This window comes from Ruegeria sp. CDSA141 (genome assembly GCF_059612005.1).
This window is the reverse complement of sequence record NZ_JBXWPT010000013.1, coordinates 55,498-99,734: the sequence shown is the minus strand read 5'-3', so window position 1 is coordinate 99,734 and position 44,237 is coordinate 55,498. Positions and strand designations below refer to the sequence as shown.

Below are 44,237 nucleotides of genomic sequence, written 5' to 3'. Positions count from 1 at the left end.
CGAACCCTTCCGCCGCGACGCAATGAAAAAACCCGTCGCAGTCGCCGGAATCTCAGCCGACGAAATGAAAAATCAGGAAGCTTGATCAAAGGACGAGGCCAGAGCGTATGACAATGACACCCATTGAGCTGTTGCGTCAGAGCGCCCCGGCCTCCCGCCCTGTGATTTCTTTATGCGAAGGCAGTGATCCCCGCGTTGTTGCGGGGGCGCTGGCCGCCCAGCAGACCGGGCTGGCTGATGTCATTCTGGTCGGCCCACAAGCCGAAGTCGAAGCCGCCCTCAAAAACCAGAATGCCGCTCCCTCTGAGAGTGTGATGGTTCACGACCCGGCGACCTCGGACCTGACCGAGGAATTTGCCCAAACCTATTTTGAACTGCGCCAACACAAGGGCGTCGATCCAACCAAGGCCCGTGCCGCCGTTGAAACACCGCCTGTCTATGCCGCCATGCTGGTACGCAGCGGGCGGGCCACTGGAACCGTAGGTGGCGCCGTTCACACGACCGGAAACATTGTACGCGCGGCCATTCAGGTGATCGGCATGGCCCCGGATGCAGGAATGGTATCGTCCTTTTTCCTGATGTACCCGCCGGAAAACGCACAGCCCGGAGCGCGGGCTATGCTCTATTCGGACTGCGGTCTGGTCATCGATCCCAGCGCCGACGAGTTGAGCAAAATTGCCGTCGCCTCGGCCAAGTCGGCGCGGGCACTGCTGAGGGTTGACCCCAAAATCGCCATGCTCAGCTTCTCGACCAAGGGCAGCGCAAGCCATCCCGATGTAGACAAGGTGATCGAAGCCACCGAAACACTGCGCCAGATTTCCCCGGATCTCGAGGTCGATGGCGAGCTTCAGTTCGACGCGGCCTTCGTGCCCTCGGTCGGGGATCGCAAATCGCCCGGATCTTCGGTCGCCGGTCAGGCCAACGTGATGGTCTTTCCCAATCTCGACGCCGGCAATATCGGCTACAAGATCACTCAAAGGCTGGGTGGCTATGCCGCGATCGGCCCGGTTTTGCAGGGGCTGGCCCAGCCTGCCAACGACCTGTCCCGCGGATGCAGCGCCGAAGATGTGACCCAGATGATCGCCGTGACCGCACTGCAAGCTATCAGGGAATAAAGCCCAGAACTCGCGTCGTTTCCAGAACGATGTTCTCAAACCGGAAGGAAAGTGACACAGTCCTCCCGACACAACCGACAGGACCCGCCAATGACCCATCAGCAGCCGATCCTTGAAACGTCTCCGAAAGTTTCGGACGAGGTCCGCAAAACCACCTGTTATATGTGCGCCTGCCGCTGCGGCATCAACGTTCACATGAAAGACGGCAAGGTTGCCTATATTGAAGGAAACCGAGACCACCCGGTCAACAAGGGTGTGCTGTGTGCCAAGGGCTCTGCCGGGATTATGCAGGTCAACGCCCCCTCTCGCCTACGCAAACCGCTCAAGCGTGTCGGCCCACGCGGCTCGGGTGAATTTCGCGAAATCGAGTGGGACGAGGCGCTCAGCACTGCTGTTGGCTGGCTGAACGAACTGCATGAAACCGCACCGCAAAAGCTGGCCTTCTTCACTGGCCGCGACCAGAGTCAGAGCTTCACCAGTTTCTGGGCCCAGAATTTCGGCACTCCGAACTATGCAGCCCATGGCGGCTTCTGCTCGGTCAACATGGCCGCCGGCGGTATTTACACGATGGGCGGCGCGTTTTGGGAGTTTGGTCAGCCCGATTGGGATCACACCAAACTGTTCATGCTCTTTGGCGTGGCCGAGGATCACGACAGCAACCCGATAAAAATGGGGATTGGCAAGATCAAGGCACGCGGCGCACGGATGATCGGCGTGAATCCTATCCGCTCGGGCTATAACGCTGTTGCCGATGACTGGGTCGGCATCACACCCGGAACGGATGGGCTGTTCATTTTGTCGCTGATCCACGTGCTGATGAAAGCCGGCAAGATCGATCTGGATTACCTGAGCCGCTATACCAATGCGCCGGTTCTGTTGAACGCTAGCGACGGTGCGGAAAAGGGTCTGTTCCTGCGCGACGAGGACGGCAAGCCGCTGGTTATTGATCGCAAAACGGGCAATCCAACCGCATTCGACAAGCCCGGCGTGCGCCCGGACCTGTCGGCGACCTATGACAAGGACGGTGTGACGCACCGTCCCGTTTTCCACCTGATGGCCGAGAAATACCTCAGCGACGAACACGCGCCCGAGGCGGTGGCCGATCGCTGCGGCATCCCCGCCAAACGTATCCGGGCCATTGCCGCCGAAATCGCCAGGGTCGCTTTTGACGAGGCGATCGAACTGGATCAGGAATGGGTTGATTTTCGGGGCGAAAAGCACACCAAGATGATTGGTCGTCCCGTCAGCTTCCATGCCATGCGGGGCATTTCGGCCCATGCCAACGGATTCCAGACCTGCCGCGCTTTGCACGTGCTTCAGATCCTGCTGGGAACAGTCGAGGTGCCAGGCGGTTTCCGTTTCAAGCCACCCTATCCCAAACCGGTCGAAGCGCACCCGACGCCCCATGGCGACAGGCGTCCGGGACGCCCGCTGAACGGCCCGCATCTGGGCTTCCCCCGGGGTCCCGAAGACCTGCTGCTGGACGACTGCGGCACACCGCAACGCATCGACAAGGCGTTCACCTGGGAAAACCCGATGTCCGCGCATGGGTTGATGCATATGGTGATCTCGAACGCGGCTGCCGGTGATCCCTACAAGATCGACACGCTGTTCATGTATATGGCGAACATGTCGTGGAACTCCTCCATGAACACCAAAGGTGTGATGGAGATGCTGACGGCCAAAACCGAAGACGGCAATTACGTCATCCCGCGCATCATTTACTCCGATGCCTATTCTTCGGAAATGGTGGCTTATGCCGACTTGATCCTGCCCGACACCACCTATCTCGAGCGGCACGACTGTATCTCTCTGCTGGACCGCCCGATCTGCGAGGCCGACGCCGCAGCAGATTCCATCCGCTGGCCGGTGGTCGAACCCGACCGCGACGTGCGTGGCTTCCAGTCGGTTCTGATCGAACTGGCCAACCGCATGAGCTTGCCGGGTTTCACGAATGAAGACGGCAGCCCAAAGTGGAAAGACTACGCAGATTACATCGTCAACCACGAACGACGCCCTGGCATCGGCCCGCTGGCCGGCTTCCGGGGTCCGGATGGCGACAAGGAAGGCCGCGGCGAAGTCAATCCGAACCAGCTGAACCAGTATATCGAAAACGGCGGGTTTTATGTGGCGCATATCCCGGAAGGCGCGGATTACTACAAGCCGTGGAACACCGAGTATCAGGACTGGGCCGTGGGGATGGGCATCTATGACAGCCCTCAGCCCTATCTGTTCCAGCTCTATTCCGAACCGATGCGCCGTTTCCAGCTGGCTGCCGAAGGTCACGGAGACCGCCAGCCGCCCGAGCACCTGCGCCAGCGCATCAAGGACACCATGGATCCGCTGCCGATCTGGTACGAAACCGACCAGCAGGGCAATGAAGGCTTCACCGTCAACGCCCTGACCCAACGCCCAATGGCCATGTATCACAGTTGGGGTACACAGAACGCGTGGCTGCGCCAGTTGCACGGGCACAACCCGCTTTATGTCCCGACCAAACTGATGCGAGAACACAACCTGCAAGACGGAGACTGGGCAAAAGTCATTTCCCCCCATGGTGAGATCACCGTGCCTGTGATGGAGATGGCCGCGCTGAACGAAAACACGGTCTGGACGTGGAACGCAATCGGCAAACGCAAAGGTGCCTGGGCCTTGCAGAACGACGCGCCGGAGGCGACCAAAGGTTTCCTGCTCAACCACCTGATTCACGAATTGCTGCCGTCCAAAGAAGATGGAATGCGCTGGGCCAACTCGGACCCAATCACAGGTCAGGCGGCATGGTTCGACCTGAAGGTTAAAATCGAAAAAACCGACGCGCCCGCCGATGCGCAAAGCCAGCCGAATTTCGACCCGATCCAATCTCCGGTCGGAACCGGCCCTGAGAACCTGGCCTGGAAGGTGGGCAAATGACCCGGATCCGCACTTCATCTGGCCAAAAACACCCCGGGGGTGAATTGAGCCGCAGGCTCAAGAGGGGGCTGGCCCCCTCACCTGCCCCCCACAGCAGAGGTTCACTTACATGACCCAGCTACCAAACTCCACCGACCGCAAGATGGGTCTGGTCATCGACCTGGACACCTGTGTTGGCTGCCACGCCTGCGTTATTTCCTGTAAAGGTTGGAACACTGAAAACTACGGGGCCCCGCTTTCGGATCAGGACGCCTACGGTGCAAACCCTTCGGGCACCTTCCTGAACCGCGTGCATTCCTACGAAGTGCAACCTGCCGATGGGCACGCCCAGCTGATCCACTTCCCAAAATCCTGCCTGCATTGCGAAGACGCACCCTGCGTTACCGTTTGCCCCACCGGCGCCAGCTACAAGCGGGTCGAGGATGGCATCGTGCTGGTCAATGAAATCGATTGTATCGGATGCGGCCTGTGCGCCTGGTCCTGCCCCTACGGTGCTCGGGAACTGGATGTGGCCGAAGGCGTAATGAAGAAATGCACACTTTGTGTTGACCGCATCTACAACGAAAACCTCCCAGAAGTCGATCGTATCCCCTCCTGTGTTCGCACCTGCCCTGCGGGCGCAAGGCACTTTGGCGATCTGGGCGACCCTGACAGCGATGTCAGCCAGCTGGTTGCAGAACGAGGCGGCATAGACCTTATGCCGGAAATGGGCACCAAACCCGTCAACAAATACCTGCCCCCGCGCCCCAAGGACACCGTGGAAGACCAGATCGACATACTGGCTCCCCTGCTGGCACCCATCGCCGACGAGTCCAAAGGGTTCCTGGGCTGGCTCGACAAGACGTTGGAGAAACTCTGATGCATCCCGCACCCTCCGTCATCCTGTTCACCACCCTGTCAGGTCTGGGATTTGGACTGCTGTTCTTCCTTGGCCTAGGGTTTCCGGCTGTCTCGGGTTGGATAGCTTTTGTGTTCTTCGCCATTGCCTATGGCCTGGCACTCGGCGGACTTTTGGCCTCGACGTTCCACCTCGGCCATCCGGAACGGGCCTTGAAGGCCTTCACTCAATGGAAAACCAGCTGGCTCAGCCGTGAAGGTTGGTGTGCCGTACTCGCGCTGGTCATCATGGGACTCTATGCGATTGGCGTAGTGTTTTTTGACCAACGCTGGGGTTTTCTGGGTTGGATCGGCGCAGTGCTGTCGCTGGCCACAGTGTTCACGACCTCGATGATCTACACGCAGCTTAAGACCATCCCACGCTGGAATATGAACCTGACACCCGCCATGTTCCTCAGCTTCAGCCTGGCCGGCGGTGCATTGCTGGCTGGTCAGACAAGCGCAGCTCTACCTCTGCTGCTGATCGCGGCGCTGGTGCAGATCCTGTACTGGCGCAAGGGGGATCAGGCGTTTGCATCATCGGGAACGGATCTGGGAACAGCCACTGGGCTTGGCGCACGCGGCTCCGTCCGCGCCTTTGAGCCGCCGCATACCGGAACCAATTATCTACTGCGGGAGTTTGTTCACGTGGTGGGTCGCAAACACGCAGAGAAACTGCGGGTAATCTCGTTTGTTCTGGCCTTTGTACTGCCGGTTTTGCTTCTGTTATTGCCGTTCAATCACGTCTTCGCCCTGTTGGCTGTGGCATCCCACCTGGCAGGCGTGGCAACGTCGCGCTGGTTGTTTTTTGCGCAGGCCGAACATGTCGTCGGGCTCTACTACGGGAAACGGTAGAGGGGCTCTGCCCCCATCGCGGCAAGCCGCGACTCCCCCGGGATATTTTTAGCCAGATGAAGTCTGGATACATCGAAAAGAGGGCGGCGCTCGAGGTTCGAGGCCGCCCTTCGTCGTATTCTGAAATACCAGTCAGATCAGGCCAGCATGGGCCATTGCGGCCTCAATTGCATCCTTGGTGCTGTCTTCCAGCTCAGTCAGAGGGGAGCGGACTTCGGTGCTGCAAAGGCCCAGTTTGCTGAGCGCATATTTGGCAGCGACAAGGCCCGGCTCGATGAAGATCGCCTCATGCAGCGGCATCAGTTTGTCCTGATACTCCAACGCTTTTGCATAATCTCCAGCCAGCGTGGCCTGCTGGAATTCGGCGCAGAGCTTAGGTGCCACGTTTGCAGTCACCGAGATGCAGCCAACACCACCATGGGCATTGAACCCAAGGGCCGTGGCGTCTTCGCCGGACAGTTGGCAGAAATCTGCGCCACAGGCAGCGCGCTGCTGGCTGACACGGGCCAGGTCGCCCGTTGCATCCTTGACCCCGACGATACGGGGAAGCTTGGCCAGTTCACCCATTGTGGCAGGCGTCATATCAATGACTGAACGGCCTGGAATGTTGTAGATGATGATCGGGATATCTGCGGCCGCATGCAGAGCCTCGAAATGCGCGATCAGACCGCGCTGAGTCGGTTTGTTGTAATACGGCGTAACGACCAGCGCGGCATCCGCCCCGACTTTTTCAGCGAATTGAACGAAGCGGACAGCTTCGACCGTGTTGTTCGACCCGGCACCGGCAATGACCGGAACGCGGCCCGCGGCCGTTTTGACAACCTCTTCGATTACCGTTTCATGCTCTTCGTGGCTGAGCGTCGGGCTTTCGCCGGTGGTTCCGACAGGCACCAGCCCGGTCGAACCTTCGGATATCTGCCAATCCACAAAATGTTTGAGCGTCTTCAGGTCCAACTCGCCGTTGTTGAACGGGGTGACGAGGGCTGGCATCGAGCCTTTGAACATGACACGCTCCTTCAAGGTGCATTTTGCTGTTTTTGCGCCGCGGTCTCTCACGTTTCCAGCTTTGTGAGTTGATCCCGGCGACACACGGTTTATCCTCACAGGCTCTATCCTCGGTTGGTTGGGAAATGCAAGGGATGACACGCTTTCTGGCACTGTTGACTGCTGTGATTCTGTATTTGGTGACAGCACCGCACTCTGCGCAGGCAGACGCTTCGGCTGATTTACGCGCCGGGCTCAACGAGATGCGCAAAGGCGACTGGAACGCCGCATTGCGCGTATCCGGCCAGCGGGGTTCCGTATCGCGCGATATCATCGTCTGGCACTGGCTGCGCGAAGGCTTCGGCAGCTCTGGCGACGTACTGGTGTTTCTTGAACGTCGCCCGGACTGGCCCGGGCTGGCATGGCTGCGCCGCAAGAGCGAGCCTGTTTTCACCGGAGCCGATCCGGACAGGGTTTTGAAATTCTACGCCGACATGCCGCCTCAGACAGCAGAGGGCGCATTGAACTATGCCGTTGCCCTGAAAGCCAAGGGACGCACCGGAGAGGCGGAGGCTGACATTGTGACCGCCTGGCGCACCATGCCAATGGGCTCGGGCCTGCAAAGGAGCTATCTGGAGAACTTTGCCACATTGCTGAAACCGCATCACGCAGCGCGGTTGGACAGAATGTTGTGGGACGGTCATCTTGTGAGCGCCGGGCAGATGTTGCCTTTGGTCAGTTCGGACGAACGTAAACTGGCAGAAGCGCGCATAGCTTTGCAGAAACGCCAACCCGGCGTGGACACCAAGGTGTCGGCAGTTCCGAAGTCTCTGGCAGATGCGCCGGGGCTGGCATTCGACCGTTTTGTCTGGCGCGACAAGAAAGAGCTGGATGACAGCGCCGTCGATCTGATGCTGGCGCGTTCAACCGGGCCTGACGCCTTGGGTGAGCCCGACAAATGGGCCGAAGGACGACGCCGGCTTGCCCGGCTGGAGATGCGATCAGGCCGTGCGGCGCGCGCATATGATGTGGCCGCCAATCATCACATGACCCCTGAGATGGGATACGGCTATGCCGATCTTGAGTGGCTGGCCGGGTTTCTGGCTCTTCGAAAGCTGAATGATCCAGCCACGGCCGTTCGCCATTTCCAGAATTTTTTGGACGCGGTCAAATCTCCGATTTCAAAAGGGCGTGGTGGCTATTGGCTTGGGCGCGCCTACGCGGAACTGGGTGACGCGGAAAAGGCGTATGACGCCTACGCGATTGGGGCTGATTACCAGACCTCATTCTACGGCCTGCTGGCTGCGGAACGGATAGGGCGGCCCTTTGATTCGGAAATTGCCAATCCGCGTCGCGCACCGCATTGGCGGCAGGCGGAGTTTGCCGATTCCAGCGTTTTAGAGGCCGGGTTGCTACTGCTGAAAGACGGAGAAGCAACCCTGTCTGAAAGGTTCCTGACCCATCTGGTCGAAGGCCTTGATCCAGTGCAGGCCAGTCAACTGGGCGATCTGGTGATTGAACTGCAACAACCGCATCTGGCCGTAATGATCGCCAAACGGGCGGCGACCAACGGTACTGTCCTTCCTGCGGCCTATTACCCGGTTCACCCGGTGGCCGATATTCGATTGCCTATGGCAAAGGAAATGACACTGGCCATCGCGCGCCGCGAAAGCGAGTTCGACCCGGTTGTTGTCAGCGGTGCAGGAGCGCGCGGTCTGATGCAGGTAATGCCCGCCACGGCCAAGCTGGTTGCAGGTGAGTTGGGCATTCTCGGCGGCCATCAAACCGGGCGATTGACCACCGACTGGAAATACAACGCAAAGCTTGGGGCCAACTACCTTTCCGGTCTGGCGGCCGATTTCAACGGCAACGTGGTGATGATGGCCGCGGGGTATAACGCCGGGCCAAGACGCCCGATCTCGTGGATGGAACGCTATGGTGATCCGCGCGCTGGCGAGGTTGATATCGTCGACTGGATCGAGACGATCCCGTTCAGCGAAACGCGGAACTACGTTATGCGCGTGACCGAAAGCCTGCCTGTCTACCGTGCCCGCCTGGGGCAGGCCGCCCTTCCGATTCCTTTTTCGCAGGAGCTGATCGGTTCATCTCTGGCGGCGTTCGCGCCATAAGGTGAACAGGCCTGCGGCCACGACGATGGTTGCTCCCGCCACGACTTCGGGGCGCAACGTTTCACCAAAGATCGAAATTCCCAGGATCGCGCTCCAAACCAGGTGGAAATATGCAAAGGGTTGAACCGCACTGGCTTCGGCCAGCTCATAACACTTGATCAGCAACCAGTGCCCGAATACCCCACTGACGCAAAGCAGCGCCATCCAGAGCCAATCGCCGCGCGCCATCGGCTCCCAGAACCACATGCCAAACACGGTCATCGCCACGGCACCGGCGACACCGGTCCAGAAAAAGCTGGTCGCCGCGCTGTCCTTACGGGCAACATATCGCGTCAAAAGACCATAGATCGCAAACAGAAACGCAGAGATCAAAGGTATGACAGCCCACGGGTTAAAGACCCCGGCACCCGGTTGCAGAATGATCAGAACTCCGATGCATCCTACGCCGATCGCGACCCACCGCCGCCATCCGACATTTTCACCCAGAACCGGCCCGCTCAGCGCGGCGACAAGCAAAGGATAGCAGATGAAGACGGCCATACTGTCGATCAGGCCAAGGACCGTAAACCCGAACACCGCGATGCATATTTCGGCAGCCAGCAACACGCCCCGCACAATCTGCAAAACCAACTGACTGGTCTTTGTGGCCGCCTTTAACCCACCTGGGGCCCGCGCAGCCAGAGCGATGACGAAAGCCGCAAAGAACCAATAGCGGATCATGACCACCATGTAGGTGTTGTAGGTTCCGGCCAGATGGCGCGAGATACCGTCCTGCAGGGCGAAGACAATCGTCGCGCCCACCATCAAGACGATGCCCGCGCCTACATTGTTCTTCTGGGTCATGCCTTGTGTGCCCGCGTCATGTGCCGCTTGCGGCCATAGCCGGGCGTGCGGGTAACGTTGAAACCGGCACCCTCAAGCCCCCGGCGCACAAAACCAGCGGCCGTATACGTGGCCGCCGTCCCCCCCGTGGCAGTGTGGTTTGCCACTTCCTGCATCAGGTCCGCGCCCCACAATTCAGGGTTCTTGGCCGGTGAAAAGCCGTCGAGAAACCAGGCATCTGCCATACCCTCCCAGTTCGGCAATGTCTCGCGCGCGTCGCCGATCACCACCTCAAACTGAAGCGACTCCAATGTACATGTGCGCCCCGTCCAATGCGCCAGAAACCGGCTGCTCCACGGATGCAATTCAGGAAAGGACTCAAGCGCACGTTGCATGTCTTCCGCGGCCATGGGAAAGGCTTCGAAACTGGTAAAACGCAATGGCCCTTTCTGGCCGGATGCCTCCCATTCTGACCAGGCCGTCAGCAGGTTCAGGCCGGTGCCAAAACCCAACTCGGCAATGTGAAACCCTAGCGTAAACCGCGCAGGCAAATCATTTCCCGCCAGAAACACGTGGCGCGTCTCTTCCAGCCCGTTCTGCAACGAGTAATAAGGGTCGTCGAAGCGATCCGAGACCGGGATCTGATCTTCGGTCCACGTCAATTTGGCGCGCTGGTCTGCCATCGGGGAATCCTGTAGCTAAGCGGCGCGACACTGAACAACGTAAAGGAAATTGGCAATGGTCGATGTGACGGTTCGCGGCGCAGGAATTTTCGGCCTGTCCATCGCCTGGATTTGTGCGCGACGCGGCGCAAACGTGCAGGTTGTCGATCCGTTCGGACCGGGCGCGGGGTCCAGCGGAGGTCTGGTCGGCGCGTTGGCCCCGCATGTGCCGGAAAACTGGAACGCCAAGAAAGCTTTTCAGTTCGACAGCCTGATTATGGCTGAACCGTTCTGGCGACAGGTCGAATACACCGGCGGGGTTTCTCCCGGCTACGGCCGGCTGGGCCGTCTTCAACCAATCCCGGACGCGCGTGGTCTGGAATTGGCCCGCCAACGCGCAGGCACCGCAGATGAGCTTTGGCAAGGCCGCGCGGAATGGCGTGTCGTCACCACGGCCCAAGCGGGTTCATGGTGCCCGCCCAGCCCCACAGGTTTTGTCATCCGGGATACGTTGACGGCACGGATACACCCAAGGCGGGCCTGCGCCGCTCTTGTCGCTGCGCTCGAAGTCATGGGCGTCCAGGTTGTCAGAGATGGCGATGACAAGGGAAAAATTGTCCACGCTACCGGCATTGCAGGATTACAGGAACTGAACACAGCCTACGGCAAGACCATTGGGAACGGTGTCAAAGGACAAGCCGCCCTGTTGCGCTTCGACGCGGGAGAAGTGCCGCAACTATTCGCCGACACGATTCACATTGTGCCTCATGCTGACGGAACACTTGCGATAGGATCAACCTCGGAACGGGACTACGATGACCCAACCAGCACGGACGAGTCGCTGGATGATGTGATCGACCGCGCCACGCGTTCGCTGCCTCTGTTGCATGGGGCCGAGGTGATCGAACGCTGGGCCGGAGTGCGCCCACGCAGCAAAAGCCGTGCGCCGATGTTGGGGGCACATCCACTGCATCACGGTCAGTTCATCGCCAATGGCGGGTTCAAAATCGGGTTCGGCATGGCCCCCAAAATCGCCGAGGTCATGGCCGATCTTATGCTGGAAGACCGGGATACGATCCCTGATGAGTTCCGGCCCGAAGCCTCACTGTGACTGTACGACGGCCTGCATGCATTGCCGCCCGTCAGGGCCGCGCACCCACATCTTTTCATTTCTCCGGCACAACTGGGCAGTTTCGAAATGCATCAACGGTGAAGTCGCACGGAACGAAAACGATGCAAGCGGACCGCTCAGGTCGACCGCGAACAGCATCAGAAGTTGCGCCAATAGCGGCCCGTGCACGACCAGCCCGCCGTATCCTTCCACATCGCGCGCATAGTCCAGATCATAGTGAATACGGTGGCCATTGAAGGTCAGAGCCGAGTAGCGGAACAACAACGTTGAATCGAACCCGACTTCGCGGACATCAGTTTCATCGGTGCGCGCTCTGGGCGGTTGAGGCATTTCAGCATCCGGCGCAGGATCTTCGCGATAGACGAGATCCTGCCACTCTGTCAGGCGCAACTGACCGTTCTGCCAGATCTCGTGCCGTAAAGTGACAAAGCCCAACGGGCCGGACCGCCCCACCTTGGTGACTTGACTTTCAAGAACCGATTTCTTTTCGGCGGTGATCCCTGCGACCAATGGCGCGTGAAAGGTCAACCGCCCCCCGGCCCACATTCTGCGCGGCAACCCCATATCCGGGATCGGGCCCCCAACCTTAGGATGCCCATCCCTGCCCAATGCGGCAGCCGGTTGCGCGGTCCAGAAATAAAGCTGATGGAAGAAGGGCGGCAAATCCGAACCACTGGCGATCGTAGGCACAGCGCCCAGCGCCACCTGAAATGCGGCCGCTCGGGCCGGGTCCAAGAGATCGGTCTGTCGCTCTTGCGTCATTTGTCTGACCCGCGCTCAGAAACCGGCCTCGGCCCGAAGTTTCTGCATCAATTCATGCAAAGGCTTTTCGTATCGATCCGAACGCAGCTTCCCCTGATCGTCGAACTCACTCGAACTGTTCGCCAGATGGATTTCGGGCCCCTGCTGGATGCGCGGCTGAAAGGGAACCATACAGGCCCGTAGGATCATCTGCGCCCGTTCCCCGCCTGCACGACCAGCGGCCGCCGACATTACCGCAACCGGTTTGTCGGCCCATGGACTGCCTTGCGTACGGCTGACCCAATCCAGCGCGTTCTTCAGAACGCCTGATGGACCCTTGTTGTACTCAGGTGTCGAAATGATCACCGCATCGGCTTGCGCGATCTGATTGGCCAGCGTCTGAACCGTCTCGGGAATCCCTTCTTCGTCTTCCAGATCACCATCGTAGAGGGGCAGGTTCAAATCCGCTTCGACAAAGCTCACCGGATCGAACAACCGTGCCGCCTCGCGCAGAAGCTTACGGTTGGTCGCGTTCTGGCGCAGGGACCCGGACAGGCCAAGAAGGGTCGGTTGGGACATCGGGAAAGCTCCGTTTCTGTGTTTGTCGCAAGTTAGACCGAGTTCACCCTGATCCAAACCCCATTTGACGCACAGTCAATGCGCGAACGGGGCCGCCCAAAGGGCGACCCCGCTGTTCACAGTACGTAGTGGTTACGCGTTTCCGCTGGGCACCACGACAATCTCGACACGCCTGTTTTGCGATTTTCCTTCCGGCGTGAGGTTGGAGGCGACAGGGTTGTTTTCGCCCTGCCCGATCGTGCGAATACGGTTGTAGCTGACACCATTGGCCTGAAGAATATCGGCCACGGCATTTGCGCGACGCTCTGACAGGCCCTGATTGTAGGTTGCGTCTCCGTCGCTGTCGGTGTGACCGATGATCTGCACGTTCGAGTTCGGGTAGTTAACCAGGTTCTGGCCCACTTTCACCAGATCAGACCGCAGCGCCGGGCGCACGGTCGAACTGTCGGTGTCAAAGGTGATATCATTCGGGACCGTCACAATCAGGCGATCGCCTGCGTTGACAATTGTAATTCCGTCATTTGCCAGCTGTTGACGCAGCTCCGCGGCCTGCTTGTCCAGTTGATTGCCAATCACACCGCCCCCGGCAGCACCGATTGCAGCACCGGCCAGCGCACCAAGACCCGGGTTCGAGTTATTGGCAATCGCCCCGATACCAGCGCCAACCAGACCACCCAATACGGCGCCCTGTTTGGCGTTCTGGTTCGGATCGTTTTGTACTGTCAGCGTGGCCGGATCGGTACAGGCCGCCAACACAAGGGCTGAACACAAGCCTGTGGCCACGAAAAACTTGGAAATCGTCATGATATCACCTTCTGCTCCAGCACCCGTTATTCGGGCATGCTTCGTTTTCCTCAGTATATCACTGTGCAGGCTTGGTGGCTCAAGCAACAATGCGGTGAAGTAGGCGAATACCCGCCAAACACGTATTCACACCGATTCAACGAGCGTTTCTGCATTCTGCTGTTCCTGCCAAAGATCGCGCAACGACCTGCTCTGTCCTGAAAAGCTTTCTTCCGTGCATTCGCTGGACCAGATACGGTCGGTGCGGAAATGGCGAAAGCCGTTGCGCAGTTCACACCAGCCTGCCAGCATCGTGCATTCGATGTGGTAGATCAGCGCCAGAGGGCGCACGACCCGGGCCGTGCGTTCGCCTTCGCCATCTTCATAGGTGATACGAATTTTCCGTTCTGCCCGAATGGCCTCGCGGTAATGTGCGATCGATACACAACCCTTTTCCGGATCGTCCGCCGGGGCACCCCATGGCGCCACCTGTAGCCAGTCTGCAGGACAATGCAGCGCGTCTATCTTTTGGCATATCCGGTTGGCGGCCCTTTGCAGGTGGCTGTCGCCGGTACGTGCAAGAAGGGACAGGCCAACCCACAAAGCCTCAACTTCTTCTGCATCGAAATTGAGCGGCGGCAAATCGTAGCCGCGTCGCATCACGTACCCAATACCGGCCTCTCCTTCGATGGGCGTCCGTTGCGCCTGTAACTCGGCAATGTCGCGATAGACCGTGCGCACGGACACCTCCAACCTTGCGGCCAGTGCCTCTGCCGTGACCGGAGCGCCCGCAGCCCGCAGGATCTGGATGATTTCAAACAATCGGGTCGAACGGCGCATGGCATCTTCCTGTCAACATGCTGACACCTTAGCACACCCCACTGACAAAAAGGTGTCAGGAGTGATGGGTCAGATTGGAATGGCATCGAAAAAAGGAGCACGAAAAATGCCTTACCTCGACACCCACGTCATGATGACACTCAGGCTGGGGCAATGGTCTCAGGACCACACCCTGCGCGCCTTCGAGATCGAGCGCGAAATCGCCATGGCCCGGCAGTGCAAGCAACCTGGTTCAAAGAAACGATCAAGACGTTTTTCGCTGGGAAATCTGAAGATGCTCTGGACCAGCACGGCCTGAAATCAGAACTCGGGCCGGGCCCGAAACTTCATCGAAACCCCACCTTCCGGGTGCTTCAGGCGCAGCTCTTCTGAATGCAGCATCAATCTGGGAAAGTCCAGCGCATCGCCTGTCGCATAGAATGGATCGCCCAGGATCGGGTGGCCCAGCGCCTGCATGTGAACGCGAAGCTGATGAGACCGGCCCGTTTTGGGAAACAGACGCACACGCGTCGTATCGCCTTCGGTCTTCACAACGCGCCAGTCCGTCACGGCAGGTTTGCCCGTCCCATGACAAACCATCTGTCTGGGCCGGTTGGGCCAGTCCACAATCAGAGGCAGGTCAACGGTACCGGTCTTGGGTTCCAGCTGCCCCCAGACACGGGCTACATAGGTTTTGCGGGTCTGACGCTGCTCGAATTGCATGCTCAGGTTGCGCTGCGCGTGCGGCGTTTGGGCAAAGACCATGACACCGGACGTATCCCGGTCCAACCGGTGCACCAGCAGTGCTTGTGGAAATGCATCCTGCACCCGGGTCAACAGACAATCTGACAGATGCGCGCCCCGCCCCGGAACCGAAAGCAAGCCCGAAGGCTTGTTCACCACGATCAGCTGTGCATCTTCATGCAACACATCCAGCGGGGTTTGAGGGGGATCATAGGCGTCGCTCATGCAGGGTGCCTATCCCAGCTCGTGACCTCCCGCAACGTCGTCCTTGCATGCCCGCCCATGTTCGGTGACCTTCACCCCAAAAGCGGAGGAGATGCCATGCACCCGACAATTGAACGCATGCAAGAGGTTGTCGCGAAAGGCGATGAGGCCTTGATCCACGAACTCTTGGCCGAAGATGTGCAGTTCCTGCCACCAACCTACTACAGCACCTGGACAGGGCGCGCTCCGGTCGCTGCCGTTCTGGGGCATGTCGGGCAGGTGTTTTCAGATTTTCGTTATCGGCGCGTCATGGGCGACGGGAAAGACTGGGCGTTGGAGTTCCAATGCAAAGTCGGTGATCTGGATGGTATCGGCGTGGATCTTGTTACGCTGAATGACAGCGGGTTGATTCAGACTTTCGAGGTCGTCATGCGCCCCTACAAAACGGTGGGTGCCTTGCGCGATGCCATGATGGCGCGGGTCATGACCGACGCTCGTTTTCTTGAATTCAAAAACGCGCTGAGCTGACAATGCCGCGTTCCTTAGCTGTCGATCAGATTTTGCGGGTGCCTTTGCTTCCGGTGCTTGCCGCGCAGGGCCTTTCGGTGCAACGGAACGCTCAGCTGCTGCCGGAACCGACCGGCGCGCGCGAGGGCCGCAGAGGTCGCGGGCCGCGTCTGCGGCTTCTGATCATCGGTGATAGCTCGGCAGCCGGAGTGGGCGCAGGCACGCAGGATCAGGCGTTATCCGGACATCTGGTCAACCGTCTGGCCAGGCACTACGTGGTCGAATGGCAGCTGGAAGCGGCAACCGGGCACACCACCCAGGATACGATTGACCGCCTGACGCAAATAGATGGCGAATTCGATGCTGTCGTTACGGCACTCGGAGTCAATGATGTCACCCGAGCCGTGACACGTGGGCAATTTACAAGCCGCCAGACCCGTCTCATCCGCTTACTTTCCGAAGGTCTGGGCGCTCGTCGCATCGTCGTAACCGCTGTCCCGCAGATGAACAGGTTTCCGGCCTTGCCTCAGCCGCTGGCCTGGGTGCTTGGATGCCAGGCCGCACGCCTGGACCAGGGGCTGCAAGAGGTTGCGGCTGCTTTTCCGCATGTTCAACACCTGCCACTCGACCTGCCGGACGACCCGGCGCTGGCTGCACCGGATGGCTATCATCCCAGCCCCCGGGCGTATGCGCTTTGGGCAGATGCAGCCGCGCGTCTGTTGCTTCAGGCCTGAGTGCGCACCTGCCGGATCATAGGGATCGAGTAAACAACCAGAGCCGCCCAGATCAGTGGGAACGCAATCATCCGGCCTGTGTCTATCTTCTCACCGAACAGGGTTATTGCTGTAATGAAAATCATGGTCGGCGCAATGTATTGCAGGATGCCCATCGTGGACAGGCGCACCAGTTTGGCGCCATTTGCGTAAACCAGCAACGGCACGGCCGTCACAACCCCGGCGCAGGACAACAATAGAGTGTCCGACATCGCCACGCCGAAATGTCCTGTGCCCTGCACACCCAGAAAGGTGATATAGACCAGTGCCGGAATCAAAAGGATCAGGACCTCAAGCAGAAAACCCTGGTTCGGTCCAATCGGCAGCGAGCGTTTGAAAAACGCATAGAACCCCCAGCTGACCATCAACCCAAGAGCGGCCCAAGGCAATCGACCGGCTTCTACCACAAGTACCACCACACCCATCGCAGCCAACCCGACCGCGAACAGTTGTGTCCTTGTCAGGGGTTCCCTCAACAAGATCGCCCCCAGCGCAATACTGAACAGAGGGTTGATGTAATATCCCAGCGCAGCATCCAACGCGTTACCCGTAGAAATGGCCCATACGTAAATCGCCCAGTTCACGGAAATTAGCGCAGCTGTCAAAGCGGCCATGCCTAACATCTTCGGATTGCCAAGCGCAGCCTTCAGATCCCGGGTTCGGCCCAGTACCACTAGCAACAACCCCGCCACGGGTACTGACCAGATAACACGATGCGCCACGACCTCGACCGGCCCCATATGATCCAACGCTTTCATATACAGAGGCAGGAACCCCCACAGGACATAAGCCGTGACTGCCAACGCAAGTCCTTTTGGTGTGTCCGTGTTCTGAGAAGGTAAGAGCGGGTCAGCCACATCGGGTCTCCGGTTGCTACCGGTTCGGTTTACGGCAGAACTGAACAGGTTGAAAACTCTGAAAACAGTGAAGTGTCACATAACGATGTTTGATGAGTTATCGGACCACGCTTTTCAGGTGACGTCTGAAATGCGAGGCTCTGCCTCGCGCTCCGGGATATTTGGGGCCAGATGAACAAGGGGAACCAATCTTCATCTGGCCGAAAATATCTCGGGGGAGTCGCCGAAGGCGGCGGGGGCAGAGCCCCCACCGAACACCATGGTCACACCTTCACCCGTTCGGATTTGGGATCATACATGGGTTTGAGTGACGCTTCGGCTTTGACCTTCACGCCACACACGTCGATCTCGTAGGTCGACGCCAGAACGTCGGCGGCTTTCTCTCCCTGGCATGGCACGTAGCCCAAACCGATGGCACCGCCGAGAGTATGGCCATAGTTGCCGGAACTCAGGTAGCCCACGTACTCCCCATCCCGTACGATCGGTTCATTGTGGAACAGCAGTGGTTCGGAGTCTGTCAGGCGGAACTGGACCAGACGGTTCCGGGGACCGCTTTCCTTGCGCGCAATCACGGCCTCACGCCCAATGAAATCGCAGCTCTTGTCCACCTTGACTGCAAAGCCCAAACCCGCATCGACGACGTGATCTTCGCAGGTGATATCGTGCCCGAAATGGCGGAAGCCCTTTTCGATCCGGCAACTGTCCATCATGTGCATGCCGCACAGCTTGAGCCCCATGTCCTGCCCCGCCTCGTGCAGCGTTTCAAAGACGTGGCCCGCCATGTCGGAGGATACATAGATCTCCCATCCAAGCTCACCCACATAGGTGACGCGGTGGGCACGGGCGAGGCCCATGCCGATCTCGATTTCCTGCGCGGTGCCGAAGGGATTTGCCGCGTTCGAGAAGTCGTTGGGCGACACCTTTTCCAGCAAGGCCCGGGAATTCGGGCCCATCACCGCCAAAACGCCTTCACCCGCCGTGACATCGGTGATGACCACGTTGAAATTGCCCGAATGGCGCATCATCCAGGTCTGATCCGCCAGACGGGTCGCTGCCGGAGTGACCACCAAATAGGAAGTCTCGGTAAGACGTGTCACGGTGACATCCGCCTCGATTCCGCCGCAACGGTTCAGAAACTGCGTGTAGACGATCTTGCCATTGGGCACTGCGTAATCGCCGCCACCGATATAGTTCATGAACTTTTCGGCATCGGGACCCTCTACGCGGATCTTGCCAAACGAAGACATGTCGTACATGCCCACATTTTCACGCACAGCTCTGTGCTCAGCCGCGGAATTCTCGAACCAGTTCTGGCGCTTCCAGCTGTAGTTGTATTCGCGCTCTTGCCCTTCGTTGGCGAACCAGTTGGCGCGCTCCCACCCGGCCAGTTCACCCATCACGGCACCCTGCTCCAGCAGGTGATGGTGGAACGGAGTCCGGCGAACACCGCGCGCGGTGGCTTTCTGGCGGAAGGGGTAGTGGTCGGCATAGAGCAGGCCCAGGGTCTCTTTCGAGCGCTCGAACAGGTACTGCTTGTTCCCTTGAAACGGTTGCATCCGACTGATGTCTACATCGCCCAGATCGAACGGTTTTTCGCCCGTATCCATCCATTCGGCCAACGCCATGCCTGCACCACCGGCCGATTGAATGCCAATCGAATTGAACCCGGCGGCAACCCAGACATTGTCCATCTCGGGTGCCAGACCCAGATGATAGGCATCATCAGGCGTAAAGCTCTCGGGGCCGTTGAAGAAGGTGTGGATGCCCGCCTCGGCCAGCACCGGCATCCGTTCGCAGGCGGCTTCGAGGATCGGTTCGAAATGGTCGAAATCCTCGGGCAGCTGGTCGAATTCGAACGTGTCCGGGATGCCATTCATCGCCCAAGGTTTCGCGTTGGGTTCAAACGCACCCAGCAGGATTTTACCTGCATCTTCTTTGTAATAAGCACATTCGTCCGGCACACGCAGCACCGGCAGCTGGGTCAGACCATCGATGTTCTCGGTCACAATGTAGAAGTGTTCGCAGGCATGCAGCGGAACGTTCACACCGGCCATGCGGCCAACTTCGTGGCCCCACATGCCCGCGCAGTTTACCACCATGTCACATTCGATATGGCCCGAGGCGCTGCCGTCATCCGCGACCCAGTCCACACCAGTAACCGACCGGCCCTGCCTGACGATATCGGTGACCTTAACCCTCTCTTTCAACACGCCCCCGCGCTGGCGCGCGCCCTTGGCCAAAGCCAGCGCAATATTGGCCGGATCACCCTGCCCGTCGAGCGGCAGATAGACGGCACCTTTGACGCCCTCGAGATTGATGTGCGGATACAGCTCCTGCACGCGCTCATTCGAGATTTCTTCGACCTCGACACCAAACGCCCGTGCCATCGCAGCCTGACGATAGATTTCCTCTTTGCGTTCTTCGGTCAGGGCCACGGTGATCGACCCGCACCGCTTGAATCCCGTAGCGACGCCAGTTTCCTCTTCCAGCGCGCCATACAGCTCTTGGCTGTACTTCGCCAGCTTGGTCATGTTTGCCGTGGCGCGCAGCTGCGCAATCAGACCTGCCGCATGCCAGGTGGTGCCACTGGTCAGCTGCTTGCGTTCCAGCAGCACGACATCTTTCCAACCCTTCTTGGTCAAATGATATGCGACCGAGCATCCGATGACGCCACCGCCGATGATGACCACACGGGCCTTGCTGGGAAGATCAACCATCCTGAATTCTCCGCTGTGTCAGGTTTGGAATAAGTTGCCATGGAAGATCGTCAACAAATGCACCAAAAACGTCACGAAATCGGCAGTTTTCACCGATGTGTCGCCGCGCGCTTTTCCCGGCGCACGACAAAGGGCGTGACCCCAAAGAAGCTTTTGTAGACGGACGAAAAACCGTTCGGAAAACCACAAGCCAATCCAATTTCGCGAACGCTCATCGTGGTGTTCAGCAATAGGTTATTTGCCTTGGCCAGTCGCATTTCCCGGTAGAAACCGTTGGGAGTGGTTCCAAAAAAGGTTTTGAACTTACGCTCAAGGGACCGGTTCGACAGGTGCAGCGACTCGACAATCTGATTGATCGGCAGGGGGTCTTCGATATTGGCCTGCATGAGCTTTATGCACTGATCCAGCTTCGAATCTCCCGTCGCGGTCAACTTGGCGCCTGAGAATGGCTGCATCGAGGCGAAATCACGGATGTTCTCATGCAACATGATGTCGGCCACGGTCATCTTTGCAGGTCCCGAGATATGACGTCCGATCACTGCCAGGGCGATATCGGTTGTGGCCTCCATCCCGGCACATGTCACCACTGCGCCCTGTTGGGTTGCGATCGACAGTTTGGCTTCGAACCGGGCTCCGCGTTCCCGCAGGAACGATGCGTTCTCCCAATGGGTTGCCAAGTCGTCTGTACCCTGTTCGTCAATATAGCGGCTGGCGGCTTCGGCCAGCAGGAACACCTTGGCGTCCCGGAAGGTATAGTCCGACACCACCCGTCCCAACGACAAATCCGGGTGATCCGGATCTGAGTTGCCGATTACGAACAGGTAGTCCGCCTTAGGCAGTGACGGCACCGCTTCTGTTTGAACCACAGCGTCACTGCTGCTGGCAATCGGGCCACCTTTGAGCGAGCGATAGGTGAAGGTGAACGGAGGGCTTGGGCATACACGGTTGGCCAGCCTCAACACCTCAACCAACGAAGCCAGCTCCAACAACACGAAGCCCGGCGCGACAAGGATGTCGAAATGCCGGATGGCCTGATTTGGTGCTGCCGAAGTTGGTTTTGCCGCCATTTTCTTGTTCAGACGATGTTATGACCGGCGGCACGCAATCGGTTCGCCAGTTCTTCGATATGATCCGGTCCGATTTCGCAGCACCCACCCACAATCGTTGCCCCCTGATCGACCCACCGCATCACCTGGTCCGTATAAGCCTTGGGGCTGAGGTCATGGCGCTCTTGCAGGGCATCCACGGTCGGCGCGTCCTGAAGGAAGCCATCTGAAATATGCGTAAATCCATTGGCGTAGGCCCCAAAAGGCCGATTCATGCCGGACAGAACCTCCAGCGCCGCCGGGATCGCCTCGGGACGGGAACAGTTGATCAACACGGCATCGGGCGAAAACTCTTTCACCAGCGGAGCAATGTCCGCCAACGGTTCGCCGGACCTGAGAAAGCCGCCATCGTCATCATTGACCGAAAGGGACAGCCAAACCGGTTTTCCGCATCCGGCCGTGCCTCGCAGTGCGCCCTCGGCTTCCTGTATCGAAGACACGGTCTCGATCAGAAAAAGATCGACCCGAGCGGCCATCATGGTCACAAGCTCGGCGAACTTTTCAGCCGCGTCTGCCGGGTCCGGGTTAAGATCGGGTCGATATGATGCCAGCAACGGCCCCAATGCACCCGCGATCCGCCCCTCGGTTTCCGTGCGGGCACGTTCGGCCTGTGTCAGGGCAGTGTCGATCAGGGTGGGCATGTGATCTTCCATCCCCACCCGCACCAGACGAGAGCGATGCACGGCATAAGTATTGGTTGTCGCGACCGTCGCACCCCGACGGAAATAGTCGCGGTGCACTTCTCCGACCAAATCGGGGTGATCGATCATCACGCGCGTCGACCACAGAGGTGTCGCCCGGTCGCCACTGCGTTTTACCAGTTCCTGCCCGATAGAGCCGTCCAAAAGGGTGATATCTGCCATGTCGTTACTCCTCAGGGCACCAATACCAGTTTTCCCGGAAGAGTCTTTGACTGAAAGTCGGCCTGTGCAATGCCAATATCCTTCAGCGGATAGGTCCGGGAAACCAGCGGCTTGATCCGTCCGGTATTCACCAGTTCCACAAGACGGGCAAAGACTCCGGGTGCCTGATGCGTACACCCATGTATGGTTATGTCGCGCAGGTAGATGTCGCGCAGATCAGCTTCAACAATCGGGCCAGCTATTGCCCCCGAAACGGCGTAGTGCCCGCCGGGTTTCAGGGAAAGGATCAACGATGGCCATACGGGTCCACCCACAACGTCGATCACCACATCGAACATATCTTGCGGCAGCGGGTCGTTCCGGTCAAACGTGTTTTCTGCCCCCTGAGACTTCACGATTTCTGCTTTGGCCTCACTTGTCACACCCGAAACCGACGCCCCGCGCAGTGCGGCGAGTTGCACCGCCGCCAGACCTACGCCTCCTGAAGCGCCGGTGATCAAAACCTTTTGTCCTGCGGTAACACCCGCACGGGTCAATAGATTTTCGGCCGTGCCAAAGGCGCAAGGAATGGCTGCGATTTCCACGTCCGTAAGGGGCGAAGCGCTGACATCATAAAGATCATCCGCTTCAACAAGGCAGTATTGGGCAAAAGCCCCGTCGATCTCGGAACCAAGCGCAATGAAGCCCTGCGGGTTTCCAGGGCGTGGGCGCGGAATGTTTATCGGACATGTCACGCGCTGGCCTTGTTCGAAACCTGCCCCGACACCAACCGCCTCAACAATGCCGCACAGGTCACCACCCTGAATGCGGGGAAAGTGCAATGCGCCGCCCCAACCACCGGCTTCAACGTCCTGATCAACGGCATCCGTTGCACCGGTGACATCCGATGAGTACCAACCGACCCGCGTGTTGATATCCGTGTTGTTCACTCCCGCAGCGGCGACACGGACAAGAATTTGCCCTGCCCCGGGTTCAGGAACCGAGATATCATCACGCCATTCCAGAACCTCGGGTCCGCCGTGGCCGGTCAGGTAGACGCCCGACATGGTTTTAGGGGTCGTCATCTCAGACCTCATCATCCGACTGATCCGGACCGTGGATCGTGATCTCCCGCCCATATCGATACCATCCACCATCAACCAGGAAATCAACCTCGCCTTCCAGAATACAGAACGTTTCTGCGCGGCTGTCATGACAATGAAGGCCAAGCGCGATGCTGGCCTTCAGATTGTCTTCTACAGTCGCAAACGCCACGTCTGTGTTTTGACCCAACACCCTTAAGTAGGTGTGGTCGTTCTCTCGGTCATAGTCGGGACCCTCTCCCGGTCCCGGTTTGGCGCATCGATTGCTCATGGCCGTCTCCGATAGGGGTTAAGCGCGCAACCGCTCGTTCTCGGGATCCCAAAGCGGTTGGTCCTGCTGTACCACAGCACGGCACTTCTGGCCGTAGATTTCCACCTCGAGCTCGGTTCCGGGGTTTGCAAGCTCGGCCTTGATCATGCCCAGCGCGATGGACTTGCCGACGCGGTAACCCCATGCGCCGGACGTGGTTTCGCCGACGATCTCACCGTTCTGCCAGATACAGGACATGTACGGCGCATCGCAATCACCCGCATCGACAGTCAGGGTGACGAACGACTTTTTAACGCCCTGCTGCTTTTCGTTCAGGATCGCTGCCTTTCCGGGGAAGTCCTGTGGTTTGTCCAGTTTGACAAATCGCTCCAGGCCGCCTTCCAGCAGCGAGTAGTCGGTCGACAAATCGCCTTTCCACGCGCGATAGCCTTTTTCGATGCGCAGCGAGTTCAGCGCGTACATCCCGAACGGCTTGGCACCGGCGTCGATGATCGCATCGTAGATCGCAGGCATATGCTCGTTCAAAGCGTGCACTTCCCATCCCAACTCACCGGCGAAGGAGACGCGGATAAGATGAACAGGCTGGCCTGCAACGGTAGCAGACTGATGGGTCAACCAACCCAAGGTCAGATCAGCATCTGTCATACCCGAGAGGATCTCACGCGATTTCGGACCGGTGACAATCAGGGTGTCACGTGTCGTGGTGACATCCTCGACCGACACTGTGGAAGGCATCACGTTCATCAGGATATCGCGATCGTGCCACTGCGCAGTTGCCGCCGTTATCATCATGAACTCGTCTTCGCCCAAACGAATACAGGACATCTCGGTCAGGATACGGCCGCGGTCGTCAGAGACATAGATGAGGTTCATGCGACCGACCTTTGGCAATCCTCCGGTTGCGAGGCCGCGCAACGCCTCGGCGGCGCCGTCTCCCTTGACCATGAAGCGCGAGAAGCCAGGCAAGTCCAACACGCCACAATGGTCTTTCACGGCCTCGCATTCTTCTTTGATCCGCTGCTCCCACGGGCCGGACCGACCCCAGGTGTGGGTTGCCTCAAGCGATATGTCATCACCCGGCTTTGCAAACCAGTTCGCCCGTTCCCATCCGTTATAGGCCCCCATCACGCCGCCCAGCGCTTTGACCTTTTCATGGACAGGTGACAGTTTCTTGTCGCGCGCAGCGGGCCATTCGTGATGGGGGAAGTGCATGGCGTATTCGTTGCCGTACACTTCCATACCCTTACGGTTGCAGTAATCCTGATCCGTGTAATCGGTATAGCGGCGCGGATCGACCGCCCACATGTCCCACTCGGTCGCACCATCAACGATCCACTCGGCCAGCACCTTGCCTGCCCCGCCGCCTTGCGCGATGCCAAAGGTAAAGGTGTGCGCCTCGAACGCATTCTTGACGCCGGGCATCGGGCCAATCAGCGGCAAGCCGTCCGGCGCGTAGGGAATCGGTCCGTTGATGACACGTCCAACACCCGAGGTTGCCATCAGCGGCACCCGCTCCATCGCGTCGGTGACGATGTCCTCGATGCGGTCCAGATCATCGTTCCAAAGCTGGAAACTGAAATCCTCGGGCATAGGGTCATCTTCGGTCATCCAATGGCCCTTACAGTTAGGCTCGTAAGGACCAAGATTGAAGCCGTTCTTCTCCTGCCGCAGGTAGTATGAGACGTCTACATCGCGCAACAGCGGCAGCTTCTTGCCGCCGTTCGCCTTGGACCATTCTTCAACTTCCGGAACTTCGTCCGTCAGCAGATACTGGTGGCTCATGACCATTGCGGGAACAGTGCGGCCGCCGAAGGGTTTGAACCACTCGCCGACGCGTTGCGCATAGTATCCGGCAGCATTCACCACATAATCACAATCGATATCGCCCTTGTCCGTGTGGACGGTCCAGGTGCCATCGTCGTGCTGAGTTACGCCATTTGCCGGGCAAAACCGGATGATCTTCTGGCCCATGTCCCGGGCCCCCTTGGCCAGCGCCTGTGTCAGCTGCGCCGGATCAATGTCGCCATCTGTCGGGTCGTACAACACGCCTTCAAGATCGTGCGTTTCCAGGAATGGATAGCGCTCTTTAGCTTCTTCCGGGGTCCACATCTCCATCGGGATGCCTTGATAGCGGCCCATTGCCATTGCGTGTTCGAACTCTTGCATCCGCTCTTTGCTGTGCGCCAGACGGATCGAGCCCGAAACATGGTAGTTCATCGGATAGTCGACCTCTTCGCCCAGACGCGAATACAACTCGGTCGAATACCGCTGCATATTCATGATTGCCCATGAATTCGAGAAGGTCGGAACGTTGCCCGCCGCATGCCAAGTCGAACCCGCGGTCAGTTCGTTCTTTTCCAGAAGGACACAATCGGTCCAGCCTTTCTTGGCCAGATGGTACAGCGAGGAAGCCCCCACCACACCGCCACCGATAACAACCACGCGGGCTTTTGTCGGAAAATCGCTCATTGGTATTGATCCTTGTTACTGTGCCCGTTGGGGCAGATCGTCCGTGATGTCGTAATAATCGCCCTTGTCGGCGACAAAGATATGCTTCGAGAGCGTTAGACCCGTGGGCTCGCTGAGCGCACCCATGGAAATCGAAATCGTGTCCTCGTCATTGTGCTGCCAGAAGAGGAATGAACCGCATGAACGGCAGAAACCGCGACGGGCGGTGTCCGAAGCGCGAAACCACGCAAGTGTATCGCTGGCGGTGAAGCTGAGGTTATCCTGATGCGTCCAGGTCGAAGACCAAACATGGCCGGACTGTTTGCGGCATTGACCGCAATGGCAGGCCGAGGGCGGCGACAGCTCTCCGTCGATGGTGAAAGCAACTGAACCGCAAAGGCAGGACCCGTTGTGCATATGACTACCCCCTTGCCGCTGGAGCGGTGCTGGTTCCCAACAACACGCCGTAGATTATGAAACAGGCCGCCATCACCCGGCGCACCCAGATATTGAACACCGCGCCCAGTGCCGCCTTGCCCATCAAGGCGCCCAACACGGTGAAACCGGTATAGCTGAGTGTGGTGATGATCAGCGCGGTTGGCATGATCACGACCATCTGCTGCCAGATCGGAACCTCGGGCTGAACGAATTGCGAGAACGCCGCGAGATATCCGGCGACACTTTTGGGGTTGATCGTGGCCACTGCCAGCGCGTGCAAATAAACGTGCCGGGCCGGGCGCTCCGAAACCAGTGCGGGCTTTGTTGCGTTCATCCACCCCCGCACGCCCAGCCAGATCAGAAAGCCCGCGCCGACCAGCTTGGCCATGAAGAAACCGGTCGGAGAAGCCGCAATCAGGGCAGTGACGCCCAGCGCGGACAGGATCAAAAACATGCTGGCCTGTGTCAGGATGGCCAGTACACCCAGCATGGCCTTCGAAAACGGCAGGCTCATCCCGTTCGAGATGCAGTTGACTGCATTCGGCCCCGGTGTGGTGACGAATACCACCCAGAAAAGCGCGAATATGGTCCAGGCCTCAAACGACATCAATACACCGGCGGAGCAATGACCCAGATGGCCACGGCAGGTTCATCATAAGGGTTAGCCCATTGATAAGGTTCATGTTTGATCCGAAAACTGTCACCCGGAGTCACCAGGAATTCACGCGACCCGATCGTCAGGTTCAATCGGCCTGAGATCATGTAGCCCACTTCCTGCGTCGGGCGGTTGGCTGGTGTCTGCATCCGTGAATTTGGCTCGAAAGTGGAATGTACCATTTCGAAATCATCGGTCAGATCAGGCGACAGCAACTCTTCAATCAGCCCTTCTTCGCCCGATCCCATCGGGCGACGCGACCCGGCACGCACAACGTAGCCCTGTTCGTCTGCGGGGGCAGCGGAATGCGCAAACAGCATCGACATGGGCACGCCAAGGCACTCGGCAATCTGGCGCAGATCCGAGATTGAAGGCTCTGACAAGTCACGCTCAACCTGGCTCAACCAACCGACAGAGCGATCCAGCCGGGTTGCAATCTCGGTCAGGGTCAACCCTCGGGCCTTGCGCAAGGCCCGCAGGTCAGCACCTAGTGTCGCGCTTTGGGGGGCTTGGCTGTTCACAGGCCGCTCCGAATCTCGTGAAATTTTTTCCTCGTTTTTCACGATGGAGCAAGTTTGTGAAATTTCCAAGTGATTTTTCACGTCCGTTTTTGTTTGGACGTTGACCACTACAGCTTGCCGACAACGGAGTTAATGGCCAGCTGGCGCGTAAGGCCCTGAAACACCAGACAGTCGCAGGGTAGCAGCAGCCGGATTTCAGCATTCTTCCTGCAGTGATATCATTTCGGAAAGACATCACACGCCGTTCCCCTGTCGCGCTGCGGCGACATCGGCGATCCTTCACGCCGGGGCACGTCCTGAATCACCCTTGATCTTGGACAGCCCGTCTGGCTTTAGAATTGAAGGCCGGCAAAAACCTTCACTTCATCCAGCACATGTTGAGGCCAACGACGGGTGAAACTGTCAGCAATCGTTTCACGCTTTTCCGGCTCAAGCCCTGCAAGCAAGCTGGGAAAGCGGCGGCGGTTTCTGGGCAGCGTCCACATTTCGATGTCATTTTCAAAACAGTAGCGGGCAAAACGCACATCGACAAACTTCTCGCTGCCCTCCATGTAATCCAGCGTTGGGAACAGCGACCCGGACAACATGACGGTTCCGGTTCCCAGCTGGTGTACTCTGGTCGAGTAGGTCAGCCGTTGATTCATGCGCAACAACGTGCGCTGCCGTATCGACTTGGGTGTGGGATTTGTGAATGTCGTGGCATGATAGCCGAAGACACGCTTTTCCAGTCCGACGCCCCGCGCCCGGCGTATGGTCTGACGGGCATAGTTGTCCGCATATTCGATATCGTCGTCGACAAGAAAAACGGTGTCTTCCGGATCAGGTTGGAAAATGAACTTGCCGACATCCTTGTAGTCCCGCTCGGGGATCACGGCCGTGACGTTATCGAACTCGCCCAGAAAATTGGGCACATCCTGATATTCGTTCAGGCAGATGAAAACCCTATCGACCTGCGGCGCGATGCTTGCCACCGAATGGGGCAATACGCCGACGCGATCAGGGAATGTCGCCATATGGGCGCGTCTGATCCCTTTTTTGGGCGCTTCATCCGCGACCGTCGGATTGATGTCAGACTCTTGCATCCCTGAGAAACACCCCAAAACGAAACTTCGCTATGGATTTTGATAGGAGATCGCTTCGAAGCCTGCAAGACGAAGTCCGCCGGGCCGTCCAATCGCCCGGAAATCCCCTGTTTTGATGCAGGACCGCAACGACGCCAGAGGTTAGCACGCCGCAAACACCGCGGTCAGAATGCTTTCCAGGTTTTGCGCATCCTGTTGCGTGAAAGCATCCGGCTGGTCGCTGTCAATGTCAAAAACGGCAATCACTGTGCCCGACGAGTCCCGCACCGGCAGAACAAGTTCGGACCGGGTTGAACTGGCGCAAGCGATGTGACCCGGAAACGCGTCGACATCCGGCACCAGTTGCGCTTCGCCCGTTCTTGCGGCTGCACCGCAGACGCCCCGCTCGAACGGGATAACCAAACACCCATGCCCACCCTGATAGGGGCCAATTTTCAGAATGCCCGGCTCGGTGACACGATAAAACCCGGTCCAGTCAAAACGATCGTCGGAATGGTGAACCTCGCAGGCGACAGTGGCCATGAGAGCAACCTGATCCGTTTCGCCTTCGGTCAGGGCCGCGATGGTCTTGGCAAGCGTTTCGTAATCGGCAGTCATTGATTGCAACCCCTTCGGATGGCCGGGAGCACTGCCCCCGAACCTTCGGAGTATTTGGAAAATGAAGCAGGGTCAAACGCGTTCAATGGCAATGGCCGTGCCTTCACCTCCGCCAATGCAGATCGCCGCGACACCCCGCTTTAGGTTTCGTTTTTCCAGCGCATTCAACAAAGTAACGATGATGCGGGCACCAGAGGCACCGATAGGGTGACCCAGGGCACAGGCGCCGCCATTCACATTCACCTTGTCACGCGGAAGGTTCATCTCGTGCATGAAAGCCATCGGGACAACCGCGAAGGCCTCGTTCACTTCCCACAGGTCGACGTCATCCTTGCCCCAACCTATGCGCGACAAGAGCTTCTGCGCCGCCGGGACCGGAGCCGTCGTGAAAAGGCCGGGGGCCTGAGCATGACTCGCATGACCCAAAATCCGGGCCCGAACCGTTATGCCCTGCGCTTCGGCGGCTTCTGCCGACGCAAGAACCAGCGCCGCCGCGCCGTCTGAAATTGAAGACGAGTTGGCAGCTGTCACCGTACCGTCCTTGCGGAACGCAGGCTTCAGCGTCGGGATCTTCTCGGGTCGGGCAGATTTTGGCTGCTCATCTGACTCCAGCAGAATTTCACCCTTGCGCGTCCGGACCGTAACAGGCGCGATTTCCTGATCGAATGCACCACTTTCCTGCGCAGACAGCGCGTTGGACAGAGATTGCAGCGCATATTCATCCTGTGCTTCACGGGTGAACTGGTACGCCTCGGCACAATCTTCGGCGAAAGTCCCCATCAGACGGCCTTTGTCATAGGCATCTTCAAGGCCGTCAAGGAACATGTGATCAACCACCTGACCGTGGCCAATGCGGGCACCGCCGCGCATCTTGGGAAGAAGATACGGCGCGTTGGTCATGCTTTCCATGCCGCCCGCGACCATCGTATCTGCATGGCCCAAGGCAATTTGGTCAAAGGACATCATTGCGGCCTTCATCCCCGAACCACACATTTTGTTCAGCGTGGTGGCGGGAACCTCTTCGCCCAGCCCCGCCGCGAATCCGGCCTGCCGGGCAGGTGCCTGGCCTTGTCCCGCAGGCAAAACGCAACCCATCAGCACTTCGTCAACTGACTGCACCCTCGCCTGCTGCAATGCCGCGCGGATTGCTTCTCCCCCGAGGTCAGCCGCAGCAACACCTTCAAACATGCCCTGGAATCCGCCCATCGGTGTGCGGGCGGCCCCTGCTATAACAACGTCTCTCATCCGGGTTTTCCTCCTGCTTTCCGGCTCTTGAATACCGAATGGTAAGAATTGCCGTCTAGCGTATTTCTACGACTCATTTTCAGTTTGGAAGGCGGCGGGATCATGGGGCTGACCAGCAAGACAACCGGCGAAACTCAGATCATCACCGTTCATGCCGACCGGATCGATGCTGCAATGGCCATTCAGTTCAAAGAAGACATGCGCGCCAATACCGAGGACAGCGCTCATCGCGTTGTTCTGGATCTGTCCGACGTCGAGTTCATTGACTCCAGCGGCCTGGGTGCAATCGTTGCCTCAATGAAACAGCTGGGGAAAGATCGGAGGCTTGATCTAGCCGGATTGCAGCCAGTGGTCGAAAAAGTCTTCCGCCTGACACGCATGGATACGGTTTTCAGGCTTTTTGAAACACTGGATGACGCGTTGTCAGAGACGGACGCCTGACGGCGGCAGGGGATAGATGGCGTGGAGCCGATTGAAAACAAGACCTGTCTGGAACTGACGTTCCCTGCAACCGAATCCGAAGCCAGTGCGGGCATTGCAAAGCTCAGCGTCGGTCTGGCGGAGCGGGGATTGCCGCCCCACAAAGCCGGTGATGTGAAGATTGCGTTGGCTGAGGCCATCAACAACGTCGTGGAGCACGCGTATAATGGCGTTGCCCCTGCCAAGGTTCAGGTTACCTGTCGACTGGACAGGGATCTTCTGGACATCTTGATCTCGGATACGGGTCGGCCGCTGCCTGGATACCGACCTCCAGATGGCACCCCTGCTCCACTTGGATCCGACCTCCAGGAGCTTCCCGAAGGCGGGTTCGGCTGGTTCCTGATACATCGTCTCACCAGCGATATCCGGTACGAGCGGCGCAGTGGATGCAATCGGCTTTCCCTGCGATTTGACTTTGAACCCAATGGATGACCGACCACAATTGGTCACAATAAGGTCATTTTCGAAACATTGTCGCGCCGCAAACAACCGCCATACAGTGACTCGTAGCTCAGATAGCTTCCCTCGGCGCCGCATATCACAGCCCCCACCCAGTGAATGGCGCCGAGGAAATTCTCTCCTGAAATCGCTGGACAATCGCTGATGAGTGAATAGCTTTCCCTTGTTCCAAAGAGAGAGAGAATTCGCCATGCGTGATCTGCACAGTCCCGGCCGATCCGAAGTTTTTGCCACGCAAGGCATGTGCGCGACATCGCATCCGCTGGCGGCCAAGGTGGCCATCGATATCCTGGGCCAAGGCGGCAATGCGATGGATGCCGCGATCGCCGGGGCTGTTCTTCTTGGAATTTGCGAACCACAGATGACCGGATTGGGTGGTGATTGTTTCGTTCTGTTCAATCGCGCTGGCGAAAACAAGATACGCGCACTTAATGGATCGGGCCGCGCACCGGCTGCCGCGCAATCACAGATGTTGCGAGACCGAGGCCTGCCATTCATACCTTTGGACGGTCCGGATGCCGTGACCATTCCCGGAGCCGTGGATGCCTTCTGCCGCCTGGCGGAAAGCGAAGGGCGTTTGGGGCTGGAGGCGATCCTGCGCCCTGCGATTCACTATGCCGAACAGGGCGTTGCGGTTGCACCCAGGGTCGCTTTCGACTGGCAATCCGGGGCGGCAACCCTGCAAGGAGCTGCGCGCGATCATTATTTGATCAATGGGCAGATCCCGACAACCGGGCAGGTCTTTCGCGCGCCGGGACAAGCTGAAGTTCTGCGTCAGATCGTCAGTCATGGGCGTGATGCGTTCTACTCTGGCGATATCGCCAACGACATGATCGCAGCACTTTCAGCTATGGGCGGCGTCCACACCACCGACGATTTTCTAAACACGAAATGCACGGAAACAGAGCCGATGCGCGGAAGCTATAACGGCGTTGATCTGGTGGAACATCCACCGAATGGTCAAGGTGCAACCGCAATTTTGCTTCTGAACATCCTGAAACACTTCGATCTGGCCAGTATGGACCCGGTCGGCGCAGATAGGGTTCATATCGAAGCAGAAGCGACCAAACTGGCATATGACGCGCGCAACCGGTTCATCGCAGACCCGGACCATGTGGTCAGAACAGAGCGCTTCCTTGACCCTGACGTAGCCGCCAGACTTGCGGCTCTCATCGATCCCAACAATGCAATGCCCGCAGCGGCGCCTTTGACTGAAGCCATCCACAGGGACACCGTGTACATCACTGTCGTCGACCGCGATCAGATGGCTGTTTCACTGATCTATTCTATCTTCCACAGCTTTGGATCCGGTATCGCATCAGAAAAGTACGGTATATTGCTGCAAAACCGCGGGGCCGGATTCACATTGCAACCCGGCCACCCCAACGAGCTGGGAGGCGGTAAGCGCCCGATGCACACGATAATTCCGGGAATGCTGACCGAGAACGGTCGTGTTGCGATGCCTTTTGGCGTCATGGGCGGGGCCTATCAGCCAACCGGACACGCGCGCTTCGTTTCAAACCTCACTGACTTCGGGTTCGGGTTGCAGGAAAGCATCGATACGCCGCGCGCCTTTTTCGACGGATCGGTTCTGAAACTGGAACGTGGGTATCCCGAGGAGGTCGCGAAACAATTGTCCGATATCGGCCACAATATTGAAGTACCGGAAACGCCACTTGGCGGAGCGCAAGCGATCCGAATCCGAAACGACGGTATTTTGGAAGGCGCCAGCGACCCACGTAAGGATGGCTGTGCCCTTGGATACTGATCAGTGGCGGCCCTGTGGCCACCCGTTCGGTTCACCTAGTTCAGGTGAAAATGCAAAGGATATGAACCGTCTTCGAATGGACCGAACATATTGGGGATATCCGGGTGCTCTACCGGTTCGCCGGAATAGTCGGCAACCAGATTTTGTTCTGAAACATAAGCAACATAGAAGGATTGATCGTTCTCGGCCAGCAGGTGATAGAACGGCTGCTCTTTCCTTGGGCGGCTGTCTTCCGGAATGGCCTGATACCATTCTTCGGTATTCGAAAACTCGGGATCCACGTCAAAAATCACCCCTCGAAAAGGATGTTTCTTATGACGAACCACCTGGCCCAAGCCGTATTTTGCACGTGTCTTTAGCATTGTTTCAGCCCCCAACGTTTTTTTACCCGCTTCCGGGCCGAAAAGCCAACCATTGATGTGAAAATCAGGGAAACAGTCTGTGAACCTTATACTGACAGTGTTCGAAATCGTGTCGCCGGTTTTTCTCTTGGCGGCTGTTGGTTTTACCTGGGTCAAGCTGGGGTTTGAATACCGCCTGCAATTCGTCACCCGCTTTGCAACGATGCTGGCAATGCCCAGCCTGATTTTTGTTGCCCTCATGCAAACTGAAATCCCGGGCAATGATCTGTCGCGCTTCACAATGGCGACCCTGGTTGCAAATCTGCTGCTGGCAGTGTTGTTCTGGCTGATCGTTCGAGGATTGAAACTGGACCCGCGAACGTATCTGTCGCCTTTGATTTTCGGCAATACCGGCAATCTCGGCCTGCCGCTATGTATCTTTGCCTTTGGCCAGGTCGGCCTGGGGTATGCAGTCATCTTTCTGTCAGTCACCGCATTGTTTTCTTTCACCTATGGGATTTATCTGGTCGCCGGGAAAGGTGCGTGGGGACAGGTCGCGCGCCAACCAATGGCCTGGGCGACGATCCTTGGCGCCGTATTTCTGTCGCAGGGGTGGCAGACGCCGACATTTCTGACCAACACGCTTGAGCTTCTTGGGCAAATGGCCGTCCCGCTGATGCTGGTCACGTTGGGTGTGGCAATCGCCCGCCTGACCTCGCGAAGTCTGGGGCAGGCGCTGTGGCTGTCGGCGCTGAAGCTGGCGGTGTGCTTTGCGCTGGGATGGGGGATCGGAGGATGGTTTGATCTGGATACAATCGCATTTGGCGTTCTGGTTCTTCAGATTTGTACACCGGTTGCCGTGACCTCTTACCTGTTGGCCGAACGGTTTGGCGCCGATTCCGATGCCGTCGCCGGCATGGTCATGGTGTCCACTGTGCTGTCCGTAGCGGCGTTACCGGCTATTCTGGCAATCATTTTATAGCGATTGTGATTTCCTCAGCGCTCAATCTGCGCTAGAATACCAAAAAAAGGCACGAGGCACATGAGCAGAATTCTTTTCGTACTCCTAGGGGTGCTGCTTCTGGCATCCTGTGGGGGCGGCTCCAAACAGCCGCCCAGCAGATTGAACGACGCGTGCAGTATTGCGCGTGAAAAACCCGACTTTATCAAGGCCTTCAAGAATACCGAGCGCAAATGGGGCGTTCCGGTTCACGTTCAGATGGCGACCATCTATCAGGAAAGCCGGTACAAGCATGACGCGCGCACGCCGCACAGATATGTTCTGGGCGTGATCCCGATGGGCCGTCAAAGCAGCGCTTATGGCTATGGTCAGGCGCTTGATGGTACGTGGGAGCAATACCAGCGCGAAACCGGAAAACGCCGGGCTAAGCGGGATCGCATCCGCGACGCCTCGGACTTTATCGGCTGGTACATGAACAAAAGCTACGAGCGTAACGGCATCCATCCCAGCGACACGCGCAATCAATACCTGGCCTATCATGAAGGCCATACAGGCTACGCGCGTGGCAGCTACAACAACAAATCCTGGTTATTGAACGTTGCCAATGACGTGGACGCACGCGCGCAGCTATATCAGGCACAGTTGGCGAACTGCCGGTAATGATACATACAAGCGGGTCAGCGATTGCCTGACCCGCTTCTCTTTTTGTCCGAGAACAGCTTCTGATCAAGGCGACCGCCTTCATTCAGGGCGCCCAGCAATACCGTTGTCTGGCTGCCGGCATTGTCGTGGATCACCCATTTTCGCAGCTCGACCGGATTGTCCGTGAACATCAGTTCGATCCGGCCCGCTTCGGGGTTTTTGGGGTCCTGCGCGGTGACAACCGTGGCCGTCCCATCAAAGCTGTGACCCATGACCATATTCGCCTGGCTCAGGTTCACGTTGCGCGCCAGCACGATGGACAGGGGCGTGCGTTTAAGCGGGTATTGCTCGGGCGGCTGGTTCGATTTCGGATCAAAGATCTGAACACTCCCCGAACGCGCCAGAACCACTGCACTGTTGGGGGGGTCATATTCAAACCGCATCTTTCCAGGTCGCTGCATCCACAGCTTTCCGGTGCTCAATGAGCCATCATCATTCACCTGCGTGAATGTCGTCTGAACCGTCTTCAACCCGTTCAGGTAATTGGAAATCTGCGAAAGCGGCAGTTTGTCCGCCGCCCATGCGGCGGGTGCGGCCAGTGTCAAAGCAAGGGCAAAAGCAATCTGTTTCATGCCGTACAGATAGGCCTTCTGCCCTTGTTATTAAATATCTTACTGTTCGGGGACGAGGATTTCGCGTTTCCCGACATGATTTGCTGACGAAACAACGCCTTCGTCTTCCATTTGCTCAACAAGCCGCGCAGCTTTGTTGTAGCCGATGGCAAGTTTTCGCTGAATGTACGAGGTCGAGCATTTGCGATCCTTGATCACGATCGCCACCGCCTGATCGTAGAGCGCATCCTCTCCGTTCGTATTGCCACCTGTGTTCAGCCCCAGAACGGCATCGATATTATCAGCCTTATCTTCGGCCGGACCATCCAGCACCGTGCTGACGTAATCCGGCGGACCGAACTGCTTCAGGTGGTTGACGATTTCCTCGACCTCTTCGTCCGACACAAACGGACCGTGGCAGCGGGTGATTTTGGCGCCTCCGGCCATGTAAAGCATGTCACCCTGTCCCAGCAGCTGTTCGGCCCCCATTTCACCCAGAATGGTGCGGCTGTCGACTTTCGACGTCACCTGGAACGAAATCCGCGTTGGGAAGTTTGCCTTGATCGTACCGGTGATCACGTCGACCGATGGACGCTGTGTGGCCATGATCAGGTGAATGCCCGAGGCCCGCGCCATTTGCGCCAGACGCTGGATACAGGCTTCGATCTCTTTACCTGCAACCATCATCAGATCTGCCATCTCATCGACGATGACGACGATATAGGGCATCGCCTCGGGCGCGAACTCTTCGGTTTCGAACGTCGGTTCGCCGGTTTCATCGTCAAACCCGGTCTGCACCGTGCGGCTGAACATTTCACCCTTGGCCAAAGCGTCCTTCACACGGCCATTGTAGCCCGCGATGTTGCGAACGCCCATTTTGGACATCTTGCGATAGCGATCCTCCATTTCGCCCACGACCCATTTCAGGGCAACGACCGCCTTTTTCGGATCGGTCACAACGGGTGAGAGCAGATGCGGGATGCCATCATACACAGACAGTTCCAGCATCTTGGGATCGATCATGATCAGACGACATTCATCCGGCGTCAACTTGTACAGCAGTGACAGGATCATCGTGTTGATTGCCACCGATTTACCTGACCCGGTGGTGCCCGCTATCAGCAAGTGCGGCATCTTCGCCAGGTTCGCTACAACGGATTCGCCGCCGATATCCTTGCCCAACGCCAGGGGCAGCGCCTGGTTGCCATCGCCAAAGTCACGGCTGGCGAGGATTTCGCGCAGAACCACCATTTCGCGATTCTCGTTCGGCAGTTCGATACCGATCACCGAACGCCCCGGCAGGGTCGAAACCCGCGCCGACAGCGCCGACATTGAGCGTGCGATGTCGTCGGCCAGGCCGATCACACGGCTTGCCTTCAGACCCGGAGCAGGCTCCAGCTCGTACATGGTGACAACCGGGCCGGGGCGAACGCTGACGATCTCGCCCTTGACGCCGTAATCATCCAGAACATTTTCCAGCATCCGCGCGTTTTCTTCCAAGGCTTCATCGCTCAGATGGTGGCGCTGAATGCTGGACGGGTTCGACAAGAGGCCCAGAGGTGGCAGTTCGAAGTCGGAGTGCCGCTCTTCAAAGGATAATGCAGGCTGCGCTTCGGCCTGTGCACGGCGTGACGGTTGCGGTGTGCGGCGTACCGGTTGCGCAACCACAGGCTTACGCGGTTCGACCACCGGGATTTTCATCGCCGGGCGTGGTTGCAAAACAGCTTTTTCTACATCCTCGAATACCGGGTCATCGTCCGCGTCCGGTCCGGGCGCATAGTGGTTCTGCACTGGCTCGGGCGCGTATTCGACCGGCTCGGACTCCTGCCATTCTGACATGTCATCCGCTGTTACGGGTGGTTCGGGCGGCAGACCCGTGGCTGTCACCGGCGGTTTCATCGGCAGGCCATCCGGCTGGCTTGTGTTCAGGATCAACGGGCCGGGGCGGCGGCCACGTCCTTTGGTCAGTGGAAGGTTCGGATCGGGTTCGGGCGTCACCTCACCGGTGGCCACTTTGCGATTGCGCACAGCTGCCGAGATTTTCGACCGGATGCGATCTTTACCTGGCATCTCGTCAAAACCCATGATGGGCTCCGGATCGACCAGCTCAGGTTCGGGCATAGGGTCAGGGCGGCGGATAAGCGACGGCATTCGCGACAGCAGGCCGCCTTTTACCGCAGGTTCCGGGCTTTCCAGCTCGGGCTCTTCAAAGGTTGGATCGGCATAAGCCAGATCGTCTTCAAACAGGGCCTCGGCCGCCGCGCCACGCGCAAGTTTGCGCTCTTCCCACTGCGCCCGGCGATCTCGCGCAGCCTGCGCAGCCGAGGCCGCACCACGCCCCATCAGGGTCATCAGCATGTCGTATGCCATAACGAGACCCAGCAAGAAGGCTCGGAATCCCTTTTTCACATCAGTTTTGGTGAAGCCCAAAACAAATATGCCCAGCGCGATCATCCCGACCGCCATGGCCAGAGACATCAGCTTCACCAGAAAATGTGACGAAATCGGCAGCAAGGTCAGCAACGCGCCCATGACGGTATCGCCAAACAATCCGCCCAGACCATAACTGTGAGTGGCACGCCAATCGGCATCCGGGACCAGCGTCGCGGCATACACCGACACAACAGCGATCCAGATCGGCGCAAAGATCAGACGCGCAATGGCACGGTCTTCCCCAAAATGGCCGGCAAACCGAAGACCCCATCCGATCAGAATCAACGCGATGCCCCAGCTTCCCCAGCCGACGATCATAAACAAGGGTGCAGCGATCGAGGCACCAATCCGCCCCATCCAGTTTTGCACCGGCGCGTCGGTCGACACCATCCAGTTGGGATCATCGGGTGTGTAGGACCAGATCATCGCGGCCGCTGCCAAACCCAACAGGATCAGGGCGATGCCAATCAACTCCTTGCTACGTCGCTCCAAGGCTGCCTGCGTTGTGCTGTCCAGCAATGGATCGCGGTTGCGCGCGTTATATGATGCCATTTTGCCCTCGTACCTCACGAATAGATGCAGTCGCGGAGTGTGATCAGACCACGCTGCAACTCTGTTTTTGGGGCCACCAACGCAACCCGGATAAAGCCTGTGCCCGGGTTTTGTCCCGGATCGCCTTGGGAAAGATATGCGCCCGGCAGGACCCGAACGCCGGTTTCCTTCCAGACCTTCAATGCAGTGTCTTCGCCATTCTCGACCGGCAGCCACAGAAAGAACCCTGCCTCTGGTGACATGTATCCCTGCACGCCAGCAAACACTTCATCCGCAATGGCGTATTTTTCCTGGTACAGCGCGCGGTTTTGTTCGACATGAGTCTCATCTGCCCACACCCGGGCAGCGGCTGCCTGTAACGGCAGTGGCAGCGGCGATCCGGCATATGTGCGCAATTGCTTGACCTGTTTGATCGTCTCAGTGCCGCCCGCGATTAGACCCGAGCGCAACCCCGCCAGGTTCGAGCGTTTGGACAGCGAGTTGAAAAGCGTGATCCGCTCAGGGTCCGCGCCCAGGTCCTGCGCTACAGTCAGAACCCCTGTCGGCGCTTCTTCCCGGTAAATCTCGGAATAACACTCATCCGCAAAAATGCGGAAATCGTACTGCTCGGCCAGACGGATCAGTTCGGTCCAATAATCGCGCGAGGCAACGGCCCCCTGAGGATTGGCCGGTGAACAGATATAGGCCACGGCAGTACGGTTCAGCACGTCCTCAGGCAGGCCAGCATAATCTGGCAGATGGCCCGTCGCGGCGGTGGCTGGCACGAAGTATGGCTGCGCGCCAACTGACAGCGAGGCGACCATGTAGACCTGATAAAACGGATTCGGGCACAGGATGATCGGCTGCTCACCATTCTTCTGTTCCGGGCACAAAGCCATGGCGGCGTTGTATAGGCCCTCGCGTGTACCGTTCAACGCCATCACGTTGGCATCAGGGTCCATCTGAACCCCATATCGCCGCTTGATCCAGCCCGTGATCGCACTGCGCAGGTCATCCGAGCCTTCGTTCGGGGGATATCCTTGGAACCCGGCGGCGTTTTCCATGATGACATCCGTCACCCAAGCCGGAAAGTCATGGGTAGGCGCACCAATGGTCATATGAACGACATCACCGCCCGGCTGGTGACGATCCAACAGAGCGCGCAGACGCGGGAATGCATAAGCCGGTAGGTTCGAAAACCGCTCGGGGAAATCCATAATACTGCCTCAACATCGGGGTCATTGGTGCCCCGTTTTTTTAGCAGATTACAGTCCGTGGGCCTCTTCGTCCAGACAAAGAGGTTCCGAATCAGGGGATTGTGGCATTCAGGCCAGCACCGATTCCGCTGCCGAACCAAGCCGCAACAACGCCTCTTCCGACCCTGGATAGCCCAGCATCATCAACCCGCAACCGGGGGTTCCGGTGGGCAGGCTCAGCGCCGCAAGCCCCATCAGATTTCCAATACGCGTGTTGCGCAGGGCCAGCAGATTCTCGGTCACGTAGTAGTCGTGATCGCTGAGCAAGCGGTCCAGATTGGGTGGCAAAATCGGAGCCGTCGGCGCCAGAACCGCATCAAACGCCGCGGTTGCTGCGTCCCACGCGCTGCGACACGCCTTGAGCTTGGCCCAGGCGGCCACATAATCGGGGCCCGAATATCCCATGCCGATGCGGAATCGTTCGAGAATCTCGGGATACATCGCTTCGGGATTGGCTTCGATGACATCGCGCCACAGCCCATAGGCCTCAGTCGTGTATACGATGCTGGTCAACGTCATGGCTTCGTTCAACTCGGGCACTTCCAACGGCACGATCTCAGCACCCGCGTCCGCAAGTTTGGCAACGGCTTCGTCATACGCTTTGCGCGGCGTGTCGCGCAGGTCGTCCTTGGCGATGTTCTGCAAATCGGCAAAACGGCGTCCTTTCAGCGAAGCTCCGCGCAGATCGGCAGGCGTTCCCCCCTCGAGCAAAGCCAGCACATGCGCGGCATCCTCGACCGAACGCGCCACAGGTCCAACCGTGTCAAACCGCAGGCAAAGCGGTACCACACCTTCCAGGCTGAGCCGCCCTGCAGTGGTTTTCAGCCCCACCAGATCATTCCAAGCCGCCGGGATACGCACCGAGCCGCCCGTGTCCGACCCGATGCCACACGCCGCCAACCCCCAGGCGACCGAGGCCGCCGCCCCTGAAGACGACCCCCCGGGCACTGCTGCCTCGTCATGAATGCAAGGCGGGGTTTCGGTGATCGGGTTCAACCCGAGACCGGAAAAGGCAAGCTCGCTCATATGCGTCTTGCCCAGACAAACCGTTCCCATCTGAGTCGCGTTGCGCAGCACCAGCGCATCCGCATCCGGTACGCGATCCTTCAACAGAGCCGAACCGGCCTCGGTCACGGTACCGGCGGTGTCGAACAGGTCTTTCCAACTGATCGGGACCCCGTCCAGCAACGACCGTCGCAATCCCAGATTGGCACGCTGCTGGGCGGCTTCAGCCTCAGCCCGGGCACGGTCATGGGTGACGCGGGCATAGATGCGGTCCCGATGCGGATGAACGTCAATAGCGGACAGGTAGGTTTCCGTCAGTTCGACCGGATCGATCTGGCCCATGCCAATGCCACGGCCCAAATCACACGCGGTCATGGTCAACCAGTCCTGCATCTTACCCCTCCTGATTTTTCGGCTTTGGGTGACGGTAGCGACAGGACTGCACATGGACAATCCCGAAAGAGCGCGCATATTGCAGGGCATGACACAGGCTTCTGACATTCTGATCGTGGGCGGCGGGTTGAACGGCCCTGCTTTGGCGCTGGCACTGGCACAAACCGGTCACTCGGTCACGGTGATCGATGCGCTGGTCGAAAAGGTGCGCAAGAACGCGGCATTCGACGGGCGTGCCTATGCGCTGGCTCTGGCCTCACAGCGGTTGTTGGATGCCATCGGCGTCTGGGGCCGCGTCGCGCAACACGCCCAACCAATGCTGGAAATCAAGGTTACAGATGGTCATGCCGAAACAGGACCATCACCTTTTTTTATGCATTTCGACCATGCCGAGATCGAAGAAGGCCCGATGGGGTATATGGTCGAGGATCGTCACCTGCGCCGTGCTTTTCTGGACGCGATGGCCGAAGAGCCGCGCATTACCCAAGTAAGCGGTAAATCCGTCGTTTCGCAACAGGCCGACACTGCCAAAGTGACCGTGACGTTGGACGACGGCACAACCTTGGGCGGCAGCCTGCTGATTGGGTGTGATGGTCGCCGCAGCGGAACCGCGTCACGGGCCGGCATCAAACGCACCGGTTGGGATTATGGCCAGACGGCATTGGTCTGCGCCATCGAACATGAGCTGCCACATAATGGCATTGCGCATCAGTTTTTCATGCCACCCGGTCCGCTGGCGATTCTGCCGTTGACTGGCAATCGCAGTTCCATCGTCTGGAGCGAACGCACCGAAACCGCACAGCACATCAACGCCCTGCCCGAGGGTGATTACGTGCAAGTGCTGCGCCCGCGATTTGGCGATTTTCTAGGCAAAATCAGTCTGGCGGGTGATCGTTTCACTTACCCGCTGAACCTGACCATCGCCAATTCCTTCATCAGTGATCGCATGGCGTTGGTTGGGGATGCCGCGCACGGAATGCACCCCATTGCCGGTCAGGGCCTGAATGCCGGCCTGCGCGATGTCGGCGCCCTGGCTGAAGTTCTGACTTTGGCGGGACGGCGCGGCGAGGATATCAGCTCGCTTATCGTTCTGGAGCGCTATCAGGAATGGCGCCGTTTCGACACGGCCTCGCTGGCGATGGCGACGGATGTCTTCAACAAGATGTTTTCAAACGACAATCCGTTGCTGCGCCTTGGACGTGACATTGGCATGGGAGTTGTCGGCACTTTGCCCGGACTGCGTCGCGGTTTCGTTCGCGAAGCTGCCGGGCTGACAGGCGATTTGCCCAAGCTGTTGCAGGGGCGCTCGATTTAATCCAGCTGCCGGGCCTCATCGACCAGCATGACCGGAATACCGTTACGGATCGGAAAAGCCAAACCGGCGGCCTTTGAAACAAGCTCTCGCTTTTCGGCGTCATAGTGCAGCGTCGTATGCGTTTGCGGGCAGATCATTGCCTCGAGCATGTGGCGATCAAAGGCGTGTTCAGGGTCTGTCATTGAAGTTTTTCCTCACTCGATCCGCCACGCATGGCGAATTCAATCAGTGTCACCAAAGTCTCGCGCCGGGTGCGAAGGCGGGGGGCCTCCAGCAGGGCCTGCTTGTCCTCGGGGTCGAAATCCAAAAGCATCGACAGAGAATTCACCAAAAGCTCATCCTCGGCGTCCTTGAGCGAGTCCCAATCGGTGGACAATTGGCGGGATGAAAAGAAACGCTCCAGCAAGTTCAGGAACTTTGCGCGGTCGAACTCGTTGTCTTTCTCAACCTTGCCGAGGTCACGGTCGAACCCGTCCCACGAGACTGCGCACCGCCGGTAGGGCGTGAAAGCGTCCAGCTCTGACAGGACCCTGAACCGGGATACACCGGTCAACGTGATCAGGTAGCGGCCATCTTCCGTTTCCGAAAACTGCGTCACCCGCCCTGCGCATCCGATACGGTGCAGCTTGTCTTCATCACTGATCGAGGGGTTGGGTTGAACCATCGCGATCAACCGTTCCTTGGTTTTCAGCGCATCGTCCAGCATTTGAAGATAGCGCGGCTCGAATATGTGCAGCGGCAAGCGCGAGCGGGGCAGCAGCAGTGCCCCGGGCAATGGAAAAACGGATACTGTATCCGGCAGGTCGGCTGGATGCATCATGTTCCCAATTCTAGCTCTGATCGAAGATTAGGCAAATATCATCGAGCTGAGTTTGCGGCGTCCGTTCAGAACAATTGGGTCATTGGCCTTGAGCGCATCGAAGATCGTGAAAAGCTGGGTCTTGGCCGCGCCCTCATTCCATTCACGATCCCGGCGGAACAGTTCCAGCAATTGTGCCACGGCTTCTTCCACATCGCCGTTCGCGTGCAGCGCCTGCGCCAGATCAAAGCGCGCCTGATGGTTGTCCGGATCAGCCTCGACAGCTGCCATCAGCTCGGCGACGGGGCCGGCATCTGCCGCCTGCTTGGCAAGTTCCAGTTGCGCATGTGCGGCCTCCAGCTCGGCCGAAGTAGAAATCTCGGCCGGAGCGCCGTTCAGGATCGCCTCTGCCTGCTCCAGATCACCGGTGGCGATATGCGCCCGCACCAGCCCACCATAAGCCGCGGCGTGGTTTGGATCTTCACCCAGAATTGCGGCAAAAGTCTGAGCCGCGTCCGCAGCCGCACCTTCGGCAAGCATTTCCTCGGCAGCCTGCACGGCATCCTCCAACTGGCCGCCCGGGCTTTCACCACCTGCGGCTTCGATCACACGGTCCACGAAGGCCTTGATCTCGGATCCCGGCAACGCGCCTTGAAACCCGTCCACCGGCTGGCCCTTGAAAAAGGCATAGACGGTCGGAATCGACTGGATGCGCATTTGCGCAGC

General features: G+C 58.5%; 44 protein-coding genes (1 of these 44 running past the window's edge). 15 read left to right on the top strand and 29 right to left on the bottom strand.

All coding sequences use genetic code 11. From position 1 onward, the window contains the following. The first annotated feature begins 107 nt into the window (after positions 1 to 107). From pta to AC2FLP_RS17025, 4 genes are all read left to right on the top strand, one after another. Complete coding sequence (pta, locus tag AC2FLP_RS17040) at positions 108 to 1,115, top strand: phosphate acetyltransferase (protein ID WP_117872125.1); 1,008 nt, start codon at positions 108 to 110, stop codon at positions 1,113 to 1,115. Between the two features lie 90 nt (positions 1,116 to 1,205). Then, positions 1,206 to 4,025: a molybdopterin oxidoreductase family protein gene (locus AC2FLP_RS17035; RefSeq protein ID WP_496685102.1), complete on the top strand. Its 2,820-nt coding sequence runs from the start codon at positions 1,206 to 1,208 to the stop codon at positions 4,023 to 4,025. Between the two features lie 109 nt (positions 4,026 to 4,134). Beyond that, the gene (locus AC2FLP_RS17030) at positions 4,135 to 4,884 is read left to right on the top strand and encodes a 4Fe-4S dicluster domain-containing protein (protein WP_496685100.1); all 750 of its coding nucleotides are present in this window, start codon (positions 4,135 to 4,137) and stop codon (positions 4,882 to 4,884) included. Further along, the gene (locus AC2FLP_RS17025) at positions 4,884 to 5,756 is read left to right on the top strand and encodes a dimethyl sulfoxide reductase anchor subunit family protein (RefSeq protein WP_496685098.1); all 873 of its coding nucleotides are present in this window, start codon (positions 4,884 to 4,886) and stop codon (positions 5,754 to 5,756) included. Before AC2FLP_RS17030 ends, AC2FLP_RS17025 begins: the two co-directional genes overlap by 1 nt. Before the next feature lie 132 nt (positions 5,757 to 5,888). On the opposite strand, the gene dapA is transcribed toward AC2FLP_RS17025, so the two are convergent. Beyond that, positions 5,889 to 6,761 (bottom strand): 4-hydroxy-tetrahydrodipicolinate synthase, encoded by an 873-nt coding sequence (dapA, locus tag AC2FLP_RS17020; RefSeq protein ID WP_299900852.1) that lies wholly within the window; start codon positions 6,759 to 6,761, stop codon positions 5,889 to 5,891. Between the two features lie 134 nt (positions 6,762 to 6,895). On the opposite strand from dapA, the gene AC2FLP_RS17015 reads away from it, so the two are divergent. After that, positions 6,896 to 8,869, top strand: a complete 1,974-nt coding sequence (locus AC2FLP_RS17015; RefSeq protein WP_117872114.1) for a lytic transglycosylase domain-containing protein — start codon at positions 6,896 to 6,898, stop codon at positions 8,867 to 8,869. On the opposite strand, the gene AC2FLP_RS17010 is transcribed toward AC2FLP_RS17015, so the two are convergent. Together AC2FLP_RS17010 and mnmC2 are read right to left on the bottom strand one after the other, a co-directional pair. Then, the gene (locus AC2FLP_RS17010; protein WP_496685097.1) at positions 8,843 to 9,712 is read right to left on the bottom strand and encodes a DMT family transporter; all 870 of its coding nucleotides are present in this window, start codon (positions 9,710 to 9,712) and stop codon (positions 8,843 to 8,845) included. The two genes, AC2FLP_RS17015 and AC2FLP_RS17010, sit on opposite strands and share 27 nt — an antisense overlap. Continuing rightward, positions 9,709 to 10,374 carry a tRNA (5-methylaminomethyl-2-thiouridine)(34)-methyltransferase MnmC2 gene (gene mnmC2 / locus AC2FLP_RS17005; RefSeq protein WP_496685096.1) on the bottom strand — a complete coding sequence of 222 codons (666 nt, stop codon included), beginning with the start codon at positions 10,372 to 10,374 and terminating at the stop codon, positions 9,709 to 9,711. The genes AC2FLP_RS17010 and mnmC2 overlap by 4 nt, the downstream gene beginning before the upstream one ends. A 55-nt stretch (positions 10,375 to 10,429) precedes the next feature. Between mnmC2 and AC2FLP_RS17000 the strand changes: the two genes are divergently transcribed. Next, entirely contained in the window at positions 10,430 to 11,464 is a 1,035-nt protein-coding gene (locus AC2FLP_RS17000) for an NAD(P)/FAD-dependent oxidoreductase (protein WP_496685094.1), read from the top strand. On the opposite strand, the gene AC2FLP_RS16995 is transcribed toward AC2FLP_RS17000, so the two are convergent. The 4 genes from AC2FLP_RS16995 to AC2FLP_RS16980 form a co-directional block, all read right to left on the bottom strand. Then, a complete protein-coding gene (locus tag AC2FLP_RS16995; protein ID WP_496685092.1) occupies positions 11,456 to 12,247 on the bottom strand; it encodes an HTD2 family dehydratase in 792 nt (263 codons plus the stop codon). The genes AC2FLP_RS17000 and AC2FLP_RS16995 overlap by 9 nt on opposite strands. Positions 12,248 to 12,262: 15 nt before the next feature. Then, positions 12,263 to 12,805: an NADPH-dependent FMN reductase gene (locus AC2FLP_RS16990; protein WP_496685090.1), complete on the bottom strand. Its 543-nt coding sequence runs from the start codon at positions 12,803 to 12,805 to the stop codon at positions 12,263 to 12,265. Positions 12,806 to 12,937: 132 nt separating this feature from the next. Then, positions 12,938 to 13,609, bottom strand: a complete 672-nt coding sequence (locus AC2FLP_RS16985; RefSeq protein WP_117872101.1) for a YiaD family glycine zipper/OmpA-like lipoprotein — start codon at positions 13,607 to 13,609, stop codon at positions 12,938 to 12,940. Positions 13,610 to 13,735: 126 nt separating this feature from the next. Beyond that, positions 13,736 to 14,428 (bottom strand): helix-turn-helix transcriptional regulator, encoded by a 693-nt coding sequence (locus AC2FLP_RS16980; RefSeq protein WP_299900873.1) that lies wholly within the window; start codon positions 14,426 to 14,428, stop codon positions 13,736 to 13,738. Positions 14,429 to 14,534: 106 nt separating this feature from the next. Between AC2FLP_RS16980 and AC2FLP_RS16975 the strand changes: the two genes are divergently transcribed. Beyond that, positions 14,535 to 14,726, top strand: coding sequence for a hypothetical protein (locus tag AC2FLP_RS16975; RefSeq protein WP_299900876.1), 192 nt, complete (start codon positions 14,535 to 14,537; stop codon positions 14,724 to 14,726). A gap of 2 nt (positions 14,727 to 14,728) precedes the next feature. On the opposite strand, the gene AC2FLP_RS16970 is transcribed toward AC2FLP_RS16975, so the two are convergent. After that, the gene (locus AC2FLP_RS16970; RefSeq protein ID WP_496685088.1) at positions 14,729 to 15,376 is read right to left on the bottom strand and encodes an RluA family pseudouridine synthase; all 648 of its coding nucleotides are present in this window, start codon (positions 15,374 to 15,376) and stop codon (positions 14,729 to 14,731) included. Positions 15,377 to 15,472: 96 nt separating this feature from the next. Here AC2FLP_RS16970 and AC2FLP_RS16965 point away from each other — a divergent pair, with 96 nt between their 5' ends. Beyond that, on the top strand, positions 15,473 to 15,883 hold the full coding sequence (locus AC2FLP_RS16965) for a nuclear transport factor 2 family protein (RefSeq protein WP_299900879.1): 411 nt from the start codon (positions 15,473 to 15,475) through the stop codon (positions 15,881 to 15,883). Between the two features lie 2 nt (positions 15,884 to 15,885). Next, on the top strand, positions 15,886 to 16,596 hold the full coding sequence (locus AC2FLP_RS16960) for an SGNH/GDSL hydrolase family protein (protein WP_496675549.1): 711 nt from the start codon (positions 15,886 to 15,888) through the stop codon (positions 16,594 to 16,596). Here AC2FLP_RS16960 and rarD read toward each other — a convergent pair. The 13 genes from rarD to AC2FLP_RS16895 form a co-directional block, all read right to left on the bottom strand. Next, a complete protein-coding gene (rarD, locus tag AC2FLP_RS16955; RefSeq protein ID WP_496685086.1) occupies positions 16,587 to 17,492 on the bottom strand; it encodes an EamA family transporter RarD in 906 nt (301 codons plus the stop codon). The two genes, AC2FLP_RS16960 and rarD, sit on opposite strands and share 10 nt — an antisense overlap. A gap of 263 nt (positions 17,493 to 17,755) precedes the next feature. Further along, positions 17,756 to 20,209 carry a GcvT family protein gene (locus AC2FLP_RS16950; protein ID WP_496685084.1) on the bottom strand — a complete coding sequence of 818 codons (2,454 nt, stop codon included), beginning with the start codon at positions 20,207 to 20,209 and terminating at the stop codon, positions 17,756 to 17,758. Positions 20,210 to 20,298: 89 nt separating this feature from the next. Further along, positions 20,299 to 21,276, bottom strand: coding sequence for a GlxA family transcriptional regulator (locus AC2FLP_RS16945; RefSeq protein ID WP_117872087.1), 978 nt, complete (start codon positions 21,274 to 21,276; stop codon positions 20,299 to 20,301). Between the two features lie 8 nt (positions 21,277 to 21,284). Continuing rightward, positions 21,285 to 22,178, bottom strand: a complete 894-nt coding sequence (locus AC2FLP_RS16940; protein ID WP_496685082.1) for a homocysteine S-methyltransferase family protein — start codon at positions 22,176 to 22,178, stop codon at positions 21,285 to 21,287. An 11-nt stretch (positions 22,179 to 22,189) separates the two neighbouring features. Continuing rightward, complete coding sequence (locus AC2FLP_RS16935; RefSeq protein WP_496685080.1) at positions 22,190 to 23,242, bottom strand: alcohol dehydrogenase family protein; 1,053 nt, start codon at positions 23,240 to 23,242, stop codon at positions 22,190 to 22,192. Between the two features lies 1 nt (position 23,243). Next, positions 23,244 to 23,531 carry a cupin domain-containing protein gene (locus AC2FLP_RS16930; RefSeq protein WP_299900896.1) on the bottom strand — a complete coding sequence of 96 codons (288 nt, stop codon included), beginning with the start codon at positions 23,529 to 23,531 and terminating at the stop codon, positions 23,244 to 23,246. An 18-nt stretch (positions 23,532 to 23,549) separates the two neighbouring features. Further along, positions 23,550 to 26,000, bottom strand: a complete 2,451-nt coding sequence (locus tag AC2FLP_RS16925) for a GcvT family protein (protein ID WP_299900899.1) — start codon at positions 25,998 to 26,000, stop codon at positions 23,550 to 23,552. A 15-nt stretch (positions 26,001 to 26,015) separates the two neighbouring features. After that, positions 26,016 to 26,396: a GFA family protein gene (locus AC2FLP_RS16920; RefSeq protein ID WP_117872078.1), complete on the bottom strand. Its 381-nt coding sequence runs from the start codon at positions 26,394 to 26,396 to the stop codon at positions 26,016 to 26,018. A gap of 4 nt (positions 26,397 to 26,400) precedes the next feature. Next, entirely contained in the window at positions 26,401 to 27,024 is a 624-nt protein-coding gene (locus AC2FLP_RS16915) for a LysE family translocator (RefSeq protein WP_299900902.1), read from the bottom strand. Beyond that, positions 27,024 to 27,593 (bottom strand): helix-turn-helix domain-containing protein, encoded by a 570-nt coding sequence (locus AC2FLP_RS16910; protein ID WP_299900905.1) that lies wholly within the window; start codon positions 27,591 to 27,593, stop codon positions 27,024 to 27,026. The genes AC2FLP_RS16915 and AC2FLP_RS16910 overlap by 1 nt, the downstream gene beginning before the upstream one ends. Before the next feature lie 332 nt (positions 27,594 to 27,925). Then, complete coding sequence (locus AC2FLP_RS16905; RefSeq protein ID WP_496685078.1) at positions 27,926 to 28,675, bottom strand: hypothetical protein; 750 nt, start codon at positions 28,673 to 28,675, stop codon at positions 27,926 to 27,928. A gap of 141 nt (positions 28,676 to 28,816) precedes the next feature. Beyond that, on the bottom strand, positions 28,817 to 29,272 hold the full coding sequence (locus AC2FLP_RS16900) for a GAF domain-containing protein (RefSeq protein ID WP_117872072.1): 456 nt from the start codon (positions 29,270 to 29,272) through the stop codon (positions 28,817 to 28,819). Between the two features lie 72 nt (positions 29,273 to 29,344). Next, positions 29,345 to 30,517, bottom strand: a complete 1,173-nt coding sequence (locus tag AC2FLP_RS16895) for a thiolase family protein (RefSeq protein ID WP_117872070.1) — start codon at positions 30,515 to 30,517, stop codon at positions 29,345 to 29,347. A gap of 102 nt (positions 30,518 to 30,619) precedes the next feature. Here AC2FLP_RS16895 and AC2FLP_RS16890 point away from each other — a divergent pair, with 102 nt between their 5' ends. From AC2FLP_RS16890 to ggt, 3 genes are all read left to right on the top strand, one after another. Next, entirely contained in the window at positions 30,620 to 30,958 is a 339-nt protein-coding gene (locus AC2FLP_RS16890) for an STAS domain-containing protein (protein ID WP_117872067.1), read from the top strand. A gap of 21 nt (positions 30,959 to 30,979) precedes the next feature. After that, a complete protein-coding gene (locus tag AC2FLP_RS16885) occupies positions 30,980 to 31,429 on the top strand; it encodes an ATP-binding protein (RefSeq protein ID WP_117872065.1) in 450 nt (149 codons plus the stop codon). Positions 31,430 to 31,646: 217 nt separating this feature from the next. Beyond that, positions 31,647 to 33,224: a gamma-glutamyltransferase gene (gene ggt, locus AC2FLP_RS16880; protein ID WP_496685075.1), complete on the top strand. Its 1,578-nt coding sequence runs from the start codon at positions 31,647 to 31,649 to the stop codon at positions 33,222 to 33,224. A gap of 35 nt (positions 33,225 to 33,259) precedes the next feature. Here ggt and hspQ read toward each other — a convergent pair whose 3' ends face one another. After that, positions 33,260 to 33,586 (bottom strand): heat shock protein HspQ, encoded by a 327-nt coding sequence (gene hspQ, locus AC2FLP_RS16875; protein WP_117872061.1) that lies wholly within the window; start codon positions 33,584 to 33,586, stop codon positions 33,260 to 33,262. Between the two features lie 79 nt (positions 33,587 to 33,665). On the opposite strand from hspQ, the gene AC2FLP_RS16870 reads away from it, so the two are divergent. Both AC2FLP_RS16870 and AC2FLP_RS16865 read left to right on the top strand, forming a co-directional pair. Then, positions 33,666 to 34,547 carry an AEC family transporter gene (locus AC2FLP_RS16870; protein ID WP_117872059.1) on the top strand — a complete coding sequence of 294 codons (882 nt, stop codon included), beginning with the start codon at positions 33,666 to 33,668 and terminating at the stop codon, positions 34,545 to 34,547. A 60-nt stretch (positions 34,548 to 34,607) separates the two neighbouring features. After that, positions 34,608 to 35,186: a transglycosylase SLT domain-containing protein gene (locus tag AC2FLP_RS16865; RefSeq protein WP_117872056.1), complete on the top strand. Its 579-nt coding sequence runs from the start codon at positions 34,608 to 34,610 to the stop codon at positions 35,184 to 35,186. 17 nt (positions 35,187 to 35,203) lie between these two features. Here the strand turns inward: AC2FLP_RS16865 and AC2FLP_RS16860 are convergent, their stop codons facing one another. From AC2FLP_RS16860 to AC2FLP_RS16845, 4 genes are all read right to left on the bottom strand, one after another. Next, positions 35,204 to 35,800, bottom strand: coding sequence for a LolA family protein (locus AC2FLP_RS16860; protein ID WP_117872054.1), 597 nt, complete (start codon positions 35,798 to 35,800; stop codon positions 35,204 to 35,206). Between the two features lie 39 nt (positions 35,801 to 35,839). After that, the gene (locus tag AC2FLP_RS16855; RefSeq protein ID WP_496685072.1) at positions 35,840 to 38,764 is read right to left on the bottom strand and encodes a DNA translocase FtsK; all 2,925 of its coding nucleotides are present in this window, start codon (positions 38,762 to 38,764) and stop codon (positions 35,840 to 35,842) included. 14 nt (positions 38,765 to 38,778) lie between these two features. Further along, the gene (locus tag AC2FLP_RS16850; RefSeq protein WP_299900930.1) at positions 38,779 to 39,960 is read right to left on the bottom strand and encodes an aminotransferase class I/II-fold pyridoxal phosphate-dependent enzyme; all 1,182 of its coding nucleotides are present in this window, start codon (positions 39,958 to 39,960) and stop codon (positions 38,779 to 38,781) included. 108 nt (positions 39,961 to 40,068) lie between these two features. Then, on the bottom strand, positions 40,069 to 41,397 hold the full coding sequence (locus AC2FLP_RS16845; RefSeq protein ID WP_496685070.1) for an amidase: 1,329 nt from the start codon (positions 41,395 to 41,397) through the stop codon (positions 40,069 to 40,071). A 52-nt stretch (positions 41,398 to 41,449) separates the two neighbouring features. On the opposite strand from AC2FLP_RS16845, the gene AC2FLP_RS16840 reads away from it, so the two are divergent. Further along, on the top strand, positions 41,450 to 42,712 hold the full coding sequence (locus AC2FLP_RS16840) for an FAD-dependent monooxygenase (protein WP_496685069.1): 1,263 nt from the start codon (positions 41,450 to 41,452) through the stop codon (positions 42,710 to 42,712). Here AC2FLP_RS16840 and AC2FLP_RS16835 read toward each other — a convergent pair. The 3 genes in view from AC2FLP_RS16835 to trxA are tightly spaced (at most 27 nt apart) and all read right to left on the bottom strand, a layout consistent with a single transcriptional unit that may run on beyond the window. Beyond that, positions 42,709 to 42,894: a Trm112 family protein gene (locus tag AC2FLP_RS16835; RefSeq protein ID WP_171119907.1), complete on the bottom strand. Its 186-nt coding sequence runs from the start codon at positions 42,892 to 42,894 to the stop codon at positions 42,709 to 42,711. The genes AC2FLP_RS16840 and AC2FLP_RS16835 overlap by 4 nt on opposite strands. Next, a complete protein-coding gene (locus tag AC2FLP_RS16830; RefSeq protein ID WP_299900947.1) occupies positions 42,891 to 43,532 on the bottom strand; it encodes an LON peptidase substrate-binding domain-containing protein in 642 nt (213 codons plus the stop codon). Before AC2FLP_RS16830 ends, AC2FLP_RS16835 begins: the two co-directional genes overlap by 4 nt. Before the next feature lie 27 nt (positions 43,533 to 43,559). Then, positions 43,560 to 44,237: the 3' portion of a thioredoxin gene (trxA, locus tag AC2FLP_RS16825; RefSeq protein ID WP_299900950.1), read on the bottom strand. It continues 237 nt past the right edge of the window; 678 of the gene's 915 nt are visible here — the last part of the coding sequence; its start codon lies beyond the right edge, outside the window — the gene reads right to left on this strand; it ends in the stop codon at positions 43,560 to 43,562.

What these genes read in the sequence shown, in the direction of transcription:
- AC2FLP_RS16845 (WP_496685070.1), bottom strand. Translation starts at nt 41,397, where the DNA reads ATGCAGGACTGGTTGACCATGACCGCGTGTGATTTGGGCCGTGGCATT.
- AC2FLP_RS16950 (WP_496685084.1), bottom strand. Translation starts at nt 20,209, where the DNA reads ATGGTTGATCTTCCCAGCAAGGCCCGTGTGGTCATCATCGGCGGTGGC.
- AC2FLP_RS16855 (WP_496685072.1), bottom strand. Translation starts at nt 38,764, where the DNA reads ATGGCATCATATAACGCGCGCAACCGCGATCCATTGCTGGACAGCACA.
- AC2FLP_RS16860 (WP_117872054.1), bottom strand. Translation starts at nt 35,800, where the DNA reads ATGAAACAGATTGCTTTTGCCCTTGCTTTGACACTGGCCGCACCCGCC.
- AC2FLP_RS16980 (WP_299900873.1), bottom strand. Translation starts at nt 14,428, where the DNA reads ATGCGCCGTTCGACCCGATTGTTTGAAATCATCCAGATCCTGCGGGCT.
- AC2FLP_RS17035 (WP_496685102.1), top strand. Translation starts at nt 1,206, where the DNA reads ATGACCCATCAGCAGCCGATCCTTGAAACGTCTCCGAAAGTTTCGGAC.
- AC2FLP_RS17010 (WP_496685097.1), bottom strand. Translation starts at nt 9,712, where the DNA reads ATGACCCAGAAGAACAATGTAGGCGCGGGCATCGTCTTGATGGTGGGC.
- AC2FLP_RS16840 (WP_496685069.1), top strand. Translation starts at nt 41,450, where the DNA reads ATGGACAATCCCGAAAGAGCGCGCATATTGCAGGGCATGACACAGGCT.
- AC2FLP_RS17015 (WP_117872114.1), top strand. Translation starts at nt 6,896, where the DNA reads ATGACACGCTTTCTGGCACTGTTGACTGCTGTGATTCTGTATTTGGTG.
- AC2FLP_RS16905 (WP_496685078.1), bottom strand. Translation starts at nt 28,675, where the DNA reads ATGCAAGAGTCTGACATCAATCCGACGGTCGCGGATGAAGCGCCCAAA.
- AC2FLP_RS16900 (WP_117872072.1), bottom strand. Translation starts at nt 29,272, where the DNA reads ATGACTGCCGATTACGAAACGCTTGCCAAGACCATCGCGGCCCTGACC.
- dapA (WP_299900852.1), bottom strand. Translation starts at nt 6,761, where the DNA reads ATGTTCAAAGGCTCGATGCCAGCCCTCGTCACCCCGTTCAACAACGGC.
- AC2FLP_RS16945 (WP_117872087.1), bottom strand. Translation starts at nt 21,276, where the DNA reads ATGGCGGCAAAACCAACTTCGGCAGCACCAAATCAGGCCATCCGGCAT.
- AC2FLP_RS16995 (WP_496685092.1), bottom strand. Translation starts at nt 12,247, where the DNA reads ATGACGCAAGAGCGACAGACCGATCTCTTGGACCCGGCCCGAGCGGCC.
- AC2FLP_RS17000 (WP_496685094.1), top strand. Translation starts at nt 10,430, where the DNA reads ATGGTCGATGTGACGGTTCGCGGCGCAGGAATTTTCGGCCTGTCCATC.
- AC2FLP_RS16890 (WP_117872067.1), top strand. Translation starts at nt 30,620, where the DNA reads ATGGGGCTGACCAGCAAGACAACCGGCGAAACTCAGATCATCACCGTT.
- AC2FLP_RS16850 (WP_299900930.1), bottom strand. Translation starts at nt 39,960, where the DNA reads ATGGATTTCCCCGAGCGGTTTTCGAACCTACCGGCTTATGCATTCCCG.
- AC2FLP_RS17030 (WP_496685100.1), top strand. Translation starts at nt 4,135, where the DNA reads ATGACCCAGCTACCAAACTCCACCGACCGCAAGATGGGTCTGGTCATC.
- ggt (WP_496685075.1), top strand. Translation starts at nt 31,647, where the DNA reads ATGCGTGATCTGCACAGTCCCGGCCGATCCGAAGTTTTTGCCACGCAA.
- AC2FLP_RS16990 (WP_496685090.1), bottom strand. Translation starts at nt 12,805, where the DNA reads ATGTCCCAACCGACCCTTCTTGGCCTGTCCGGGTCCCTGCGCCAGAAC.
- AC2FLP_RS16970 (WP_496685088.1), bottom strand. Translation starts at nt 15,376, where the DNA reads ATGAGCGACGCCTATGATCCCCCTCAAACCCCGCTGGATGTGTTGCAT.
- AC2FLP_RS16920 (WP_117872078.1), bottom strand. Translation starts at nt 26,396, where the DNA reads ATGCACAACGGGTCCTGCCTTTGCGGTTCAGTTGCTTTCACCATCGAC.
- pta (WP_117872125.1), top strand. Translation starts at nt 108, where the DNA reads ATGACAATGACACCCATTGAGCTGTTGCGTCAGAGCGCCCCGGCCTCC.
- AC2FLP_RS16930 (WP_299900896.1), bottom strand. Translation starts at nt 23,531, where the DNA reads ATGAGCAATCGATGCGCCAAACCGGGACCGGGAGAGGGTCCCGACTAT.
- AC2FLP_RS16985 (WP_117872101.1), bottom strand. Translation starts at nt 13,609, where the DNA reads ATGACGATTTCCAAGTTTTTCGTGGCCACAGGCTTGTGTTCAGCCCTT.
- AC2FLP_RS16915 (WP_299900902.1), bottom strand. Translation starts at nt 27,024, where the DNA reads ATGTCGTTTGAGGCCTGGACCATATTCGCGCTTTTCTGGGTGGTATTC.
- AC2FLP_RS16935 (WP_496685080.1), bottom strand. Translation starts at nt 23,242, where the DNA reads ATGACGACCCCTAAAACCATGTCGGGCGTCTACCTGACCGGCCACGGC.
- AC2FLP_RS16835 (WP_171119907.1), bottom strand. Translation starts at nt 42,894, where the DNA reads ATGACAGACCCTGAACACGCCTTTGATCGCCACATGCTCGAGGCAATG.
- AC2FLP_RS16940 (WP_496685082.1), bottom strand. Translation starts at nt 22,178, where the DNA reads ATGGCAGATATCACCCTTTTGGACGGCTCTATCGGGCAGGAACTGGTA.
- mnmC2 (WP_496685096.1), bottom strand. Translation starts at nt 10,374, where the DNA reads ATGGCAGACCAGCGCGCCAAATTGACGTGGACCGAAGATCAGATCCCG.
- AC2FLP_RS16895 (WP_117872070.1), bottom strand. Translation starts at nt 30,517, where the DNA reads ATGAGAGACGTTGTTATAGCAGGGGCCGCCCGCACACCGATGGGCGGA.
- AC2FLP_RS16960 (WP_496675549.1), top strand. Translation starts at nt 15,886, where the DNA reads ATGCCGCGTTCCTTAGCTGTCGATCAGATTTTGCGGGTGCCTTTGCTT.
- AC2FLP_RS16830 (WP_299900947.1), bottom strand. Translation starts at nt 43,532, where the DNA reads ATGATGCATCCAGCCGACCTGCCGGATACAGTATCCGTTTTTCCATTG.
- AC2FLP_RS16975 (WP_299900876.1), top strand. Translation starts at nt 14,535, where the DNA reads ATGCCTTACCTCGACACCCACGTCATGATGACACTCAGGCTGGGGCAA.
- AC2FLP_RS16925 (WP_299900899.1), bottom strand. Translation starts at nt 26,000, where the DNA reads ATGAGCGATTTTCCGACAAAAGCCCGCGTGGTTGTTATCGGTGGCGGT.
- AC2FLP_RS16965 (WP_299900879.1), top strand. Translation starts at nt 15,473, where the DNA reads ATGCACCCGACAATTGAACGCATGCAAGAGGTTGTCGCGAAAGGCGAT.
- AC2FLP_RS16865 (WP_117872056.1), top strand. Translation starts at nt 34,608, where the DNA reads ATGAGCAGAATTCTTTTCGTACTCCTAGGGGTGCTGCTTCTGGCATCC.
- AC2FLP_RS17025 (WP_496685098.1), top strand. Translation starts at nt 4,884, where the DNA reads ATGCATCCCGCACCCTCCGTCATCCTGTTCACCACCCTGTCAGGTCTG.
- hspQ (WP_117872061.1), bottom strand. Translation starts at nt 33,586, where the DNA reads ATGCTAAAGACACGTGCAAAATACGGCTTGGGCCAGGTGGTTCGTCAT.